Genomic DNA, 56855 nt, shown 5'->3' with positions numbered 1-56855 from the left:
CGTCCTGGGGGGCGGCAAGCCCTATTTTCAGCAAGGCCTGTCGCTCGGACTGAAGCCGCTCGGCAATGAAAGCCTGCCCCAAGGCGTAACCTTGCTGCGCTATGCGCCCGCCAGCTGAAAGGCGAAACGGCATCCCCTCCGGGGAGGCCGGCTCAGCCCTGCCAGATCCATTGCTCGGGAACCCGCAGCTTGAACGTCTCCCCGCTCCGGATCGAACCGGGACGGTCGACAGTGGCGACCACACCGCGCAAGCGCTTGGCCGCGGCGGCAAAGCGCAGGGCCAGCCCCTCCTGCCCGATGAGGTGCCGTTCGACCTCAGAGCCGGCGATGCGGCAGGGATCGTTCTGGCCCATCACCGCAAGCACGGCGCCCGAGGGAAAGAACAGCCTGGAACCGCGCGGCAGAAAGGAGAAATCCGGCACGCCGCCCACGGCGAGATTGGCGCCGAGCCATTCCGGCTCCACGCGCTCGACGCCAAGATTGCCGGCGATCACCGCAAGTTCCTCCATCGAGACGATGGAAACCTGGCGCTCGTTGTGAATCGGCGCATTACGCTCGAACCAGGGCACACGCACATCGGCAGGCCTGAGGAAGCCGGCATGCCGATCGCCCGGTATGCCCTCATGCGTGAGCACGAGCTCGGCAAGCCTTTCCGCCCCGATCGCATCTCCGCCGGCTGCAGCGACCATGACCACCCGCCCCGCACGCTTGAGCACGGGCCTGACGGCGATGTCGGAGGTGGTGTTGATCAAAGGATCCGGCATGGTCTCACCTCGTCTGGCAGCATGGGAATCTCGGTCTGCCATCGAATCGGCAGCGACGCAAAGATGCCGCTCGATGGCTGGCCTCAACCCTCCTCGCCTGCGCTCACCAACCCACAATCGCGCAGGATGCGGGGCATATGCCGCCGAATCTGCCAGCGTGTCAGCAGCACCAGGACGACCAGCATCGGCAGATTATCGAGAATGGCGCGGAAGAATCCGATCACCACATTGCCAATGAGGCCGCCGTCACCCAGAAAGGCCGAGACGTCGCCACCCAGCAGCCCGGCGATCAGCATGGCGCCATAATGGGAAATCGAACCGGTGACCTGCAGCATCGGCGCGACATAGAACAGGAAGTTCAGCGCCCAGCCTACGGCGAAGACGAACAGGGCCACGGGAATGCCGATCCGCCACCAGACGGCAAAAACGACCTTCTTGATGATCTGTGTATCGCTCACGTCCTCGCCTCCGTTCCGGCGCGACCATGCCGGCTCAGGGCGGGCCGCGTCAAATCGGCGACAGTGGAAGGCGGGTCCTAAGACCCGCCCCCGATCATGCCCCGACCTTCACCGCGTCGCGGTTGGCGATGCGGCGCTGCTCGACCGCCAGTGCCAGGCGTTCGAGGGCGACGACGGTGGTGTCCCAGTCGATGCAGCCATCGGTGATGCTCTGGCCATAGGTCAGCGGCTTACCGGGCACCTGGTCCTGGCGACCGGCAACGAGGTTGCTCTCGATCATCACGCCGATGATGCGATTATCGCCTGCTGCAAGCTGCGTGCCGATATCGGCCAGCACTAGCGGCTGGTTCTCCGGCTTCTTCGAGCTGTTGGCATGGCTGGCATCGATCATCACCACCGGCGGCAGGCCGGACTTGGCGACTTCGCTGCAGGCCGCCTCGACGCTCGCCGCATCGTAATTGGTGCTCTTGCCGCCGCGCAGGATGATATGGCAGTCCTCATTGCCTGACGTCGAGGCGATGGCCGAACGGCCATCCTTGGTCACCGCCATGAAGTGATGGGGTTGCGAGGCCGATTTCACCGCGTCGACCGCGATGCGCACATTGCCGTCCGTGCCGTTCTTGAACCCGACGGGGCAGCTGAGGCCCGATGCCAGTTCGCGATGGATCTGGCTTTCGGTGGTCCGCGCGCCGATGGCGCCCCAGGCGACGAGGTCGGCGATATATTGCGGCGTGGTCATGTCGAGGAATTCGCAGGCCGCCGGCAAACCGAGATTGTTGACGTCGAGCAGCACCTTGCGGGCGATACGCAGCCCCTTGTCGATCTGGAACGAACCGTCGAGATCGGGGTCGTTGATCAGGCCTTTCCACCCCACCGTGGTGCGCGGCTTCTCGAAATAGACCCGCATGATGATTTCCAGCGAGGAACCCAGGCGCTGGCGCAGCTTCATCAGGCGATCGGCATAGTCGAGGGCGGCCGCCGGGTCGTGGATCGAACAGGGGCCGACCACCACGGCGAGACGATCGTCGCTGCCGCGCAGGATATCGTGCACGGCCTGCCGCGACTGCGTGACGGTGCGGGTGGCTTCCAGCGTGCGGGGATGCTCGCCCATCACGTCAGCCGGCGTGGTCAACGCCTTGATTTCACGGATACGAAGATCGTCGGTGGTGCTCAACATGGCCTGGGTTCCAGTCTCGGTTCGTTGGGGTTCTGGTGGGTCCCGGCCGGCGGCATAAAAAAACCGCCAGTCGGGCTGGCGGTTGTCTGGGTTTGATCCGTTGCTACGTTCAGATCGAGCGCACCCCTACCTCCGCCTGAGGCCTGCGAAAGCCAAAATACCAGTAAAAGGTGGGGGCGGATGCAAAGGTCATGGCAGGCATATAGCGACGGCGAAAGGTTTTGTCACGTGCGAATTTGCCGGCAAGCAATCAGCTTCCCAGCGCCTGCACCCGTTCGGCAAACACCTGTCCGAGGGCGAGATGCGCGTCGGCTTCATAATGGATGCCGTCGATCGGGCTCACCTCGATCAGCTTGCCAACGTCGAGAAATTCGGCACCGTGCCTGCGCGCGACCGCTTCGTAGAGGGGCGGCAGAGCCTGCGATTTTTCCACGCCGCCGGCGAAGAGCGATCCGAGGCAGCCGACTACGCGGATGGGCGGCGGGCAGGCGATCAGGAGCTTGGCCGGCGGCCGGTCGAGATTGGGCGTCGCGGCGATGATGCCGGCGAGGATGTCGACCCCGGCGGCAATGTCCTCCGGCGGTGCACCGAAGCGGGCCTTGAGGTCATTGGTACCCAGCATCAGCACGATGACGTCGAGCGGACGGTGGCTTTCGAGACAGGCAGCGAGATAGCGCCGGCCGTTCTTGTGGATGCCCTCGATGAGATCGTCGCGAATGGTTGTACGGCCCGGCAGCCCCTCCTCGATCACATGCCAGGCATGGCCGAGAATCTTGCGCATGACCCCGGACCAACGCGTCTTGCCGTCATAGCGCCGGGCCTCTTCAAGGCTGGCCAGAGGCGGCGTGCCGAACGTGTTGGAATCGCCGAAACAAAGAACATTCTTCATGGGAACGACAAACTTTCTTCTGGGATCGCAGGCGTCTCGCCTGCTCTTGGAATTACCGCGCTTGGTATGAAGGGAATTGCAGGCGAGACGCCTGCTATCCCAGAATCTAGCGCTGCACCACGATGAAGAGCCGCGGAAACGCCAGTACCACCTTGCCGTCGGCCCGCGGCGGATAGGCCTCCGCGATGCGCGCCGTATAGGCCTCCAGAAAGGCGGGCTGCTGTTCGGGATCGAGCGGATCGAGAAAGGCGCGCAGGCCGGTCGCCCGCAGCCAGGACACGATGGCCGGCGCATTATCAAGCACGTGATAATAGGTGGTTCGCCAGATATCGATCGAGGACGCTTGTCCGGCGAACAGGTTGTAGTAGTCCTCAGCCGGCACGATGCGCTCGCGGATGCGCGAGGCATCGCCGAGCCTGGCCGCCCAGGGGCCGTCCGCGGCCGTCTCGCGCATCAGGCGATGGGACGGCTCTGCCAGATTGTCGGGCATCTGCACGGCCAGTACGCCGCCCGGCGCGGTCTGGGCGAGCAGCCGCGGCAGCAACGCCGCATGTCCAGGCACCCACTGCATCACCGCATTGGCGAAGATCAGTTCCGGCGGCTTTTCGGCCTGCCAGCTGGTCACGTCCCCCTGCTCGAAGTGCGCCGCAGGCAGGCGCTTGCGGGCCTCCGACAGCATGGTTTCGGAGGTGTCGATCCCGATCACCTCGGCAGCGGGCCAGCGCTTGGCCAGAAGCTCGGTGGAGTTGCCGGGGCCGCACCCCAAATCGACGGCAAGAGCAGCCGCCGCCAGGGGGACGCGATCGAGCAGGTCGCGCGCCGGTCGCGTGCGCTCGTCCTCGAAACGCAGATAAAGCGAGGGATTCCAATCGGCCATGAAAAATATCCTTGAATATTCGCCCCGACGAAGCGTCTAACGCGCCGTATCCGCCAGCGGAATTGGACCCGATGCTGCAGGTCTCATTGTCGCACCGCGAATGCTGAGAACAGGCACGCTTGTTCGGCACGATGCCACAGCACCGGCAGACGGAACGAGGCCGGCCGCATCAGGTGATCAGGAAGCCACCATCCACCGGCATGGCGACGCCGTTCACCATCGAAGCCTTGTCGCTGAGCAGAAAGGCGATGGTCTCGGCCACTTCCTCCGGTTCGAAGAAGCGTCCCAGCGGAATACGCTGCAGCATGGGGGCGGCCTTGGCGGGATCGCTCCAGGCCTTCACCGCCATAGGCGTGAGGATCACTGTCGGGCAGATCGCATTGACGCGAATACCCTGGCGCCCGAGTTCGTTCGCCATCACCGTCGTCAGCGAGTCGAGCGCACCCTTGCTGGCGCAATAGGCTGCATGATCGGTAAAGCCGATCGAAGAGGAAATGCTGGATACGTTGACGATCGCCCCCTTCTTGCCGCGGGCAATCATGCTGCGCGCGCATTCCTGGCCGAAGATCATGGCCGCGACCACGTTCACCGACATCAATTCCTGGAAGGCCTCGACGCTGGTTTCGAGGAAAGGCTCGAGCGTGGTGGTGCCGGCATTGTTGACCAGCCGGTCGACGGGCTGGATCGAACGGGCCACGGAGCGGACGGCCTCGGGATCGGCGAGGTCGACGGCATGGATCTCCGCCCCGGTCTCGGCGGACAGGCTTTCGAGCTCGGCCTGGTCGCGCCCGATGGCAATGATCTCAGCGCCCCGCGCCGCCAGCAGCTTGGCGGTGGCCCGCCCGATGCCCTTGGTTGCTCCCGTTACCACGATACGCTCGCCGGCAAATTCCATCGCGTCCTCCCGCATGTTTGGCGGCATGGTAGCGGGCGGGAGGCTGCTGACAAGTCTGACAAATCAAAGTCAGGAAATTTTGGATCGGCACGATAGCGTTTTGCGATTCAACGGAGCCACTTCGAATCGCAAAGACGCTTGAGCCAATCTTTCGGATTGGCTTGGGAACAAGGAGCTAGAGCAAAGGGACGTTCACACTTGAACGCACTTTGCTCTAGCTTTGGCGCGCCTCATGGGCTATTTCCCGCGGCCCTCTTCCCCATCGCCGGAGCAAAGCGCGTTCAATCCTGGACGCTTTACCTGCTCTGCCCTCAGCTTCGACGCGTCCTTGCGATTCTTGTCGGCCCCGACGGATCGCAAAACGCCCTAGGAGGCCTCATGCCGCCCCAATCCCCAGCAACGGGACAGAGCGCCCCCGTCTCTATCGGCATCGACTTCGGTACCAGCAATACGGTGGTCGCTTTTGCCCATGCCGACGGTCGCACCGAGGCGCTGAACTTCGAGCATGGCGGCCAGAGCCTGAACCATTTCGTCACCGCCCTGTGCTTCTGGGACGAGCGCCGCCCGGGCAAGTCCACGATTCGCGTCGAGGGTGGGCCCTGGGCCATCGAGCAATTCGTCGAAGCGACCACCGCCTTCCGCTTCATCCAGTCCTTCAAGAGCTTTGCCGCCAGCGCCACCTTCCAGGAGACCCGCATCTTCCGCGAGCGCTTCCGTTTCGAGGACCTGCTGGCGACCTTCCTCAACACGCTGGTCAAGCATGCGGACGGCCGGCTCGATCTGTCGGCGGCCAACCTCGTCATCGGCCGTCCCGTGACCTTTGCCGGCCGCCAGCCCGATGACGACCTGGCCATGCAGCGCTACCAGACCGCTTTCGAGCGCCTCGGCGTCAGCAGCCCCACCTACGTCTATGAGCCGGTGGGCGCGGCCTTCTTCTATGCCCGCCAGCTCAAGCGCGACGCGACCGTGCTGGTCGCTGATTTCGGCGGCGGCACCAGCGACTTTTCGATCATGCGTTTCGAGCAGGTCGCCGGCCAGTTGAAGGCCGAGCCGCTCGGCCATTCCGGCATCGGCATTGCCGGCGACGCCTTCGACTATTCGATCGTCGACCGCATCGTCTCGCCGCGCCTGGGCAAGGGCGGGCGCTTCCGCTCCTTCGACAAGGAACTGTCGATCCCCAATCACTATTATGCCAATTTGGCGCGCTGGCACCAGCTCGCCATGATGAAGACCAATGGCGATCTCAAGGGCTTGCAGGACCTGGCCAAGGTCGCGCTGGAACCGGAAAAGCTCGAAAAATTCATCGAGATCGTCGAGTTCGACATGGGTTTCTCACTCTACAGCGCGGTATCGAAAGCCAAGATCGCGCTGTCAAGCCAGGACGAGACCGAGTTCCGTTTCGCCGGCGGCGACATCGAGATTACGGCTCCGCTGAAGCGCCGCGATTTCGAGCGCTGGATCGCCGGAGACGTCGCCCGCATCGAGGCGAGCCTCGATGAGGGCCTCAGCCGGGCCAACACCCGGGCCGAGGAGATCGAGCGCGTCTTCCTCACCGGCGGCACCTCCTTCGTGCCGGCCATCCGCAAGCTCTTCGCCGAGCGGTTCGGCGAAGAGCGCCTGGTCTCTACCGACCAGTTCGAGTCGATCGCCTATGGCCTCGCCTTGATCGGGCAGGACAAGCAGAAGGAGCGCTGGGAGGTCAGGAAGGCGGCGTAACGGTCGAGACGTCAATCGAAGGCGCGCGCAATCTCAGCGGCTTCGGCTTTCGCGCGTCGCCGCGACCAGATCGCAAAGATGGGTAGGACAACGATAAAGAATGCGAAATACCAGGTCGTCAGCGCTTGGCTCAACCAGATCACCACTCCCTCCGGCGGCTGACGGCCGAGCCAACAGAGGCCGATCCACCCCAGAGCGAACAGCAGGCAAGCCCCTTGGAACCAACTCCTCAGCGGAGGCAACCTGTAACGGGGCGATGTCAACCAGGGCAGCAATATCGGCACAAGCATGACGGCGAGCATCGCGATCACACCACCGAGTTTGTCGGGAATACAACGCAGGACGGCATAAGCCGGACTCACATACCATTGGGGCAAGATCGAAGGCAGACTTGGCTTGCCGACACTAAATGCTCCCGCATCCCGCCACATCAGGCCAACACCCCACCCCAAAAAGAGGGTGACCAATATGAAGATGATCCCTGGCCAGCGCAGACCCGCTCTTTTCTCCCCGCGCCAATCAAGCCAATCAAAGAGCCAGTCGAGCGCCAGGAATAACCAGGCCAGAGGCAATACGACCACAGTCAGGAAATCACGGCCCGTCGGGGATGCGACAAACTGCAAGGGACCGATCAACCATTGCGGCAGTTGTGTGCCATCACCTACCAGTATTGGGGTCAGCCAGCCCCAAGGCAGGAAATATCCAGAAAAGACAATTATCTGCGCGAAAAAAAGAGCTGGGACCAGAACGATCCAGCTCCAGGTTCGTCGGCGGGAGAACCTGCCCTCATAGGTGGCGAACCCAATATGAACGAAATAGACGAAGAAGAGGACAGTCGCAAAGCCCACCGGTGAAAACATCGCAAAGGGCGTGTAGGCAGCCACCGCCATGGCGAGGATGCTCCGCACCCAGGCAATCAAATAAGCGGTCGGTGCTCTTGCATCAGGCATGGTGCGCGAGGCTCGTACGAACCACAAGACGAGAGCAAGGCGCGAATTTCGCAAGTCGCACCTTGACTCTTACTCTTCCTTCTCAGGAATTTCTCAATCGAAACCCTGCTCGCTTTCGTACAGCCCTTTAGCGCGAAAACTTCTTGTACTGGATGCGCTTGGGAATGGTGGAATCGATGCCGAGGCGCCGCTTCTTGTCTTCCTCATAGGCCTCGAAATTGCCCTCGAACCACTCGACGTGGCTGTCACCCTCGAAGGCGAGGATATGGGTGGCGAGGCGGTCGAGGAAGAAGCGATCATGCGAGATGATCACGGCGCAGCCGGCATAGTTCTCAAGCGCCTCTTCCAGGGCCCGCAGCGTTTCCACGTCGAGGTCGTTAGTCGGTTCGTCGAGGAAGAGGACGTTGGAGCCTTCCTTCAGCATCTTGGCAAGCTGCACGCGGTTGCGTTCGCCGCCCGAGAGCACGCCGACCTTCTTCTGCTGGTCGCCGCCCTTGAAGTTGAAGGCCGAGGTGTAGCCACGCGAATTCACTTCGCGCTTGCCGAGATAGAGGATCTCGTTGCCGCCGGAGATCTCTTCCCACACCGTCTTGTTGGGGTCGAGCGCATCGCGCGACTGGTCGACATAGCCCGGCTGCACCGTATCGCCGAAGGTGATGGTGCCGGCATCGGGCTTTTCCAGGCCGAGCAGCATGCGGAACAAAGTGGTCTTGCCGGCGCCGTTCGGGCCGATCACGCCGACAATGCCGCCGGGGGGCAGCGAGAACGAGAGATCGTCGATCAGCAGGCGATCGCCGAAGGCCTTGGAGACGCCCTCGACCTCGATGACCTTGCCGCCGAGGCGCGGACCGGTCTGGATCATGATCTGGGCCGTAGTCGGGCCCTTCTCGTTGGCCTTGGCGAGCAGGTCCTCATAGGCGTTGATGCGGGCCTTGGACTTGGCCTGGCGCGCCTTGGGGCTCGCGGCGATCCATTCCTGCTCGGCGGCGAGCTGCTTCTGGCGGCTCGCTTCCTCGCTCTTTTCCTGGGCGAGGCGCTTCTGCTTCTGCACCAGCCAGGTGGAGTAGTTGCCCTCATAGGGAATGCCGCGGCCGCGATCGAGCTCGAGGATCCAGCCCGTGACGTTGTCGAGGAAGTAGCGGTCATGGGTGACGATCAGGATCGCCCCTGGATAGGTGCGCAGATGGCCTTCGAGCCAGGCCACCGTCTCGGCATCGAGATGGTTGGTCGGTTCGTCCAGCAGCAGGAGTTCCGGCTGCTCGAGCAGCAGGCGACACAGCGCCACGCGACGGCGCTCACCGCCCGAAAGCGTTGAAACGTCGGCATCGTCGGGCGGGCAGCGCAGCGCGTCCATGGCCTGGTCGATCTGGCTGTCGAGATCCCAGAGATTCTTGGCGTCGATCTCGTCCTGCAAGCGGGTCATCTCGTCCGCCGTCTCGTCCGAATAGTTCATGGCGAGTTCGTTGTAGCGGTCGAGGATCGCCTTCTTGGCGGCGACGCCGTCCATGACGTTCTCGCGCACGCTCTTGTTGGGATCGAGCTGCGGCTCCTGCGGCAGATAGCCGACGCGGGCGCCTTCGGCCACCCAGCCATCGCCGGTGAAGTCCTTGTCGATGCCGGCCATGATGCGCAGCAGCGTCGACTTACCCGAGCCGTTCACGCCGAGCACGCCGATCTTGGCGTCCGGGTAGAAGGACAGGTGGATATTGTCGAGGACCTTCTTGCCGCCCGGATAGGTCTTGTTCAGACCCTGCATGTGGTAGACGAATTGATACGCGGCCATTGCTGCCTGCTCGAGCTTTCGTGGAAAGGGGATTGGGGCGGTGTGTAGCCGAGCGGGGGCAGCGGGGCAAGGGCGCAGCCGTAATTAGCGCGCAGCCCTGCCCGCGAATGGGGCTACCGCCAGAAGCGGAACAGATAATAGCCCAGCGCCACATAGTTCGGATAGATGTCGAACAAGGCGGCAAGCCTGTAGACCGCGTTCCAGATCGCCCCGCTGACCTGGGTGGTGAACAATAGGAACAGGAAGCCCATCATCGCCAGGGGCGCGATGGCGTTGGCCTGGGCCTGCATCTCATAGGGCAGATAGGGCCGGATGATCGCAAAGCCGTCGAAGCCGGGAACCGGCAGGAGGTTGAGCACCACGGCCGAGGCCTGCAGCGCGGCGAGGAACGCCATCGCGGCCCAAAGCTGGGGCGAGCCCATCGTCTCCGGCAGGCCGATGAGGAAGGGCAGCCCCAAAGCGATCAGGCAGACGAGATTGGCCATCGGCCCGGCCAGGGCCACGAAGGCATCCCAGTGCCGGTTCTTGAGCACGGCCCGGTTGATATAGACGGCCCCGCCCGGCAGGCCGATGCCGCCCAGGATGAGGAAGAGCAAAGGGAAGCCGAAGCTGGTCAACGGGTCGGCATAGGCAAGCGGATTGAGGCTCAGATAGCCCTTCTCCACCACGGACCGATCGCCGCCCCAATAGGCGGCGAGCGCATGCGCCCCTTCGTGCAGGCATAGCGAGATCAGCCAGCCCGAGACCACGAAAGCGAACACGGCAATGCCTGAATCGAACCAGCCCGTCGCCAGGCTGACGGCCGTCACCAGGAAGACGGCGAGGATCGGGAGGAAATTGGCGCTCAGGCGCCAGGGCATCGCCGCAACTCTGGACAAGGGGAACTCATTCTCGAAAAAAGGTTGCCCTATTGTGGGAAGTTGCGCCTCGTTTCGCAAGGGCAGGCATGGCGCTCAGATGCGCAGCCCCGCCCCGACGCGGCGAAGGATCCAGTAGAACAACGCCGTCGCCGCCGCGCCGATCAGGATGGCGAACCAGAACCCTCCTTCCGTCTCGAGGAAGGGCAGATCCTTGGTGTTCATGCCGAAAATGCCGGCAACGAGGCTACCGGGCAGCAGCATGGCCGTCAGGATCGAGAGGGCGCGCAGCGAGCGGTTGGTCTCTTCGGCCAGCCGCGCCCCGACCTCATCCTGCAAGAGCTTGGCCCGTTCCTGCAGGGTGAGGATGTCGTGGTCGAGCGATTCCAGCCGGTCGGCCAAGCGTTCGGCCGCAATCGGCAAAGCCGGCTTGTCGGCCTCGTCCGAACGTTCCTCCCAATCTCGCAGCACATGGCCGAGCGAAGAGAGCTGGCGGTGGACCCGGACCGTCATGCGGCGGACCTCGATCAGCCGGACCCGCTCTGTGGCGGCCATGTCCTCGACGACGCGGTCTTCGGCGGTATCGAGCTCGTCGGTCATGCCGGCGACGCGACGAGCGACCGAATCACAGAAGCGATCGATGATCGTCTCGATCAGACGCCCCGCGGCGGGCAGGTTGAGCCCCTTCTGCACGGCACGATGGATCTCCTCGACCGAACGCAGCGGATGCCGACGCCCCGAAATCACCAGCCTCTCGTTCAGCGCAAAGCGCAGGCGGCCAAGATGGTCGCTCTCCCCGCCGAGCTCGCTGTGAAAATCGGCGATGACGCCGAAGATGACGTGGTCGATCGTGTGCAGGCCAAGCGGCTCGTCCTTGGCCAGGAACAGGGCCCGCACCTGTTCGGGAAGATCTTCGAAGGAAGACAGCCAATCCCGGGCGAGCCGATCGGTCAGGCTGAAATGCAGCCAGAGCCAGCCATCCTCCGCCGCCAGCGCTGCCGGCACGTCGCGCGGATCGATCGCTTCGGGCTCGTAGCCCTCGCGAAAGCGGTAGGCCCAAATCAGGCCGGCGATGGCCGCCGGCACGAAATTGACGCCCGGCAGTTGTTGCTGCTGAATACTGTCCATGGCGCCTCCGCCAAGCGGTCCACGCCTCCCCACCCGAGGCCCGAACGCCGCATAGCTTCAAGTTCAGGCAACGCCCCGCCCCTGGGATGGCCGCCTGGAATGACGGGGCTAGATCAACCATGTGACAGAGGGATGACAGTCGCGTAGCGACTGTCATGCAGGGCTGGCGACCTGCTCCAGCAGGGCGGACAGACCAGGCTCCTCGACCAGAAGAGCGGCGTCCCCCGGGGCGAACCAGCGCACTTCGCGCTCGTTCATCTCGCGCCAGACCGGCAGATGGCCGGTGACGTCGAGACGATAGACGAAGACGCGGACGAGATCGAAATGCAGATCGCGGCGTTTCCAGTAGAGATATTCGCCAACCGGTTCCTTGCCGATCTTGCCAAGCAGCCCTGCTTCCTCTTCAGCCTCGATGGCGGCAGCGCGGCAGTCCTTATGGCCCTTCATCGGCCATCCCTTGGGGATGGTCCAGCGCCGCGTTTCCCGTGTGGTCACCAGGCAAACCTCGATCTTCCCGCGCTGGATCCGCAAGGGCAACGCACCGACCTGGCGAAGCTCCGTGGCTGCAACGGGTGACTTGAGAGGATATTTGTCGACTCTGGCCATGTAACGTGAGGAAACTCCAACACTGCACTCGGCAGCTCTACTCATACCGCAAATATATCAAATATTCCTTAGCATTCGCGTGCCTTTGCACACCAACTTTGTTCTACCACTTTCGAACAAGCGCGTTTCCTCAATAGGCAACGAACTTGCGGGCAAGTTTCCAGGCGTCCTCTGGCAGCTGGTCGTTCTGGTCTGACAAGACACCACATAGACCCTTATGTTGTTATTTTTTTGTCGTATGCAATCCCTTTCTCCTGCAACGACGCCGTCTTGTTGCATTGCAATAGAAACTACGGGAGGCGAACGAATAGCCGATCTGCTCTCCCTGGAGACATGTGCGTCATGTCGGTGCAATTTTGCTGTTTCATTGTGAATAACCATCATATTACCGAACAGTACAGGGTCGAATGCGGCAGCATTGTGTTGAAACTCCTCATCGCTTCGCTTATGGCGAGTGGACTGGGCGGCTTTCGATTCGGGCGAGATGTGCACAAACGCACGTCTTGCATGATGATGGCCGGCTAGGGGTTCGCCGCCGGCGCATTCTCACCTGTGCCGCAGCACCACGAAGTTTTGGGCGATCCAAAACCGACCTTCCACGGTGAGGAAAGGAAGCCCCATGAGAAAAATGTTGCTTGCCGCCGCTTTCGGCTCTCTCGCTCTCGCCCTCGCCTCCTGTGGCGGTGGCAGCTCGAGCTGCACGGTTGAGGCTATTACCCAGAAGGGCAAGGACCTGACGGAAGCCATGACCAACGCCATGAAGGATCCGGCCAAGGCTCAGGCGAACGCACAGACTTGGGCTCAGAAGGCGCAGGAGCTGCTCACCAAGGCCCAGGCTGCCCAGTCCGCCGGCGGCAAGCCGACCGACGAGCTCTGCAAGGCCTATGACGAGCTGATCGCGGCCGTCAAGAAGTAAGCCTCCTCCGGCTAGACCGGCTCGATGTGGCTCCGAGGCCCGCCTCGGAGCCTTTTTTATTGGTCAGATGAAAACGCCTGGCTGCCTGCCGGCCCAAGCGATAGCTTGATAGCGGGAGGTTCGCCATGCTCACTGATATTTTCGACCTGACGGGGCGGATCGGCCTCGTCACCGGCTCCAGCCAGGGAATCGGCTTGGCCATTGCCCGCGGACTGGCCGGCGCCGGTGCGACCGTCGTTCTCAACGGCCGCAACCAGGCCAGGCTCGATGCCGCCGCCCGCCAACTCACCGAAGAAGGCCTGACCGTGGAGACGGCCGCCTTCGACGTCACCGACCCCGCCGGCGTGGAAACGACGATCTCGGCCATCGAAGCCCGCCATGGCCGCCTCGACATCCTGGTCAACAATGCCGGCATCCAGCGCCGGGCCCCTTTCGTGGACTTTCCGCTCGACGCCTTCCGCGACGTGCAATCCACCAATGTCGAGGGTGTCTTCCTGGTCGCACAGGCCGTGGCGCGCGGCATGATCGCACGGCGTTCCGGCAAGATCATCAACATCTGCTCGGTGATGAGCGAACTTGGCCGCGCCAACATCGTGCCCTATGTCGCTGCCAAGGGCGCCGTGCGCACGATGACCAAGGCCCTGTGCGCAGAACTCGCTCGCTACAATATCCAAGTCAACGGCATCGGTCCGGGCTATATCGAAACCGAGCTCAACACGGCGCTGATGCAGGACGCTGCCTTCTCCGCCTGGGTCGAGGCGCGTACGCCGGCGGGACGTTGGGGCAAGGTCGAGGAGTTGGCCGGAGCCGCCATCTTCCTCGCCGGCAATGCCTCCAATTTCGTCAACGGCCACATCCTCTATGTCGACGGCGGCCTCACGGCCTGTGTCTGAGGAATCCTACGGTATCATCGCCCCGACAGCGCTGCGGCAAGAGCTATTTTCCGGACTGGGAAGAGACTGGTGCGGAATGCGACGCTGCGGCCTGCCAAGCCGCCAGCAGGACTTTGAAGTGGGCCGCCGCTGCCGCAGCCTCGCGGCCGATCTGCGGCGTCACCGTCCGAAACTCCAGCCGCGCCCGCAGGTCCCCTTCAAGGCCTAGCGTGCCGACGCAATAATGCTCGCCCGTGACCGGCAGGCCGTCCACGTCACAGGAAACCAGGAAGGGCGCAGCGGATTTGGCATCGCGTTCGAGCCAGATCCCGCCTGGATAGACGTCATAGTCGCCGTCCGGCTGAGCGGGAGGCGGCGTCCCCGCCTTGGTCAGCCGATCCTTCCAAGCCTTGAAATTGTCGAGGTCCGGGGCCTGCGTCTGGAACATGCTGTCGCCCTGGAAGGAAGCGGGTTCATAGAGCGCAATGGTGGCCAGCGAGCGCAGCGCCCCGCTCGGCCGTTCCTCGCCGCGACACAGGAAGAGCGTAGCGGTATCCTCGCCCTCCTTGCAGAATTCTGCCCGCCAGCTCGCTGCCGCGCCGAAGGGTTTGTCCATCGCCTCCAGCGTGAGCACCAACGCCTTGGCCGTCACCTCGGGCTGCGAACAGGCTTTCTCCAATCCGGCCTTGGTCGAGAAATTGATCTCCTCGTCAGCTTTCTCTCCCGTCACCAGCGTCAAGGCTGGCGGACCGGAAACACGCAGGCTCGCCCTGCCGAGCTTCATCCCGATCCCCTTGCGCAGGCAGTCGGCATAGGGGGTGGGTTGTGCCGCGGGGATCGGTGCAGGAGCCTGGCCCGCCTTTACTGCGGGTACCGGCTGCGGGTTCGTCGTCTCCGCGCCCGCCATCGCCGCTTCCGCCACGGCGGAATGCGGGGCTGGGCTGTGCAGCACAAAACCGCCGACAGCCAACACCAGCCCGATCGTGCCAAGAGCCGCCAGGCCGATACGTTCGCGCGCTTCCATCGTCTCTCCTGAACCGAACGCCCCCTGCCGGGCTCGCTCATTACACCCCGCGCAATAAGGCAAAAGTGGGAGAAATGCCACCAAGGCAGCATCGCCACTCCCCATTGACGGTCGAAAGCGTAAACATCGCGTGGGAATATCGTGGAATGGGCGTTGCCAACCGCGCGGCAGCTTCTCACATTCACCGGATGCGGCTTTCCCTGGCCCGCCGTCCGTTCGAGGATCCTGTACTGCCATGACGCTCAAGCGCCTCGTCCTCCTGCCGCTGCAGGTCCTCCTTGGGATCCTGGTGATCATCGACGAACTGGCCCGCCCGGTCTACGGACCGCTGATCCGCCGCTTCGCCGCCCTGCGCCTCGTCGAAATCGGGGAGCGCGCCGTCGCAGCGCTGCCGCGTTTCGTCATCCTCGTTCTCCTCGCCGTACCTCTTGCCGTAGCCGAACCCTTGAAGATCTACGGCCTGTTGCTCCTGGGCCAGGGCCGGCTGGTTCGTGGCCTTCTCATCCTGGCCATCGCCTATCTCGCGAGCTTCCTGCTGATCGAGCGCATCTATGCCGCCGGCAAACCCAAGCTGATGACCATAGGCTGGTTCGCCTGGTTCATGGGCCTGATCGACTGGATCCGCCGGATGTTGCTCGACTGGCTGAAAGGCACCCCGATCTGGGCCGTGGTCACCGCCGCCCGCAGCTTTGCGGCCCGCGTCGCCGCCATATTCCGGGCTGCCGTCTCGCAAAGGCGCGGGTAATCTTTCGGGCACCCGGACAAGGGGCTTCTCCCCGATCCCGGAGCAAGGCGCTCCCGGCCGAATGCCTTTTCGCCCTCGCTCGTCGTAGTCGGTGCGCATTTGCGATTCTTGCAGAGGCCATCAAATCGCAAACGCACCGGCATTCGGACGGTCCATTCAAGACCGCATGGCCTTCCGCATGAGCGGGATCGTCGGCGGGTCGAATCTTCCCGCACACGCTCGCCAGCGCAGTTAGCCCGAGCGCAGCTCTCGGAGAAGACAGGATTATTTACCCGCTTTGGAATAACTCTAAAAATAGATCAGGAATTGCACAATTTAGAATTACTATGAATTATAATTTAGAATCACTCTTATCTTTGATCCATAACGGTTTTCTGCGTCATAGCCCCTTGTTCAGCAGAATTGAACGCGTGTAATAGCTTGCCGATTGTTAATCTTGCATCGGCTGTGGGGCGCGCAGGAACGACACAATGCTCGTACCATTTCTCATCATGCTCAGGGAGGGCATCGAGGCAGCGCTGATCGTCGGCATTGTTGCGAGCTATCTGCGTGTCACCGGGCGAAGCGCCTGGATGCCGGCCGTGTGGTGCGGCATCATCCTGGCCGTTGGCCTTTCTTTTTCCGTGTTCGTCGCGCTGCATGTCGCCAGCGCCGAATTTCCCCAGCGCACCCAGGAACTGTTCGAGGCAGTTGTCGGCCTGATCGCGGTCTGCCTGTTGACGGCCATGGTGTTCTGGATGGTGCGGGCCTCGCGCAGCATCAAGGCCGAACTACAGCATTCCGTCGATGCCGCCCTGGCTTCATCGGACCATCAAGGCCTTGCGCTGGTCGGCATGGTCTTCCTGGCGGTCGCGCGCGAAGGGCTGGAATCGGCCTTCTTCCTTCTGGCGACCTTCGAACAGAATGTCGGCTATGGTGCGCCGCTCGGTGCTGCGCTCGGCCTCGTCTGCGCGGCCGTCTTCGGTATCGCGCTCTATTACGGCGGCTCCCGCCTCAATCTGCGCCTGTTCTTCCGCTGGACCAGCATCCTGATCATCTTCGTGGCGGCCGGCCTGGTGGCGACGGCGGTGCGCTCGCTGCACGAAGCCGGCCTGTGGAACCATCTGCAGGGCATCGCCTTCGACATCTCCGGCATCCTGCCCGGCGACAGTGCGCTCGGCACCGTGCTCGGCGGCCTGTTCGGCTATCACGACACGCCGACCCATGGCGAAGTGATCGCCTATCTCCTCTATCTCATCCCGGCGCTGTTCCTCTTCCTGATGGCGCCAACCTCCCCGTCCCCATCCAAATCGAAGGCCGCACGATCGTGACAGCCCCGCGCATCAATTATCCGGCTGTCGGGGCCGGCATGCTCGCCCTCATCGTGGCGGTGGGCGTCGGCACCTATTTCCTGGTCGCCAAGCCGCCGGGATCCGAGACGGCCAAGACCGGCGATACCGTCGCCATCGCCGTCACGGCGACGGCCTGCGAGCCGAACGAACTGACGGTTCCCGAAGGGCGCACCACCTTCGCCATCACCAACAAGAGCAACCGGGCGATGGAATGGGAGATCCTGCAAGGCGTGATGGTGGTGGAGGAGCGCGAAAACATCGCTCCCGGCTTCACCCAGAAGCTGACCGCCAAGCTCGAGCCGGGCGACTACGAGATCGCCTGCGGCCTGCTCACCAATCCCAGGGGCAAGCTCAAGGTCACCGCGCTCGCCAATGCCCCCAAGGAGGTCAAGCCGAGCCTGACGCAGTTGATCGGGCCGCTGGCCGAGTACAAGGTCTATGTCACCCTGGAGGTCGACGACCTCACCGAAGCGACCAAGGCCTTCACCGACGCGATCAAGGCCGGCGACCTCGCCAAGGCCCGTGAACTCTATGCGCCGACCCGCCAGTCCTATGAGCGCATCGAGCCCGTTGCCGAACTGTTTTCCGATCTCGACAAGTCGATCGACGCCCGCGCCGATGTCTTCGAGAAGCTGGAGGCCGATCCGGCCTTTACCGGCTTCCATCGTCTGGAATACGGCCTGTTCAAGCAGGGCAGCACCGAGGGGCTCGCGCCTTTCGCCGACAAATTGCAGGCCGATGTCACCGAGCTGCAGAACCGGATCTCGACCCTGGTCGTACCGCCTTCCAAGATGGTCGGCGGCGCGGCCGTGCTGATCGAGGAAGTCGCCTCCAACAAGATCTCCGGCGAGGAAGACCGCTACAGCCGCACGGATCTGTGGGACTTCCAGGCCAATATCGACGGGGCCCGCAAGATCGTCGAACTGCTCGCCCCTCTGACCACCAAGGCAGATGCGGCGCGCCAGAAGAGCATCGACGACAATTTCGCCGCCGTGAATGCCATCCTTGCCAAATACCGCACACCCGACGGCGGCTTCAAATCCTATGACACCTTGAGCCAGGACGATCGTGTGGCCCTGCAAAAGCCGGTAACGACGCTGGCCGAAAGCCTGTCGACGCTACGCGGCACGCTGGGCCTCGACTGAAGGGGAAGGAACAATGACCGACAAGACCCCCTGCCTGCCCCAACCTGACACGGACGCCCCGCGTTCTCCGGGCCGACGCTCCATGCTGCTGGGCCTCGGCGCCGCTGGCGGCGGCGCGCTGCTGGCTACCCTGCCAAGTAAGCAGGCAGCTGCGGAGGAAGCCGGTTCCACCGGCCATCTCAGCGACCGTGTGACCTATCTCGGGGCCCACCAAGCCGGCGTCACCACCGATCGCCCGCCGATGGGGTTGGTGGTCGCCTTCAACATCCTCGCCACCAAACGCAGCGATCTCGAACGCCTGTTCCGCGTCCTCACCGATCGCATCGCCTTCCTCACCCAGGGCGGCACGCCGCCGGTGATCGATCCGAAGTTCCCGCCCCCCGATTCCGGGCTGATGGGCCCCGTGGTCTCCCCGGACAATCTCACCATCACCGTGGGCGTGGGCGCCTCGCTGTTCGACCAGCGCTTCGGGCTCGCCGACAAGAAGCCGCGGCAGCTGATCAAGATGCCGCAATTTCCCAACGACGCGCTGTCGGCCGAACTCTGCCACGGCGATCTGATGATCCAGATCTGCTCCAACACCACCGACAGCAACCTGCATGCTCTGCGCGACATCGTGAAGAACACGCCGGATCTGCTGATGGTGCGCTGGAAGCAGGAAGGCTTCGTGCCGCCGCCGCGCGCGACAGGCGAAACCCAATCGGCACCGCGCAACCTGCTCGGCTTCAAGGACGGCACGGCCAATCCCGACCACAAGGACGATGCCGAGATGAATCGCCTCGTCTGGGTGCAGCACGGTGCCTCCGAGCCTGCCTGGGCAACCGGCGGCAGCTACGGCGTGGTGCGCATCATCCGCAATTTCGTGGAACGCTGGGACCGCACGCCGCTTGGCGAGCAGGAAGCCATCATGGGCCGGCACAAGCCGAACGGCGCACCGCTCGGCATGAAGGTCGAAGCCGACATCCCGAGCTATCACGACGACCCGGAAGGCAAGCGTACGCCTTTGGACGCCCATATCCGCCTTGCCAATCCGCGTACGGCGGACTCGCGCAGGAATCTGATCCTGCGCCGTCCCTTCAACTATTCCAACGGCATCACCAAGTCGGGCCAGCTCGACATGGGTCTGCTCTTCATCTGCTTCCAGTCCGATCTGGATGCCGGCTTTGCCACGGTCCAGCAACGCCTGAACGGCGAACCGCTGGAGGAATACATCAAGCCGGTCGGCGGCGGCTACTTCTTCATCCTGCCCGGCATTCCCGACAAGACAGCCTTTCTCGGCCAGTCCCTGCTGGCGGAGACCGCGTGAACGATCCTTCAACCTTGAACTGAAGAGAGAGAGAACCCCATGACACATCTCAAATGGCGCATGCTGCTGGGCGCCGCGATTATCGGTCTTGCCACGACCGCCAGCGCCAACGCGCCGGCCGTCTCCCCGCTGGACCTGGTCCAGCCCGTGGCCGACTACAAGGTCTATATCAGCAAGGGCGTCAAGAAACTGGTGGAAGACACCGCCAAGTTCACGGCTGCGGTCAAGGCCGGCGATCTCAAGAAGGCCCAAGCCCTCTACGCCCCCACCCGCTTCCACTACGAGATGATCGAGCCGGTCGCGGAGCTCTTCTCCGATCTCGACGGCAGCATCGATTCGCGCGCCGACGATCATGAGAAGAAAGAGGCCGACGATGCCTTCACCGGCTTCCATCGCCTTGAATATGGCCTGTTCGAAAAGAAGAGCACCGAGGGTCTCTCCAGCTTCGCCGACAAGCTGAACACCGATGTCGCCGAACTGCAGAAGCGCATCGCCGGCCTCACCATTCCGCCCGAGAAAATGGTGGGCGGTGCCGCTGCGCTGATCGAGGAAGTCGGCGCAACCAAGATCACCGGCGAGGAAGATCGCTACAGCCACACCGATCTGTGGGACTTCAAGGCCAATATCGACGGCGCCCGCAAGATCGTCGATCTCCTGCATCCGCTGACGGTCAAGGCCGACAAGGACCTGTCCAAGAAGATCGGCACGAATTTCGAGACGGTCGAGAAGATCCTGGCCAAGTACAAGACCAAGGACGGCTACGAGACCTATGACAAGCTGACACCTGAGGACCGTACAGCCCTGCAGGGTCCGATCACCACGCTGGCGGAAGATCTTTCCAAGCTGCGCGGCACGCTCGGCTTGAACTGAAATCCAGAGCGGAATGCTCTGTCGGGCGGCGGGCCTTCGGGCCCGCCCATCGCTCGCGGCTAGAGGCTGTTGTGAACCATGACAGCCTCTCTATCTGTCGATCAGTTCGATCGAGCGGGTCAATGTGACCTTGCGATCGCCGACATTATCCTTGAGCAGGACGTCGATGCGATAGGGGCCAGGCTTGTCGTTCGGCTCGAAATGAACGGACAGGGTCGAGCGGCTGTCGACCAGGTTGAAGCGGCCGCCAACCTTTTCCTTGAGCGCCGTCACGTCCTGCTGCGCCGAACGGGGATCGACTGAGCCGTCGGGCCGGGTCACCTTGATGTCGTAGCTCACATTCGCAGAAAGATCCTCCTGCAGGGCCATGCCGGAAAACAGCACGGTCACGCCGATGGTATCGCCGCGGCGTGCCTGGGGCATCGTCCCGGTCAGAACCGCCGCCTCAGGGACGTCACCATTCGCTCCTGACTTGTCGGGCAGCTTGAGCATGGCGATGCTGCCTGAAAAATCACCGTCGCGGTCGGGGGCAGGCTTGAAGATCTGGCTTCTACTCGCCAACAGGGCGTCGAGCGCCTGCTTGTAAGGGCCCGAAGCTTCTACGGCCCGCCGCCGCAGATAGCGTTCCAACACCTCATGCTGGCGCAGATTATAGGCGAGGCCTTGCGCAGCATTGATGCGGATCGACTTGTCGAGTTCGTTGCTGCCGGTCAACGCCCTGCCCGGATCGAGCGCGTCGACCAAGGTTGCGAGGAAACCCGGATTGCCGGTTGCAAAGAAGGCCCCCCATTTGAGATCCATCTCCACCGGCCGGCTTGGCGCCAGCGTGTAGAGATTGCCGGGCTTGTCCCTGAGAAAGCCGGGCTCCTCGTGGAAAAGCGAAGCAATCAGATCGGCATTGCCCGACTGCCACAGCGCGAAGATGAGGACCGACTTGCTGTCGGCCGGATAGTCGGCGCCGGCCCCGATCCAGCCGCCCACGCGGGCGCGGTTCTGCAGGAACAGCATGGAGAAAAAGCCGGCCAGTGTCGCACGCGAGAGACCGGTGCCGGCGATCGTTTGCGAGTTCCTCATGGCAGCGAGCATGTCGGGCACCGCCGCAGGATCTTTGCGCACGTAGAAGAAGACGATGCTCTCGGCGAGCTTGAAGGCGGCTGCACTCGGCAGGGCCTTGGCCGGTGGCGGAGAAGACGGCTGGGGTGGCAATGCCGGCGGCGGCGGTGGTGAAGGCGATGCGTCCTGCGCCGCAGCAGGAGCAAGGCAAAGGCTCATCAGAACGGACGCGAGCAGCAAAGTGCGTGTCAACGGAATTGCCATCCCTACGGCGCCGCGGAATTGGGCGCCTGTTCCAGACCAACTTACGGTACAAGACGGCAAAATTGCGCTCGCCCCGGCGCAAAATACCTCTGCGATATAGCCTTTCAGGCAGTCGCCGATCGCAGCGCCGGATAGAGCCCGCGCCAACGGGCCAGGGCCTCGACATAGGCCGGGGCCAGCACGGGGTCGGGCTCGATCGTCTCGACACGGTGCGGCGGGGTGCAGACCGCCAGCGGATCCTCGCCGGAGACGGCCAGACGCGCCAGGCGCGCCGCGCCGAAAGCCCCGCCGGTCTCGCCATCGGCCAGGCGGTAAACCGGAAATCCCAGCACATTGGCGAGGATTTCGAGCCAGAAGCGCGAGCGCGAACCGCCACCGATCACGTCGGCGCCGGCAATGTCGGTTCCCGCTGCCGCCAGGGCATCGCGACAATCGGCGAAGGCGAAGGCAACGCCTTCCAGCACGGCCTGCACCATCGCTTCGCGTCCGTTCTCATGGGCGAGGCCGGTGAAGGCGCCGCGGATGACGGCGTCGTCATGCGGCGTCCGCTCGCCGGAAAGATAGGGCAGGAACTGCACCGGCGACGGCGCCACGGGTTTGTCGCCGAGCGGAGCCAGCAAGGCGCTCTCCTTGGTCTGCAGCACGCCGGCGATCCAGGCGAGACTGGAGGCAGCCGAGAGAATCACGCCCATCTGGTGCCAGGTCTTCGGCACGGCATGGCAGAAGGCGTGCACGGCATGGGCGGGATTGGGCAGGAAGCGATCGGTGGTCGCCCACAGCACGCCCGAAGTGCCGAGCGAAAGAAAGGCCGAGCCCGGCCTGATGGCGCCAAGGCCCACCGCGCCAGCAGCATTGTCCCCGGCACCGCCGGCAAACAAGGGGGCCTTGGCCATGCCCCAACGCGCCACGAGATCGGCCCGAAGGCGACCGGCAGGCTCGGAGCCCTCGACCAGGCGCGGCATGGCCTCGCGCGACAGGCCGGTGGCGGCAAGCGCCGCATCCGACCAGTCCCGCCGGCCGACATCCAGCCAGAGCGAGCCCGCCGCATCCGACATTTCCTCGATCGCCTCGCCGGTCAGGGCCAGGCGCACATAGGCCTTGGGCAACAGCACGAGGCGCGTCGCGGCAAAAATCGCCGGCTCGTGGCGGGCGACCCACAGTAATTTGGGAGCCGTGAAACCCGGCATTGCCTTGTTGCCGGTCACCGCACGCAGATCAGGCCATCTGGCCTCCAGTTCCGCACATTCGGCATGGGATCGGCCGTCATTCCACAAGATCGCAGGCCGGAGCGGCTGATGGTCGGCCCCGAGCAGCACGGCACCATGCATCTGGCCCGACAGGCCGATGCCCTCGACGGCGGCGATCTCCTTGGGGTGGGTCACCTTCAGGGCATCGACGGCCGATATCACCGCCTCGACCCAGGCCTGTGGCGCCTGTTCGGAAAAACCGGGATGGGGCCGCTGCACCGTGAGCGCGACGTCGTGGCTGGCAACGACGCGCTGTTCGCCATCTGCGAGCAGCGCCTTGACCGAAGACGTGCCGATATCAAGCCCTAGAAACACGTATTCCTCCGAAGAATTATTCGAATCGATCATGCGCCAGGCTGGAAAGCCGGGGCAAGCCCCCTCCTGCGGAAACTGCGCGCGGATACGGGCGCAGGGCGTTGAACCGCGAGTTTCACGGCCGTGTCACTGCGCCTGACCTATGCAAGGGGCTCGTGGACCCCGACTTCCATCAGGGGCTGTAGACGGCGACGCCATTCGCCGTCCTGGCCAGGGCACCTACGCTCTACAGCCCCTGATGCTTTTTTTGTCGCACGGTGGGGTGAACACGATGCCGATATCCTCCTCTGACAACATCGGCGCTTGCCCCTGATTCAATGGCCCGTCCTCGCACTCGACATGGGACTGGCTGAGGCGTGCGGGCTTGGACACAACCTGCCGGCCGCGCATCGGCGGACGGAAAGACAGCTCGCGCATGAACCGTGCAGCGAGCCGATGGGAATTGCACCAAGCGCACGGGTCCGCTCCCACAATTCGTACGACAGAGCGACCGATCTTCTGACGGATGCAAGCCGGAATAATGATTTTATGAAATATTCGTGAATAATAAATGAATACACCTACAGATCCTAAAATAATTCAAAAGATTTACTAGCGCAATGTGGACGTAATGTTCGCCTGCATGATGGCCCATGTCTTTCAGGTGCTCGAATCGAGACAGGTGAGATGAGGCGAACCGCCATTGGTCGTTTCCTCCTCTGACGCCGAGCGCTGCAACGCCTGGCTGCGGTACGTCCCTGTGATTCTTACCGATGCCGGTGCGTCGCAGGGCGTTGTGATCTCGGCAAACCGTCACCACCGGCGAAAGACAGCCCGAAAGGGGTCGCTCCCTCAGCGGAGACACGGCTCCGGACCTGACAATCCGCGCACCGGCTCGCCGTGGCAATTGCCGCGCAGCAGTCGGCGCGTGCAGTGGAGTAGACACGTGCGTACGCAATTGCTCATCCCCCTCGCAGCAGGCCTGTTGGCCCTCGCCGTGACCGGCTGCGGCCCTGCCTGGGCCGAGGACTATTACGACACTTCCCCCCGCTACGCGCCGCCCCCGTCCTTCAGCGGCTCCTATGTCGGCGTGCATGCCGGCGCAGCGTCGGCCAAATCGGCCAACCCCTTCGCCAAGGGCAACAGCCTCCAATTGGGCCTCCAGACGGGTTACGACATGCGCCTTGGCCCGGCGGTCATCGGCGCCGAAGTCGAGGGGTCCAATCTCGGTGGCGCCGAGCGGCGGGCGCGAGGCGGCAAGATCAGGGAAAAATGGCGGGCCGCGCTGAAGGGCCGGGCCGGCATCGCCCTCGATCGCACCTTGCTCTACGGCACGGCCGGCTTCGCCTTCACCAAATTCGAGGGCACCGGCGGCGCCCGCGTCAGGGACGGCTGGAAGACCGGCTATCTGATGGGCGCCGGCGTCGAACAGGCCTTCTCCGACAGGGTCTCCTTCAAGCTCGAATACAATTATGTCCGTACCCCCGGCCTGAAGACGCGTTCGTCCTTCGGCCATGCCAAGGAAGACATCGGCAGCCACGCTTTGAAAGCGGGCCTCAACTACCGATTCTAGGGATCGCTGTTGGGGTCCCCGACCGGATCCGGCGCCAGGCCGGATCCGGTCGGCCCCTCGTAATGTCGGCGCAATCTTCAGCTTCTAGAGCCAAATACAGTCTGGAATCATCAATGTCTTTTCATCGCGCTTTCGCAGTCGCGCTCGCCGCAGGCCTTCTCCTATTGGCGGGTTGCGCTTCCGCCGTCATGAAGAACTATGTCGGTGGCCCGGTTGAAACGGTGATGCTGGACTATGGGCCACCGACCAGCATACTCGATCTCGGCGCTGGCCAGCGCGCCTACCAGTGGCGCAAGGTTTCCACCAATGTGGTGCCCGGCAGCGCCAGGAGCGAAGTCCGCCGGACCCGGCGAGGCACCGACGTCGAAACCACGGAAACGCCCGGCTATGTCGAGCGACAGGAATGCTTCTATACCTTCTACGCCCGCGCAGCAGGCGAGCGCTGGCTCATCACGAATTTCCGCAAGCCAAGCCTGGAATGCGAGTGATCCGGGCTCGTTGTCGAGACCGGCGCGAACTGAAGACGGACGAAGGGTCCCATGCGCATCCTGCTGATCGAGGACGAACCGGAAATGGCGTCCGTGCTCAAGACGGCCCTGGAACGCCAGGACGTCGTGGTCGACCATGCCTCGAACCTGGCCGATGGCGAGGCAATGGCCCGCATCGGGTCCTATGACGCCATCGTGCTCGATCGTCGCCTGCCCGACGGCGAAGGCCTGACCTTGATCCCGCGCCTGCGCGCCCTGCATGTCGAGGCGCCGGTCATCGCCCTCACCGCCATGAGCGGCCTGCAGGACCGGGTCTCCGGGCTCGACGCCGGTGCCGACGATTATATGGGCAAGCCCTTCGCCACCGAGGAACTGGTCGCTCGCCTGCGCGCCCTGCACCGCCGCCCCTATACGTTGCGGGCCGACCAGGCCGTCGTCGGCCGCCTCACCTATGACTTCCGCCATCGTGAGGCGCTGATCGACGACCAGACGCTCGACCTGCCACGGCGTGAGCGCCTCGTCCTGGAAACGCTGATCCGCCGACCGGGACGCACCATCATGCGCAGCGCGCTGGAGGAAGCTGTCTACGCCCTCGACGACGAGATCGGCTCCAACGCGCTCGATGCGCATATTTCCCGCCTGCGCCGCAAGCTGGACGACCTCGCCGCCGGCATCGAGATCCGCGCCATCCGCAATCTCGGCTATCTCCTGCGGGCCGCCTCATGAAGCAGGCGCGAGCGCGCTCCCTGCAATGGATCCTGGTGCGGCGGCTGATCCTGCTGCAGGCGGCGATGCTCGTCTTCTTCATCGTGCTGTTCATCACCGCTCTCTCGGTCGCCAATCCCCAGCTCATGGTCGACAACGAGGCGGCGGTTGCCGCGATCACCAGTGCCATCGACCGCGACAAGGACGGCAAGCTCATCGTCAGCGACACCAAGGAACTGGCCGACTTCCGTACCGAATATCCCTATGTCTGGTACATCATCCGCGACCAGTCGGGACAGAGCCTGCGCATCGGCTCGGTTCCGGCTGACTATGATCGCGATCTCGGCGACCTGCTGCGGGCGGTCGATCACGCCAATATCGGCTTCGCCGGCAAGGAAGAGGGCCGGGAAATGCGCCCGGAAGCCTATGTGCAGAAAGTGGACACCAAGGCCGGCCCGGTCCAGATCGTCACCTCCACCCTGCATTCGCGGGCCGAAGCGGACGGCTTCATCATCAACGTGACCGCCACCGTCGACATGGCCCGCAATCCCGACGGCAGTGCCAATTGGGCCCGGGTCCTCCCGGGCATCGTCGTGGGCCTTGCCATCTTCCTGGTACCGATCATCGTCGTCATGGGCGTGACCACATTGGTGACGACGCCCGCCGTGGTGCGCCGCTCCCTGGCCGGCCTAGTCGGCACCGCCAACGAGGCCGCGCGCATCGATGTCAGCACGCGCGCCATGCAATTGCCGGTCGAGAACGTGCCCCAGGAGATCGTGCCGCTGGTGCACGCCTTCAACCAGGCATTGGCCCGCCTCGCCCAAGGCTTCGACCGCCACAACCGCTTCCTGACCGATGCCGCCCATGAGCTGCGCACACCGATCGCCATTCTTCGCACGCGGGCGGAATTGTTGAAGGAAGAACCGCAGAGCCTGCGGCTGAGGCAGGATATCGAGCGTCTCTCACATCTGGCCCAGCAACTGCTCGACCATCAATTGCTCGATCGCCCCGCCAACCACCGGCAGGCGGTCGACCTTGCCGAACTCGCCGGCCGCGTCGCCGCCGACTTTGCGCCGCTCGCGATCGAGGCCGGCTACGACCTGGCCTTCGAACCGCCGCACGGCAAGGTCGAGGTCGAAGCCAATGTGCTGCAGATCGAGCAGGCTCTCGCCAACATCATCCGCAATGCCATCGAGCATGGCGGCGGCCATGGCACCATCACGGTGGCGGTCGACGCAGCCGGTGGCCTGGAGGTGCGCGACGAAGGGCCCGGCATCCCGGCCGAGGAGCATAGGAACGTGTTCGAACCCTTTTATCGCCTGCATCCGCTTTCGCGCGGCGCCGGACTCGGGCTGAATCTCGCCCGCCAGATCGCGCAGCTGCATGGCGGCAGCATCGCGATCGTCAACGGCTCCTGGAAAGGAGCTCACGTGCGGATCGAGCTTCCGCCGCTCCGCGCGGCGGCCTGAGGCAATACCCGCTCGGCATATCGGGGCCTGGCCAATCGCAGAGCGATCAGCGCCGGTCTTCGCTGGCAACGACGCCGAGTACCGGCAGGACCAGGCGCGGTAGCTCATGCGCCACGGTCTTCACGAACATGTTCTCGATCTTCATGGCCTGGATGGGCCTCATCGCTTCCGTGCCATAGATCTTCGCGATCTCGTCGATACTCTGGTAAATCTTGGTACTGGCCGCCTGCACCGTCCTGTCCATGTAGCGCAACTGCCCGATCGGCGTTCGATAGGCATAAAAGGCATGGTAGCTCATCGAGCCGGAGCGTTCGAATTCCACAATGACCATCACCACGCTGCCATCGTGTCCGACCATACGCGCGACGTCCTGCTCCGCCTTGACGACACGGATGGCGCCGCAACGCGCACCGAGCCGAGTCAGCATCCTCTCCATCCCCTGCATGGAAAGGCCGCCGAGCGCACCGATGTCGAGGCCGGCCGCCTTGGCAAGGTCGTCCACGGTGACGAAGAGCTTGCCGTCGACCTTGGCGCCGATCTGCGTGAGGGCCTTGGCCGAAGCAACCCAGGCGCAGATGCCGGCATTCGGATTGATGTCGACGATGAGCTTGGCCATGATCGCGCCCTTGACGGAGCGGACCATCTGGGCCGCCTTGCCCACCGGCAGGATCGCGAGGAGCCGCAGCCCATCCTGCCCGGCGCCGGCCGCCGTGCCCTTGGCGAGCCCATCCCCAAGCCGCAAGACGTCGACGAAACCGGCACCGAACGTCATCAGGGCCTTGGTACCGGCCCCCACGATCATCGCGCCTTGGCTGTAGTTGGAATCCTCGACCCACTTGTCCAGGATCGCTTCGGATTCCTTCTGCTGCTGGCTCCACCAATCCGCGAGCTCAGTGAACTTCCACATGGAACCTCCGTGCACAATCGCTTGCGCGAGAGGCCTTGCCGCCGCGCCGATCCCGCCGAGATATAGGTTCGGGCATACCGGGCCACAGTTCCCTGGAGAACCGCAAACCCCAAGCAACGCGCCGAAAAATGGAAGAGAGGTTTCGGCCAGAACGATATGACGGCATAGGCCGATGCCGCTGACCCAATGCCGAAACCGGCGCGACGCGAGAGCGACGCAGCGCTTCACAAAGCGGAAAAACTCGGGAAACACCCCTCCGCTATAGTGCCATCCTTCACACGGGAAGGTGCGGGACCTTGACCATCGCAGCCATGCTCTTCGTCATGCTGGCATTGCTGGGCCTCATCTATGTCACCTTCGACATCTGAGGAGGCCATTAGTCCAGCACGGCCAGACAGCCGACGATCCCCATGAGAATGGCCGCAGACAGCATCAATACGGTCTCGGCCAGGTTGTCCCGGCCGGCGAGACGCTCCAGCCAGACCGGTCCGGCGGCTCCGGCGATGGTCTCGTCGCATGGCAGCAAGCCCGTTTGCCGCGGTGGCTCGCCACAGCCGAGACCGATCAGCAGATCGGCCGCCGTCGTATGGAGATGGGCGGAAAGCCGCGTGGCCATGGCCGGTCGCAGGTCGCGTTGCCCGTGGGCCCAGGCATCGATATCGCCCGCATTCACTCCGGCACGGCGTGCAAGCGAGGCGGCGTCCACCCCGGCTGTCGCCATGGCCGCCGCCAGACCATTGGGGCGAGGCATGCGATCGAAACTCGGCTTGATCGGATCCAACATCGCGCAGCCGCCTCCGATCAGGCGTGACCGGGACGGGTCCTTGCCGGCGAGTTGAGCCGGCGGCCGTCCAGACAATCGTCGTGTGCGAGATATTGAGACGATCTACAAAGGCCGAGCAAAGCTGCATCGGCGATGGGATAGGGACACATGGCCTGTCTTCCACGATGACACCTTCCGGCATAGGGCGCGAATCACCCTGAAACCTTCGATGTTTCCCCTATCGCTCGCCCATATTGCACGGACATTGCGTCCCCTCCGTCCGGCTGCCAACCGGTCGACATGGCTTCCGCCGATAGGGCATGCCCCCTCATGCCGGACAAACAAAAATCCTCCGACCCATGGAGGCCGGAGGATTTTTGTTGGCCGAACCGGCAGACGGGTTCAGATCAGGCCGTATTGCTTGGCCTTGTTGCGCAGGAAGGGCAGGCCCTCCGCCAGGATTTCCTCGCGGCTGTTGGCGACGGGGCGCCAGACCGACAGGGCGGAAGCGAGCTGCGGCGGCATATGGATGAAACTCTCCATGGCCATGCCACCCTTGAAGCCGATGCCGGCCAGACCCGCGAACACCTCATCCCAGGCGATCGTGCCAGTGCCGGGGACACCGCGGTCGCTCTCGGACAGGTGGATATATTTGAGATGCTCTCCGGCCTTGAGGATACCGTTGGCCTGGCCCTTCTCCTCGATGTTCATGTGGTAGGTATCGAGATGGAGGAAGACGTTGGGCGCGCCGATACGCTCGATGACGCGGACCACCTGTTCGGTGGTGTTCATCATGTGGTTCTCGTAGCGGTTGACCGCCTCCAGCCCGAGTTCCAGGCCGAGCGTGCGGGCATGGGCGGCCGCCTTGTCCATCGCCTTGACGACCGCGTCATATTCGGCCTCGGTCGGCGGGTTGCCGGTGCGCTCGCCGATCGAACCATAGACGACGCCGGACAGGGCCTTGGCACCGATCTCGGCAGTCTTGTCCAGCGCCAGGGTGAGGAATTCCAGCGCCTTGTCCGGATTGTTGGTGGGGCGGGAGTCGTTGGGCAGGCCGAGCGAGCAGACCGCATCGACGCCGTGCTTTTCCAGGAGAGCCCGGGTGTGGCCGGTATCGGCCTTGGCCGGCTCCAGTAGGGCGATCTCGACGAAGGCCAGCCCGTATTTGGCTGCCTCCGCGATCGACAGCTCCGCCGCCTCGCGGGTCCAGCTATGCGACCACAGGCTGGTGTGAATGCCGAAGCCCTTCATGGCAATATCCTCAATGTGTTGGCTTTTGGGTGAAGAGAGACTGGAGGAACTCGCGGGCCCAGACCCAGCGCAGGATCATGACCGCCAGCAGGAAGGCGCCCCACATCGCCGTGGCCAGATGCTGGTTGGCGCCGAGCAGGTTCAGGCCGGAGGCGATGACCTGCAGGATGATGAGGGCGATCACCACCGGGATCACCCGCCCGAACCCGCCAAAGGGATCGACGCGGCCGAGGAAGCAGGCAAGCACGGTAATCAGGAGATAGGCCTCGCCATGGCCGACACGCACCGAGTTGAAGCGGGCGAGCATCACCACGCCGGCAATGCCGCACATCAAGCCGGACAGCGTGTAGATCAGCGTCACCGACCGGCGGGTATCGATGCCGGAATAGCGCGTCGCCTCGATGTTGGAGCCGATCATGCGGGTGGCGAAACCGAGCCGGGCCCGCGTCATCACCAGATGCCAGAGCAAGGCCGCCGCGGCGAGGATCCAGAGCGGCACGGGAATGCCGATCAGCGTGCCGTGGCCGATCTCGCGCACGAAATCGGGAAAGCCCGATATATCGCCGCCATGGGTGAGGAATTCCCCGAGCCCACGCAGGAAGATCATCATCGAGAGCGAGACGAGGATGGGATGGGCGCCGGTATAGGCGATGATGATGCCCATCAGCCAGCCCGCCGCCGCGCCGGTAATCAATGCCGCGGCCACCCCGAGGACGAAGGCGCCGACGCCGGCATCCACCCCGCCATAGGATTGCAGCACCCAGGCCATGGCAAGGCCGGCGATATTGGCCGTGAAGGTCGCCGCCAGATTGAAGCCGCCCGAAATGATCGGCATCAGCATCGCCAGGGTCAGCAGCCCAAGTTCGGGCAGCTGGAAGGCGATGGATGAGAACGTCGTGGCCGTGAAGAAGCGATCGGTGCTGAAACTCAGCGCCGCCACCACCAGGACGAGGAAGCCGATCAGGCCGGCAATGTCACTGCTCAGCAGGTTCGCGAAACCGGACTTGCCGGCCTGATTGGAGGTCGATGTCGGTGTCGTCATGCCGCCCTCCGGGCTGTGGGCGCGCGCCGGGACCCGGCTTTCATGGATCCGATCAGCCGCGCGACACCGTCGCTCGACAAAGTGATGGCGATCAGGATGATGGCGCCGATGATCATCTTGAAGGCATAGGGCGTGATGCCCAGCAGGTTCAGGCCGTTCTCGGTGATAGCGACCAGGAAGATGCCGAGAATGGCTCCGAGCAGCGTGCCCCTGCCCCCGCCGAGGCGGGCGCCGCCGAGCACCACGGCGGCGAGAACGTCGAGCTCGCGGCCATAGAGCGCGTTGGGCACCACTTCCTGCGCATAATGGGCCTGCATCAGCCCGGCGATACCGGCCATCAGGCCGAGCCAGCCGAAGGCGAGATAATGCATGGCGCCGATATTGATGCCCACCCGCCGCGCCGCCTCGGGATTGTCACCCATGGCGTAGAGCTGGCGGCCCGGCGTGGTCCTGCGCAGCAACAGCCAGGTGGCGAACACGCAGAGCGCCATGACGGCGACGGGCAGCGTCAATTCGGCCGAGCCGTCGCCCGTCGCAACGCTGAACAGCACGATGCGGTCCGTCAGCCAGTCCGGCAGGTCGTAAAGCGAGACGCCGCCGGTGAGGAACATCAGCGTGCCGAAGAAGAGGTTGAAGGTCGCGATCGTCACCACGATCGAGACGATGCGGAAATGATAGATCAGCGCGGCATTGAAGGCGCCGAGCAGGAAGCCGAAGCCGCCGGCGGCCACCAGGCCGACGGCCCAGTTGCCGCCACCCAGATGCATCACCGTCAGCGCTGTGAGGTACTGCACCACCGAGGCACCGACGGCGAAGGAAATATCGATGCCACCGGCGATCAGAACCACCAGGAGGCCGGCGGCGAAGATCACGTTCACCGCCGAGGTGTTCATCAGGTCGAACAGGTTCGACAGGGTGAAGAAGGTGTCGGTGGTGAGGGCAAGGCCCGCGACGAGGGCCAGGATCACCAGGATGAGCCAGCGCTCGGTGGCGCCGATCGGCCAGTTGCGTTTATCAGGCATGCACATCCTCCTCGATCTTGTCGATGGACACTTCGCCCGGAATGTATTCGTCGATGATGCGACCATCGCGCATGTGCAGGATGCGATCCGCGTTGAAATAGACTTCGGTGATCTCGTCGGAAATCAGTAGGATGGCCATGCCTTCCTGCGCCAGCCGGTGGATGATGGCGAAAATGCCGGCGCGGGCACCGACATCGACGCCAACCGTGGGCGAATCCAGGATCAGCAGCTTCGGTTTGGTGGCCAGCCATTTCGCCAGCACCACGCGCTGCTGGTTGCCCCCGGACAGGGTCGACACCGCATTGTCGGGATTGGAGACCTTGATGGCGAGGGCCTTGACCCAGTCATCGACCAGCGATTTGCGCCGGGCCGGCGAAATCAGCCGGAAGAGATCGAGCAGCCTGTCCAGCACGGTGACGGCCGTGTTGTCGCCGATCGACTGCGGCTGGACCAGGCCAAGCTGCAGGCGATCTTCCGAGACATAGGCGATGCCGGCGTCGATGGCGGCCCGGTTGGAGGCAAGCGACAAGGCCTTGCCCTCGAGACGAATGCTGCCCGAACTCGGCCGGGTCAGGCCGAAGAGCGACAGGGCGAGTTCGGTGCGCCCCGCCCCCAATCGCCCCGTCAGGCCCAGGACCTCCCCGCGCCGGACCGTGAGGCTGATATCCTCATAATCGCCGGGCCGCGTCAGCTTCTCCACCTGCAAGACCACGGGCGAGGCGGAATGATCACGCGCCTGCACGGCCTGGTCGAAGGTCTTGCCGGTCATCAATTCGGTCAGGCGGGTCTGTGTCATGCCGGCTGTCGGATAGGTGCCGACATAGTGGCCGTCGCGCAGCACGGTGACGCGGGTGCAGACATCGAGCACCTCGGCCAGGCGATGGCTGACGAAGACCACGGCGATACCGTCGGCCGACAGGCGCCGCACGATCACCAGCAGCGCATCGGTTTCCGCCTGGCTGAGTGAGGCGGTGGGCTCATCCATGAAGACCAGCCGGGCGTCGGCCACCAGGGCACGAGCGATCGCCACGATCTGGCGCTGGGCGATCGAAAGCGTGCGCACGGGCGCATCGAGATCGAGATCGACACCCAGCCGGTCCAGGATGCGCCGTGCATCCGCCTTCATGGCGGCATAATTGACCAGGCGCGGCGCACTGCCGAGATTGCGTTCGAAGGCGATGTTCTCCGCCACGGCCATTTCGGGAAAGAGCGCAAGGTCCTGCCAGATGACCTGGATGCCCAGAGCCCGGGCGCGCGCCGGACTGAGGCCATCGACGGTGCGCCCATCGAACAGCATTTCTCCGCCTGGTTCGGGGCGATAGACGCCGCTGATCAGCTTGATCAGCGTGCTCTTACCGCAGCCATTCTCGCCGGCAAGGCACAATACCTCTCCGGGCAGCACCTCGAAGGAGACGTTTTCGAGCGCACGCACGCCCCCGAAGCGCTTGGAGATGTTGCGCAGGAATAGCAGCGGCGTCGCTGGGGCGTCGGTAATTGCGGCTGTGGCGGCCATGACGGTCTCCCGGCCAGGAAGGAATGAGACAGAGCACCGGCGCGTTCGGCCGGCGCCCCCAAGACAGGAGCGCGCCGGCAACGCCCGGTCCGTTTGCCAGGACAGGAACCTCGTGCGGTTCCCGCCCGCTTCTTGCCGGACCTACAGGCCCATCTTGGCGAGTTCGTCGATGGTATCCTTGTTGAGGGATACGAGCTGGTCGACGATGAGATTGTGCCCGTCGGGATGGACGACGCCCAGCCCTTCGATGGTGGTGCCGTCCTTGATCTCCTGCCCCTTGGCCACCATGGTGCCCAGGGTGACAAAGACCTCGCCGGCCAGCATCGGGTTCCACATGAAGCCGCCGGTCAGCGTGCCGTCCTTGACGAGCTTGCGGCCCTGGCCGGGTGAGAATGGACCGAGTACCTTGATCTGCCCCTTCTTGCCCTTCTCGGCCACGGCACGAGCGGCGCCGATCGGCCCCTGGCTGCCAAAGGCCAGGAAGCCCTTGAGACCGGGATGGGCGCGGATGAGGTCGAGAGCGGTCGAGCGCGAGGCATCGACATCCTCGGCGACGCCATAGCGGTCGCCAACCAGCTTCATCTCCGGTGCGTTCTGCTTGATATAGGCGATGGCTGCATCGGCCCAGGCATTGTGCAGGGGAACGGTGAGCGAGCCGACGAACACGGCATATTCACCCTTGCCGCCCAGCGCCTCGACCAGCTGCTTGCCATAGGCATCGCCGAAGCCCTTCACCGAGGCCAGCTCGAAATCCCAATCGGCCTGCTTCTGCTTGGGCGATTCATGCGTGACCACCTTGATGCCGGCCTTGCGGGCCCGCTCCAGCACCGGCTCGAGCACCTCGGCGTCGTTGGGTACCACGCCGATCACGTCCACGCCCTTGGCGATCAGATCCTCGATGGCGCGCACCTGCAGGGCCGGGTCGGCGCTGGTGGGTCCGACCATGAAAGCCTCGACCCCGAGCTCGGCCGACTTCTTCTTGATCCCGGCTTCCATGGCGTTGAACCAGGGAATGCCACCGATCTTCACCACCACGCCGATGACGGGCTTGTCCTTGGAGGCCCGAGCGGCACCGACCATGCCCGGCAGCACCAGCGAAGCGGCACCCAGCGCCGAGGCGGCAAGAAAACTGCGGCGATCGAGTCTCGCCTTGTGCGTGAAATCAGAATTCGAAGCCATTGAACGGTTCCTCCCTATTTGTTCTGGTTGCCGGCATAGTGGCAGTATCGCCGACGCCCCATGAGCTAAATCCATTCAGCATTTGTTGTCAAGGTAGCTAAAAGGATTTAGCATTGGCTTGATGATCGAGTCTCCAATTCGATCCGCAGGACAAATGAGGGGACGATGGCGCGCTCACCCAGCGGACGCAGGTCCACCATCTACGATATCGCCGCTGCAACCAAGGCCTCTCCTTCAACGGTCAGCCTGGTGCTCAATGGCAGCTGGACGCGCTACCGTATCAAGGAGGACACGGCCAAGCGCGTGCTGAAGGCCGCCCAGGACCTGGGTTATGCCGTCAATATGAAGGCCCGAGGCCTGCGCCTGTCGCGCTCCGGCCTGGCCGGCATGATCATCCCCCATTACCGCAACCGCTTCTTCGCCGGCCTGGCCGAGGCTTTCGAAACGGATACACGCCAGCGCGGTCTCTGCCCGATCGTGGTGAGCACGCAGCGCGACGAAGCGATCGAGGCGAGCGTTACCACCACCCTTCTCTCCCAACAGGTCGAGTTTCTCTTCATCGCCGGCGTGCGCAACACGCAGCCCCTCAATGCGCTCTGCCGCGCCGCCGGCATTCCCTGTGTCAATCTCGACCTGCCCGGCAGTGACGCGCCTTCGGTCGTCACCGACAATTACGGTGGTGCACGCACCCTCACCGAAAAGCTGATCGCCAAGCTGCGCAAACGCCGGACGGCGCCGCGCGACCTGCTGTTTCTCGGCGGCATCGCCGGCGAGCATGCCACCGATCGCCGCATCGAGGGCTTTCGCGACGCCGTGGCGGCCAGTGGCCAGGAGACGACGTCGGAGGTTTCCTGCTGCGGCTACCGCCCCTCATCGGCGCGGGAGGCGCTCGCTGCCCGCTTCCAGGCGCTCGGCCGCATGCCGGACGGTCTGTTCATCAACTCCATCACGGCTTTTGAAGGACTGGTACAGTTTTCCCTGCAGGTGCCGCGCCAGGCGATGCGCGAGGTCAGCACGGTATGTTCCGACTGGGATCCCTTTGCAGCGCATCTGCCGTTCGACGTAACGATGACCCGCCAGAATGTCGAAGCCATCATTGCCGAGGGTTATGCGCTGGTGGACAACTACGTTCCGGGCGAGAATCCGATGGTGGTGGTGCCTCCCGAATTCGCACCGAGTTCGGAACGGGAGAGCAATTGGCGCTGAGGAAAGCGCTGATCGCGCTGCCGACCTCGCGGCAATCTACCATCTTGAACGGAGCGCTTCCCCGGCCTGAACTGGGGACGCCAGGACGAAGAATGGATATAGACGGGGACGGAATGCCAGGATGAAGAAACTCAAGCTCTCGTCGGCTCAGATGGTCGCGGCCGCTCGCGCACGCATCGAGGAAATCGAGACCAGGGATGCGATCGCCATGGTCGGCAACCCCAATGTGGTCATCGTCGACATCCGCGATCCCCGGGAGAGGCAGCGTTCGGGCTATATTCCCGGCAGCTTCCATGCCGCCCGCGGCATGGTGGAGTTCTGGGTCGATCCCGAAAGCCCCTATTTCAAGGACATCTTCGGAGAGGACAGGAAGTTCGTCTTTCATTGCGCCTCGGGGTGGCGCTCGGCCCTGACCGTGGCAACGCTGCAGGACATGGGCTTTGCGGCGGCGCATCTCAAGGATGGTTTCTCGTCCTGGGAAAAGGCGGGCGGGCCTATCGAGTTTCCCGAGCCCGGCGGCAACAAGTGAGGCAGGCCTCGTCCATTCTCCCTTTCCATCGGTGCTCGTTTCAACCCGAACAGGCAGAATTGACCGGGGCCTGACCCCATCAAGCCGAGACAGTGAACGGCAAAAAACGTTTGTCTCCAGCATGATGGAGGGCTTCCCGGAATCGGACGCGCAACCGTTTCCTTATGCAATCCTGATTTGTTGGGGCAGCGCCGACGCCCTACCCTCACGGTCATTGTCGCTATCAATCTGTCTGTCGCACATGACCGTACCCTATCTGCGCGAGGCGAGTTCGGCGGATCTTCCCGCCCTGGTCGATCTCGAAAACGCAGCCTTCGCCGGCGATCGCCTCAGCCGTCGCGATTGGCGCCATCTGCTGACCAGCCCTTCCGCCCTCGTCATCGTCAGCGACGATGACGAGGGCCTCACGGGATGCAGCGTCGTCCTCACCAATCGCCGCACGGCCGTCGCGCGGCTCTATTCCCTTGCCGTGGCGCCACGTGCCCGTCGGCGGGGCATCGCCCAGGCGCTGCTCCAACAAGCCATGGCCAGCAGCGCCGGGACCGGTGCCCATCTGCTGCGCCTGGAAACACGCAGCGACAACCTCGCTGCCCAGGCCCTGTTCAGCCGCCTCGGCTTTCAGCCCTTCAGGCGTGTGGCGAACTATTACGAGGACGGGACAGAGGCCATTCGCTTCCAGCGTCTAGTCGACCGCGACTGCCTCAGGCAGAGCGCGCTGCAATAGATACGCAAGCACACGTAACCACCTGTTTTAACACATCTTTAGCCCCTCGGAATCGCCTGCGGAAAGACGCGGTGGGCGATCGTGATGCCGATCGCCTTTCTTCCCCACATGAAAGCAGCCAATGCCCGCTCAACTGATCATCGTCGAAAAATCCAGTGATTTTCGCTGGTCCGTACCCGGTGTCCGGGTGATCACCGCGCAGGACTTCATCGCCGAAGGACCAGGCCTGCTGCAGCGGCCCCGCCGTATCATCAATCTGTGCCGCAGCTATGCTTATCTCAGCATCGGCTACTATGTGTCCCTGCTCGCCGAAGCGCGCGGTGAGCGGGTGACGCCGAGCATGGAGGCAATCACCGACCTGCAGGTCAAGGCAGTGCAGGCCCAGAAGCTCGCCGGCCTGGAGCGCTGCCTCGGCCCGCTCGCCTCCGTACCCAAAGCGGTGGAAGCGATGCGCATCCAGGTGTTTTTCGGCCAGGTCGAGGAGCGCAATGCCGAGGATCGCGGTGTCGAGGATCGCGGGCTGGCGGAGTTTGCCGCCCGCAGCTTCGAACTGTTCCGCTGCCCGCTACTGGCGATCGACCTCGTACGCCTCGAAGACGGCGCCGGCTGGAAGGTCGCCGCCCTGCATCCGCTCGACCTGCGCGATATCGACCCTGCCCGCGATGGCCTGTTTCTCGATGGCCTCACCCGCTTCTGCCGGCGCCCCTGGCGCCACGCGCCCTCGACCAGTAGCCCGCGCATGGACCTGGCAATCCTGCATGACCCCAAGGATCCCCTGCCGCCTTCCAAGCTGAAGACCCTGCAAGCCATGATGCGCATCGGCCAGGACATGGATATTGCCGTCGAACTGATCGAGAAGAAGGACTATCCGCGCCTCAGCCAGTTCGACGCCCTGTTCATCCGCGAAACCACGGCGATCGCGCACCATACCTTCCGTTTCGCCCGCAAGGCCGCCAGCGAGGGCATGCCGGTGATCGACGATCCCGGTTCGATCCTGCGCTGCACCAACAAGGCCTTCCTGTCCGAACTGCTCGCCGGCAACGGTATCGCAACACCCCGCACCCTCTTCCTCACCCGGCGCACGCTGTCAGGCTTCGAGACCCAGCTGACCTATCCCGCGGTGCTGAAGGTGCCTGACGGCGCTTTCAGCCTCAGCGTGAAGAAGGCCGAGAATTGGCAGCAGTTTCAGGAGATTGCCGCCACCATGCTCAAGCAGTCCGGCCTCATCCTGGTACAGGATTACGTCTACACGCCCTTCGACTGGCGCATCGGCATCCTCGCAGGCGAGGTAATCTTTGCAGCCAAATATTTCATGTCCTCGGGGCACTGGCAGATCATCCAGCATGGCGAAGCCGGCGCCTATACCGAAGGCCGCACCCAGGCCGTGCCGGTCGAGGAAGTGCCGCGCGAGGTGATCGAACCGGCAGTGCGGGCGGCAGGGCTGATCGGCAACGGCCTCTACGGCGTAGATCTCAAGCAGACCAAGTCCGGTGTGGTGGTCATCGAGATCAACGACAATCCCAATATCGATCTCGGCCTGGAGGATGCCGCTGCCGGCGAAGGCCTCTACCGCAGACTGCTCTCCCACTTCCAAGCCCTGGTCGATGCCCGCCATCGCCCGCCGGCACCGGCGCTCCCCTCCGGGGCCATTCACCGGCCTCGGCTGGTGCATGATCTGCGCGATACCGGCTCCTGAGGCGGCACGCATCGGGCGCGTTTGCGGTTCGCGCGCGCCCGATCGCTACAGGAGATGCGTCACCCCTTCATGAAGGGCGATGATGAGCACGGCAAGCATCGCGCTCACCGCCAAGAGCGCGGCAAGGCTCGTCAATGCTCCCTGCAGAAAGACCGAAACGGCATTGGCTCGAAACGACACGGCAATTCTCCTGATGGAGAATGCAGTATCGGGCCTGGATGCTTCCGCCCTCGGTCTGACATGTAAAGTTTCGTTGCGAGCGCAGGGAACGATGCCACAGCGATGCGTCGAGCCCCTTCAGATGTCGTAGCTGACATAATAGAGGCAGCAGGCCGAGGCCAAAGCGAACAGCAACGCGTAGAACATGACACGACCCTTTGTAACGAGGGCTGGATCATGCCCGGCAAACCTTTCCAGGACGTGTCTGATCGATGGCGGGATCGTGTTAAAGTGTTTCCTGATGAGCCGAGTTTCAAAGACCTGCACATCACTTTGAAAATATGGAAAAAAAGAGATTAACAGCATCACGATTTCGCCGCGATGGAGCCTTCCGTTCTCCAGGCTTGGTCTCACGCCCGCACAGGTCGGAGAAGCCCTCGGGAAAACGCCTTCACGGTCTCCGGCCCAATGACCGTGCTCCTCCGAAGAGACCTTCTCAACCGCTGACGATCAGGTCGTTCTGCAGCTTCAGTTGCCCCTTGAACAGCATCACCGTCAGCACATCGTCGAGCCGCTCCTTCAGCACGGAACTGGTCGCCGCAAAGCCGAACAGGCGGGCAACTGCCACGATCAGTGCATCGCGGGGCGCCCCGTAATTGGCGGCAATCACGGCGAGAAAGGCAGCTTCGACCTCTTCATTGGGCAGCATATCGGGACGTCGCAGGCCGCCGCTTTCCACCATGGAGCGATCGCGCAGAACCACCGGCGCTTCCGGCAGCTTGTAGAAGGGCCCGCCGACGATCCTGCCGGTAACGCGGGCGACGTCGATGCCGTCCTGCACTGCTTCGCGCACCCGGTTGCCGGCTCGCGCCAAACCGAAGGAATCGCGGATGCGCGCTACGATCTCCTGTTCATGCACCGGTCCTTCGACCTCGACCACGCCCACGACGTAGGCCGCCATGCCTGCCGTCGGTACCTCATGCAGTTCCGCCGTGCCCGCGATGCCAAGGCGTGCCTCGACATAGGGACGCGCAGGCGAAGATGGGGCAGGCTCCTCCCCGAGCGTGGCCAGCGGCTCGTCGATCGACAGCGGCGGCGATAGAGGTAACGGCTCTTCCTCCTTCGCGCTTTCCAGCTCGGCCGACACGGCCAGTTCCTCGTCCCGTTTGCGCCAGGTGGCCTTCGCCCGTGCGATCGCGGCCTCGACCTTGGCAAGTTCCTCTTGGGGGCGCAGATACCAATCGGTCGACCAGATACGGTGGATCAGCCAGCCTTGCCCTTCCAGCACATGCTGGCGCAGCCGGTCGCGGTCGCGGGCCGAGCGCGAGGCATGATATTGGGCGCCATCGCATTCGATGCCGAGCAGGAAGCGCTGCGGCCAATCGGGATCCACCACCGCGAGGTCGACGAAGAAGCCGGCGCTGCCGATCTGGTGTGTGATCTGGTGCCCGCGCGCCCGCAACTGGCCGGCGACCTGTTCCTCGAAAAGGGAATCGGGCGTCCTGCCGGTCTCGACGGGCGTGCCGAGCCGGCCCGTTTCGGCAAAGCTGAGAAACAGCTTCAGCGCTGCGACGCCGCGCGCATTGGCGCGCGTGAGATCGATATCCTCCCCGCGAATGGAGGAGAACACCTCGCAGCGATATTTCGCCCGCGAGATCAGCACGTTGAGCCTTCTTTCGCCGCCATCGAGATTGAGCGGGCCGAAACTCATGGCCAGATAGCCTTCGGCACTGCGGCCATAGCCCACCGAAATGAAGATGACGTCACGCTCGTCGCCCTGGATATTCTCCAGGTTCTTGACGAAAAACGGCTCGTTCCCCTCCCGATTGAAGAAGACCTCGGTGGCGGGACTCTCTCGCCGCAGCAGCTCGAGTTCCTTGAGGATGGCCTGACGCTGCGCCACCGAGAAGGTGGCTACCCCGAGCGAGAGGGAGGCGCGATGGCGGGCATGCGCCATGATCGCCTGCGCCACGACCCGGGCTTCCTCGGCATTGGTACGGCTGTTGCCGCGATCATAGACGGCCTTGGGGAGATAGCGGAAGATCAGGCCCATCGCCTCCGCACCTCCAGCGCCGCCGTTGGGAGAGCGGCCTCCGGCATGCGGGCTCGGCACCACCATGAGCCGGTTGTCGTAGAATTCTCGGTTCGATACGGTGATCAGCGACTGGTGACGGGAGCGATAGTGCCAGTTGAGCTGGCGGTAGGACATGCCCTTGGCGAGGCAGAGATCGAGCACGCTTTCGGCGTCGCTCGCCTTGAAGGTCTCCTCGTCGTCGTCCTCCTCCGGCACCTCGCCGGTCAGCTTGGCGAAGAAGCGCGTCGGCGGCAGTTGGCGCTCATCGCCCACCACGACGAATTGAGATGCCCGCGCCACCGCGCCGAGGGCGTCGACCGGCTCGACCTGGGAGGCTTCGTCGATGACCAGCAGATCGAAGCTGAGCGCCCCGGGTTTGAGAAACTGGCTGATGGAGAGCGGGCTCATCATCATCACCGGCTTCAATTGCTGGATGGCCGGGCCAGCCCGGTCGAGCAATTGCCGGATCGGCAGATGGTTCCGCTTCTTGGCAAACTCGCCATTGAGCACGCCGAGCGGGCCGATGCCGCCGGCTGAAGCCGGGCGTTCGCGCAAATGCTTGAGGGCCACGCTCTCGCGCGCCAGCGCGATACGGGCCCTGTCGAGCATGCGGAACTGCTCCACCGCGCGATTCTGCAATTCGCCGTCGAAACGCTTGAGATTGGCGTGCCGGGCAAAGAGGTCCTCGCGCAAGGCTTCGTAATAGGCACGCTCGAAGGTCACTACCAGATGATCGCCGGGGATGCGGCCATCGAGCAGGCCGTCGACGAGGGCACCGAGCCCGGCTTCTCGAGCCACATGGCAGCGATGGGTGAACGCAATCCAGCGGGTGATGCTTTCGAGATTGGCCAGCCAGAGGCGCAGTTGCCGCACGAGAGCCGCGACCTCCAGGTCCACGCAATCGGCAATGCCATGCCCGCCCTCCAGGTCGTAGTCGAGGAACTCGCTGAGCGCCTTCAGATCGTGGAACAAGCGCGGCACGCTTTGCACGATCACCGCGCCCATGGCGCCGAACTCGCGGCCGCCGGGTCGGGCGGCCAGCCGATCCAGGAAATCCGGGGCGAGCGCGGGATGTCGATGATCCCGCCACCAATCGGTGATGGCCTGCAGTCGATCCCAGTCGGATTTATCACCGGCCCAAAGCGTACCGAATGCGCGGGCGCCCATGTCCTTCTGGCCCTCGAAATGGCGGCGAAGCTCCTGTGCCGAGATCATGTCGTCGAGAAGCTGGAGCCGCTTGACGAGATCACCGGGCATCTCGGTGGCGAGCAGGGCCTTGAATTGGGCCTTGGCGCCGCGATAGCGCCCGGAGAAGAAGCGCAGGAAGGAGGCGCCGTGCACGGCGAAGGCTTCACGGACCGGCCGCAGATCCGCCGTCCAGGCTTCCGCCCGATAGAGCTGCGCCATGGCCTCGACGACCTTGCGATAGGCCTTGCCGAGAGCGACAAGGTCACCGAGGGCGCCGACGTCCTCGCGCCATACCGGCTGGGCGAGAAGGCGCCGGTCGGCCTGGGCGGGCAGCGAGGAGGCCGCACAGGTGGTGCGCCAGACGACATCGAGATCGCGGATCGTGACCACTTGGAGCCCGAAATCCCGGATGATGCCGACTGCCGCCTCTTCCACCGCTTCCAGATCCGCCTCGACGCTGCGCATCAAGCCGGCGAGACGTTCGAGTTCGGCGGGATCGATGGCATCGCGCCGAACGCCGCGCCAGATATTGGCGGCGGGATTACCGACGGTGCCGAGGCGTTCGGCGAGTTCCGCCATCAGCTCCCGATTGGCCCGGGCCTGCTCCTGCGTCCACTGGCTGGCCCGCTCGACCGCGAAGCCGGCGAGCCCGCCCGCATCGCGCAGGGCGACGAGCCGGCCCAGCAGCCGATAGGGCGTGATGCCGCTCGGCTCCATCGGCTCATGCAGCATCGCCGCATGCCGGTTGAGATCGGCCTGGGTCTCGGCAAGGCGCCCCGTGACGCCGGGATCCTGGACCGGCGTCTTCAGTGCAAGTTCGCGCGTTCGCCGCAGTTCCTCCAGGAGCAGGCGCTTATTGGCCTTGGTCGAGTGCAGTTCGAGCGTCATCGGTCCGAGCCCGACCTGGCGCAACCGCCGATGCACCACGTCGAGCGCCGCCATCTTCTCGGCTGCGAACAGCACCTTGCGGCCCTGCAGGGCCGCCCCGGCAATGATATTGGCGATGGTCTGGCTCTTGCCGGTGCCCGGAGGGCCCTTGATCACCAGATGGCGACCGCGCAGCACCTCCTCGATGGCGACGGCCTGCGATGAATCGGCGTCCAGCACGTGGTTGAGCGCCGGCGGCGGTATCACGGGATCGATCGGCTGGCCGTCAGGGACGATAGGCTCGAAGGCCTCGAAGCCTTCTCCCAGCAGCGCGGTCACCGGCTCATGTGCATGGATGGCATTGCTTTCAGGCCAATTGTCCGGATCGAGGTCGCGATACATCAGGAATTTGGCGAAGGAGAAGAAGCCGAGCACCATCGCGTCCGGCAAGACCTGCCAACGCGCCTTACCGGAGATGGTCCTGGCGATCTCGGCGACATAGGCGGCGATGTCGACCTCGTCCTCATCCGGGAAATCTTCGATCACCATGCCGAAATCGCCGCGCAACTTGGCCTGGATCGACAAATTGGGCGAAGCCGGCTCGCCCCGCGAACGCAGGCTGAAGCGCTCGGCGGCGCTGGAACGCTCGAGGCGCACCGGCAGGAGCACGAGCGGGGCATGGCGGGCAATGTCGGATTTATCGTCCTCGTACCAGCGCAGCAGGCCGAAGGCGAGGTAGAGGATGTTGACGCCCTGCTCTTCCTCGATGGTGCGGGCATCGTACCAGATGTCGAACAGACGCTTCTGCAGGGCTTCGGCAGCCAGACGGGTCTGCAACCGGTGGGGAGCCGGCGCCGCGGCCTCGCTGCTCGGCATGGCGTCCGCCGGCGCCACCGGCGAAGCCCGCGTGCCTTCGATCGCGAGCTCGCCCTGCGCGGCCTCGTCCGGCTCGCGTCCGGGCAGGAAGGTCAATGCCCGGCCGGCCGCCAGCAAGTCATAGGTTTCGGGGGCTTTGGCCTCGATGAGCTCGATGGTGCGCACGCCCTTGGTACGCATCGGCAGGTTGATCAGCCGATTGCGCAGGCCAAGATCGAGCAAGGCCTGCCGCTGTTCCAGCAGGCGCCTGCGCACCGGATTGTCGGACATCGATTCGAACCCCTCCATGACAAGTCTATCCTGGTGAGGACCGCGATTTCCAGCGTGACACCACGGGTTGGCGCGAAAGACTTCACCAAAACGAAAACGGCGCGACACCGGAGTGCCGCGCCGATTTCCAACTCGTCTGCCTGGCAATCAGGACGGAATATTGTCGAGATCGCGATCCTTGGTTTCCGGCACGAACAGCAAGCCGATCACGAAGGTCAGCGCCGCAACCACGATCGGATACCACAGGCCGTAATAGAGATCGCCGCTGGCCGCCACCATCGCGAAGATCACGAAGGGTACCAGGCCGCCGAACCAGCCATTGCCGATATGATAGGGCAAGGACATGCCGGTATAGCGGATGCGAGTGGGATAGAGCTCCACCAGGGCGGCGGCCATCGGGCCATAGACCAGCGTGACGAGGACGATCAGCACGATCAACATCACCACCAGCATGGGCTTGTTGATCGCGGACTGATCGGCCGGCGCCATCGCATAGGTGGTGGCGGTCTTGTCGGTGCCATCCGGATTCTTGACGACGGCACCGCTGGCATCTTTCACCGGCGCCTGCTTTTCCGACACCGGATATTGATGATCCTTCAAGGCCTTGTAGAGGGCCGTCGTGAACTCGGCTTTCTTGGCCTTGGCAGCGGCAGCGTCGAGGCCTGTCGCGACATAGGACGGGATCACGGTTTCGCCGATCTTCACCGAAGCCGGCGTCCCCGGTGCAGCCGCCTCATTGGTGTAGGACACCGAGCTCGAGGCCAGGAAATTCTTGGCCACGTCGCAGGAGGAGGTGAACTTGGCGGTGCCGATCGGGTCGAACTGAACCGAGCAATCGCCCGGGTCGGCGATGACGCTGACGGCCGATTTGGCGAGTGCGGTCTCGAGCGCCGGATTGGCGTAGTGGGTGATGGCCTTGAAGATCGGCTGGTAGAACACCGCCGCCAGCAGGAAGCCGAGCAGCATGATCCATTTGCGGCCGATCTTGTCGGACAGCCAGCCGAAGAACACGTAGAGCGGCAGGCTGATCGCCAAGGCGACGCCCAACAATAGCGAGGCGGTGGTGAGATCCACGCGCAGGGTCTTGGTCAGATAGAGCAAGGCGTAGAACTGCCCCGAATACCAGACGACGGCCTCGCCGGCGACCATGCCGAACAGCGCGATCAGGCCGATCTTGAGGTTGGACCACTTCAGGAAGGCCTCGCTCAGCGGCGCCTTGGAGGTTGCCCCCTCCTCCTTCATCTTGACGAAGGACGGGCTTTCGGCGAGCTGCATGCGGATCCAGACCGAGATCAGCAAGAGAATGATCGAGATCCAGAAGGGGATACGCCAGCCCCAGTCGCTGAAGGCGGCATCGCTCATATATTGCCGGATCAGCAGGATGATGATCAGCGAGAGCAAGAGACCGCCGGTTGCCGTCGCCTGGATCCAGCCCGTGTAAAGGCCGCGCTTGCCGGCCGGTGCATGCTCGGCGACATAGGTCGCGGCCCCGCCATATTCGCCGCCGAGAGCCAGGCCCTGCACGATGCGCAGCGCGATCAGGATCGTGGGCGCAATGGCGCCGACGCCGAGATTTTGCTGGCACCAGGCATAGCTGGGCAGCAGGCCGACCAGGAAGGTCGAGGCGCCCATCAGCGTGATGGTGACGAGGAAGGTGTATTTGCGTCCGACCAGATCGCCCACGCGACCAAAGACGAGAGCCCCGAAAGGCCGGACGATGAAGCCTGCGGCCCAGGCCAGCAGCGTGGCAAGGAAACTTGCGGTCTCGCTCAGCGAAGAAAAGAAATGGGCGGCGATATAGGTCGCCAATGAACCATAAATGAAGAAATCGTACCATTCGAAAGCCGTGCCCAGAGAAGAGGCGAAGATAACCTTCTTGTCTTCCCTGCTCATCGGCGCCGAAGGGTCTACACTTGCCGTACTGACTGACATCGATGCTCTCCCCCGCCGGCCGGGCACAGCCCAGCGCACCCGTGCCGGATGTCGTGTTTCCTCATCGGCCGTTGACCGGTCCGTTGTCGGCTTTGACGCCGGTGGACGATGTCTGAGGCGAAGAATCCCCCAGACGATCGTCACGCTGTTCAATCAAGCTTCGGCACGCGCCGGCGACTCTGTCCGGAAAAACCACGGGCCCAAATTCGGACGGTTTCATAGATACTTGGCAGCGTCAAATCGTGATTCGAGTTATACTTAGCGACGTTAAGGCGTTCGCCGGCGCAAACCGGACATCATGCTCCCCGCTTTCCTTGCTGCACCGACCCCGCCAACCGGTTGCTTGTTACCGGCATGACTGTCGCAGCCGGCTGCGATGCCTTATGATTCGCCTCAACCTATGGTTGATATTTTTCCGGACATCGAGAGGAACCCGCCATGCGGATGGCCTGGTTGACCTGCCTGCTCCTGGCAATCGGCCTTTCAACCGGAACGCCCGCCGGGGCGCAGATCAAGCTTGGCGTGGCAGGCCCGATGACGGGTCCGAACGCCGTCTTCGGCGAGCAGATGCGAAAAGGTGCCGAGGCGGCTGCGGCAGCCATCAATGCCAAGGGCGGCATCGCCGGCCAGCAGGTGGAGATCGTCGTGGCCGACGACGTTTCCGATCCACGACAGGGCGTGGCGGCTGCCAACAAGCTTGCGGACCAGGGCATCAAGCTGGTGGTGGGGCATTTCAACTCGGGCGTCACCATTCCGGCCTCCGAGATCTATGCCGAGCGCGGCATGATCATGATCTCGCCCTCCGCCACCAATCCGAAGGTAACCGAGCGCGGCCTGTGGAACGTCTTCCGCGTCACTGGCCGCGACGATCGCCAGGGCGGCGTCTGGGCGGACTATGCCGCCAGGAATTTCAAGGGCAAGAGGGTGGCCATCCTGCATGACAAGACCCTCTATGGCCAGGGTCTGGCGGCAAGCGCCCGTGATGCCTTCGCGCGGGCGGGATTCAAGCCGGTGCTGGAGGCTGGTGTCGATGTCGGCGAGAAGGATTATTCCGCCATCGTCGACCGGCTGGGCAAGGCGCGGGCCGACCTTCTGCTCTGGGGCGGCCTCTATACCGAGGCGGCCCTCATTCTCAGGCAGTTGCGCCAACGGGGCCTCAAGACCGTGCTGTTTTCCGGCGACGGCCTGATCGGCAGCGACTTTCCTGCCCTTGGCGGCGATGCCGTGATCGGCACGCTGATGACCTTTCCTCCCCCGCATGGCCAGAACCCTGCGGCCGCCGACATCATCCGCGTGGAACCCTCTCTGGCGGAAGGCTATGGCCTCTACGCCTATGCCGCGATCCAGGTTTTCCAGCAGGCCGCTGCACGGGCCCAAACGCTGGATCCAAGACGCCTGGCGGAAGTGATGCATGCCGGCAAGCCGTTCCGCACCGTTCTCGGCGACATCGCCTTCGACGCCAAGGGCGACCGCACCACGCCCGATCTGATCGTCTATCGCTGGCAAAAAGGAGCCGACGGCACCATCACCTATCAGCCGGCCGAACCGCAGGCCTCGATGATGGTGACGGCTGACGCTTCGCCAGACAATGCCGGCGGTACGATCGAAACGGCCCAGGATACGTCGAAGCCGGCTTTCGCCGTCGACACGGCTCCGATTGCCAAGACCGTCCCTGTCACCAAGTCAGCGCCCGTGATCGATACAACCGGCCCGGCGCCTCGCCGCGTCGCCTTGGTCATCGGCAACTCCGCCTATCGTTCGGTATCCCAGTTGCCGAACACGCTGCGCGACGCCGATCTCATCGGGCAGGCGCTGCGCCAAACCGGGGTGGACGACGTCACGATTGCGCACGACCTCGATCGCGCCGGCATGATCGCCGCACTGAAAGCCTTTGCGCGCAAGGCCGACCAATCGGACTGGGCCGTAATCTACTATGCTGGCCACGGCATCGAGGTGGATAACAAGAACTATCTGATCCCGCTGGACGCCGTGCTCGAATCCGACCGCGATGTTCCCGATGAAGCCGTTCCGCTGGAGCGGGTGATGAGCACGCTCGACGGCGCGCGCAAGCTCAAGCTCGTGGTGCTCGACGCCTGCCGCAACAATCCCTTCATCGCGCAGATGAAGCGGAGCGTGGCGAGCCGTTCCATCGATCGCGGCCTATCGCGCGTGGAGCCGGCCGGCGCCACGCTGGTGGTTTATTCCGCCAAAGAGGGCACCACGGCCGCCGATGGCGATCAGGCCAACAGCCCGTTCGCCCTTTCGCTCGCCAGGCGCCTGGTCGAGCCGGGCGTGGAGATCAACAAGATCTTCCGCTTCGTACGCCAGGATGTGCTCGACGTCACCGGCAACCGCCAGGAACCCTATGTCTACGGCTCGCTGCCACCGGCGGATTTCTTCTTCGTCGCACCGCAATAAGGCCTTGGCCGGGGCGGCGAAGCTTATGCGGCCAGCTCGCCATTCCACCGCAGCGGGTCACGGATGCGCCTGTTCCGGCTGGCCAAGGCCTACCTCCTCGAGATAGCGTTGCAGCATTGCCATTTCGGCGGAAGCAAGGATGGTGGCAATATAGCCATCGGGCCGGACGAGCACCCAATCACCCGGACCGAGAACATAGATGTCGCGGACATGGCCAGCATGGTCGATGATGTCGCCCCGTTCGCCGATATGGTGGATATGCAGCCCGCGGCGAGGTGGCAAGCCGGCCCGGTTGGCCTCGTAGGCCAACAGCGTCCAATGCGGGCCCTTGAACAGGTCGAACAGACGCATGGATTGTCCTGCCGCACCCTGGACCGGCGCGTCCGGAGCCCGATCCCCCGCAAGCACGTCACCATCTCGTGCTAGCCGCTCGATCGTCAGCGACGACTTGGGATAGCCGATATCGAGCTGCTGCGTCTCGCGGCCACGCCGTATCTCGCCGCGTTTGAGATCTTCCAGCAGACTTGTGGAAAGGCCGAGCATGGCTGCGGCTATGGGGCGGCGCTCCTCCTCATAGGTGTCGAGCAGTTGGCCTCGGGCACCGGCCAGAACAGCTGCCAGTTTCCAACCGAGATTATAGGCATCCTGCACGCTGGTATTGAGACCCTGTCCCCCGGTCGGCGGATGCGTATGCGCCGCATCTCCGACCAGGAATACGCGGCCAACGCGATATCGATCGGCAAGCCGGGCGTTCATGCTGAAAGCCGAAGCCCAGGAGACGGATGTCACCTGGATGTCGTCCCGGCCGGTGCGTTGCGCCACCATGGCGTTCAGCCCCTCGACGGAGAGGTCGACGTCGCCTTCAAGCGGAACCGGCCCCTGTATCTGGAAAAGGTCTGTTCCCGCGAGCGGACAAAGCGAGATCTGCCGCTGCATGTCCTTGTCCCCAAAACGATGCCAGACATCCCGGTTCAAACCGGTCAGGGAAACGTCGGCGACGATGGCGCGAACGCCGAGTGTCCTGCCCGGGAAGCCGAGGTCGAGCGCCTGGCGCACGAAACTGCGGCCGCCATCGGCACCGACGAGCCAGCGCACGCGCATGTTCTCTTCGCCCGTCCTGCCGATGATCCGTACTGCTACGCCGGTCTCGTTCTGGTCGAAGCCCACCAATTCTGACCCAAGCTCAGGGTGATGTCCCAATTCTGCAAGACGTTCGCGCAGGATGGCCTCGGTCAAGAACTGCGGCAGCATCAACGGGGTGCGATACGGTTCGGCTGGTATCGGGGCTTGCTGCTCCATGAGTTCGGAATCGCTGTGACTGCCGTCATCATGATAGTGGCGCTGCCGCGGATAGGGCCCACCGGCCGCCGCCATCCGGTCCAGAACTCCGAGGTCCTCGAAGATCTCCAGCGTTCTCGGCTGAATGCCCTTGCCGCGCGATCCGTGGAACGGCTTGTCCATTTTCTCGATCAGTCGGAAGGACACCCCGCGCCGCGCGAGATCGATCGCCAGCGTCAACCCGGCCGCCCCCGCCCCGCAAATGAGAACGTCAACTGCAAATTGCTCTGTCATGCTCATCTCCATATGTGTAATATGCACATAATAGGAGACTGGACATGCCGTCAATTAATAATGTGCAAAATACACATATTAGCACCTTGCTGCGCGAGCTTCACGGCGCGCTGATCGACATCGTCAGCGTGATGAACCGCCCCCAGCGTGACGAGGCGATGGTGCGGGCAGCCGGCATCTCTCTCGATCGCGCTCTGTTTCCGTTGCTGGTCATGGTGGAGCGGCTCGGCCCCATCGGCGTGGTGGAATTGGCCGACCGCGTGGGGCGGGACTACACGACGGTCAGCCGGCAAGTGGCAAAACTCGAGAGCCTCGGCTTGGTGGATCGTCAGGGCAGCGTTGCCGATAGACGTATTCGCGAGGCGACCATTACGCCCAAGGGCAAGGCCATGACCGATCTGGTCGACGCTGCCCGCGAGAAGATGGGCCGCGCGATCTTTGCCGGATGGGAGCCGGGCGATGTTCGGGACCTCGTGCGGCTCATGCGCAGATTCGCGGACGACATCAACGCAACTTCCCCTGAATGATCGACGTGGACGGCCGCCGCGCCCCCGAATTGCCTTGACCATGCATGCCAAGTCCGTGCTGGAATAGCCGATATCCCGCCCAATTGCCTCGACGCTGGCTTACCGACTCGACGTCGCACGTCCCTCGAACAAGGACCCGATCATGCGCTACATCGCCTTGCTGCGTGCCATCAATGTCGGCGGAAGCTCGACGATCAAGATGGCCGAACTGCGCGCCCTCGGCGAAGACCTCGGCTTCTCCGGGGTCACGACCCTGCTCCAGAGCGGCAACCTGACCTTCGAGGCCCGCGAGGCGGCCCTGCCCGATCTTGAGCAGCGCTGGGAACAAGCCGTATTCGAGAAGTTCGGCGTGTCGACCACCTTCATCATCCGTACCACGCCGCAATGGCAGGCTATGATCGATGCCAATCCCTATCCGAGGGAGGCCGCGGACGACCCTGCCCACCTGTTGGCACTCCCCAGCAAGCACGACATCGACCCATCTGCCGTCGCTTCCCTGCGCGTGGCAATCCGGGAACGCGAGAGCGTCGCCGCCGGCGAGCGCTGTCTCTACGCCCATTACCCGGATGGCATCGGCCGTTCCAAGCTCACCACCAAGCTGATCGAGCGCCATCTCGGCACGCTGGTGACCGGCCGCAACTGGAACACGGTTTTGAAATTGGTGGCCTGACGCCACCAAGGGGGACCGCCCAAACCATTTCCACCCGCCCAACCGCCGGCGCGAACGTCCCAGCCGCCATGACGTCGAGCAACGAGAGGTCCTATCCGGGATTGGCAATGGCGATCGCTGGCTTGCGCCGGGAGACCGACAGCATCGCGAGGGGAGCGAGCAGCCAAAGGCAGAGACAATAGATCCGCATGTCGCAGGCCCAGAGCGCGATACCGTCCTGCCCGCGCTCCGCGGTTTTGCTCGGCTGTTATTACACCAACATTGCCGCCTTCATGCGGATGCGAGGGCGGCCTCCTACCAGCCGAGTTCGCGCAGATAGGCAGCGCGGGCCGCGACCCCCGTATGCGTGAAATCGGTGAAAACGCCATCGATGCCCAGCCGGAAGAACTTCAGATATTCCAGGCTCGGATCGCCATGATAATCGGCAGCCAGGTATTTCTTCTCGTTCCGGAAGGTGAAGACATGCACGAACAGGCCGGCCTTGTGCGCATCGGTGACGAGGCTGGTCGCTTCCTGGGTCGAGGCCTCGGGCGTGGAGCCCTTATAGGGCGTGCCGTCGGCATTGCTGTCCTTCCAGGGCGAGATCCTGAGCGAGACGATCTGGGGCTTCCAGGGCCCGATGCCATCGGCATAGGTCTTGATCTCCGCCAGGCCCTCGGGGCTCAGCATCGCATCGAACCAGCGCGCATCGCCCGAAACCGTCCAGTCGAAGGGGCGCGAATTGGTGATGTCGTCATAGAGCACCTTGCCGGTCTTCAGGTCGACACCATCCGCATCGATGAGCTGGACCTGCCGTGTCTGCAGACCGTGTTCGCGCATATATTTCAGGCTGCTCGGCTCGAAACTCTGCACCAGGATAGGAGCCTCCCTGGTGTTGAGGCCATTGTCCTTGATGATCTTGATCAGGGCGTCCTCGAGCGGGCGGCTGCCCGGCGCACCGCAGCCATTGGCGATGGCCTGCGCATTGTTCCAGGTCGGGTTCTTGGTTTCCGGGTAGACGGCGATCGGGCGGCCGGTCTCCTTGCTCTTGGCCTTGGCGATGTCGATGATCTCCTGGAAGCTGAGCACCGGGAACTTGCCGTTGAACACCTTCGGCCGCTCATTGGCCGCGTCATAGGTGGTGCCGGCGATCCAGTTCTTCAGCTCGGCCATGGTGAAATCGGTGACCGACCAGTCATTGGTATGGTCTTCGCCATCGACGACCAGGGACTTCAGCACCGATTTGGGATTGGCCGGATCGGTCAGGTCGGTGAGATATTCGGCGGGACCGCTGGTCGGCGTCTGGGCCCATTTCACCTTGACCATGACGCCGGGCACCGTGCGCTTGCGCGCTGCGACGTCGGCATTGGTCTTGGCCACCTCGGCGACGTTGGTGTTGTCGCTCAGCCAGGGATTGTGGCGTGCCACCAGCACGCAATCCTTGGTCAGGTGCAGATCCTCTTCGAGCGCATCCGTTCCGAGGGCGGCGGCGAGATCATACGAAGCCTCCGTCTCCTCGGGCACCAGACCCGGCACGCCACGATGCCCGATCACCAGCGGCGGCTTGCCGTCGAGGGTGTGGAAGGGCCTAGTGCCGGCAGGTGCGGCATCGGATTGGGCAAGAACCGCCGACGGGGCTGCAAGCCCCAGGGAGGCAGCACCAAGCAAAGCCACACCGACGCGTAGATTCCATCGCGCGCAACCATATCTCATGACCGGTTCTCCAACCCTTCGCTCGCTTGATCTGTGAATGCCCACCCCCGGTCTTCTTGTCCCAGTTTTCTGACAATGGCATGACCTGGGGACAGATCCTCGCCTCCGGCTACGCTTCCTTCTCGAAGCACGTGTTTTGAGCCAGGCAGAGGAGCCGGCCAGGCGGTCAGCCGACCCCGCGTTCAGGCGATCAAAAAAGTATCACCACACCCCGTGAAACGTGGTGGCACGTAGTTTCCCCAACGGGTTAGCTTCCTGTCACTGGAGAGCCGACGGCTCGAGAGCAAACGGCCAGGCCAAGAACACCACGCAAGGCCGGCCGCGTTTTGGGGGAGACGGTCATGCCCAGGGGTCCGAACGCAGCCCGGCAGAGGCGCTGCGAGCATCATCGCCGATCCATTTCAACGCGGCCCGAAGCGTCACTTTCGTCCATGGAAAGCGAGCCGGCACGCCACGCCAGCCGGCTTCTTCCCATTGGCAGCGCCCCAGCGACACGAAGTGCCTGACGGGCCGATCAAAAAATAGCAGCGCCTTGGCACCTTGCGGCCAGCCAATGCGTTGTACCGCCAAGCTCCATCCCGGAACGCGGCGGATGCAAGACCGATCCCGGCCGCGCAACGTCACCATCGATCATTCGCACAATCATAATATCCAAGGGAGAAAGCCCGAATGAAACTCACATCCTTGAAGTCCACCGGCGCGGCCGTCCTGGCCTTGTCCCTGCTTGGCAGCGCATCGGCTCTGGCCCAGGATGCGGCGGTCAAGGACGCCACCGTGGCGTTCCTCATGCCCGACCAGGGCTCGACCCGCTATGAAGAGCATGATCATCCCGGCTTCGTCGCCCAGATGAAGAAGCTGTGCGAGAGCTGCAAGGTGCTCTACCAGAACGCCGACGCCTCGATCTCCAAGCAGCAGCAGCAATTCAACTCGGTGATCACCCAGGGCGCCAAGGTCATCGTGCTCGATCCGGTCGACTCGGCCGCGGCAGCTTCCATGGTCAAGCAGGCGCAAGGCCAGGGCATCAAGGTCATCGCCTATGACCGTCCCATTCCCGACGCCAAGGCCGATTTCTACGTCTCCTTCGACAACAAGGCGATCGGCAAGGCCATTGCCGAGTCCCTGGTCGAGCATCTGAAGGCGACCAAGGCACCGACCGAGGACACGGGCGTGCTGCAGATCAACGGCTCGCCGACCGACGCGGCCGCCCGGCTGATCCGGGACGGCATCCATGAGGGCCTCAAGGACAGCGGCTACAAGACCCTGGCCGAGTTCGACACGCCCAACTGGCTGCCCTCCAACGCTCAGCAATGGGCAAGCGGCCAGATCTCGCGCTTCAGCAAGAAGATCGTCGGCGTGGTCGCCGCCAATGACGGCACCGGCGGCGGCGCGATCGCGGCCTTCAAGGCCGCCGGCGTCGACCCCGTGCCGCCCGTCACCGGCAATGACGCCACCCTCGCCGCCCTCCAGCTGATCATCGCCGGCGACCAGTACAACACGATCTCCAAGCCGAGCGAGATCGTCGCCGCAGCCGCCGCCGACGTCGCCGTAGAGCTCCTCGCCGGCAAGACGCCCAAGGCCGAGGCCACCCTGTTCGACACCCCCTCCAAACTGTTCGTGCCGGCCATCGTGACCTCCAAGAACCTGAAGGCGGAGATCATCGACAAGAAGATCGCCACGGCAGACCAGCTCTGCGGCGGCCGCTATGCCGAAGGCTGCAAGAAGCTCGGCATCACCCAGTAAGCCGATGACGGGTCCCCCGGCCGCCTTCGCGCGGCCTGGGGATCACGGCTGCCACGGAATTGTTGTCGACTGTAGACTTCATACAATGCCGCGCGGCACCACACCATGACAGCCGGCCTCGGGCTTGAGGCATTGCCACACCCTTCCTGCAGCCAGGCATTCCCGATCCATCTATGAAAGGACTCCGGTATGACTGACCTTTCTTCCGGTTCCACATCGGCCAATGCGCCCACGGGCGAGCTCATCTTGAGCCTGCGCAACGTCTCCAAGCATTTCGGTGCCGTATCCGCCCTGACCGATATCGAGCTCGACGTGCATGCTGGCGAGGTCGTGGCGCTGGTCGGCGACAACGGTGCCGGCAAGTCGACCCTGGTCAAGGTGCTGGCCGGCGTCCACCAGCCCAGCTCCGGCACCATCACCTTCCACGGCAAGCCGGTAACGCTCGCAACGCCGAGCGACGCCCTCAATCTCGGCATCGCCACCGTGTTCCAGGATCTTGCTCTGTGCGAGAACCTCGACTCGGTCGCCAACATCTTCCTCGGCCGCGAACTCGAGCCCTACCGGCTCGATGAAGTCTCGATGGAGATCAAGGCCTGGAAGCTGCTCAACGAATTGTCGGCCCGCATTCCCAGCGTGCGCGAACCCATCGCCTCCCTGTCGGGCGGCCAGCGCCAGACCGTCGCCATCGCCCGTTCGCTGCTGCTCGACCCCAAGATCATCCTGCTCGACGAGCCGACGGCGGCCCTCGGCGTCGCCCAGACAGCCGAGGTACTCGATCTCATCGAGCGCGTACGCGACCGGGGCCTGGGCGTGGTGATGATCAGCCACAACATGGACGACGTGCGTGCCGTGGCCGACCGCATCGTGGTGCTCCGGCTCGGACGCAACAATGGGGTGTTCTACCCCCATGATTCCCATCAGGACCTCATCAGCGCCATTACCGGAGCCGCCGAAAACTCGGTGTCCCGCCGCACGACGCGACGCCAGGCACAGGCCGACCAGAGCCAGGAGAGCCAGCCATGACCAGCAATATCGAGCAAGGTCGCTCAGATTCGGGCGCCTCCAAATCGGGCTCCTCCAAGACACCGCTCGACCGCGCCGATGTGCGGGTGAAACATGACGACAGCATCGGCGGCGCCATCAATGCCTTCCTGGAGCGCATAAGGTCGGGCGATCTCGGCTTCCTGCCGGTGATCGTCGGCCTCATCCTGATCTGCATCGTGTTCCAGAGCCTGAGCCCGGTCTTCCTCTCGGCCAACAATCTGGTCAATCTGCTGTTCGACTGCTCGACGGTCGGCGTGATCGCCCTCGGTATCGTCTGCATCCTGATGCTGGGCGAGATCGACCTCTCCGTCGGCTCGGTGAGCGGCCTGTCCTCGGCCCTGCTCGGCGTGCTCTGGGTCAATCTGAACTGGCCGGTGGTGCTGGCCATTCCCGCCGCGATCCTGGCGGGCATGGCCATCGGCGCCGTCTACGCCTTCCTGTTCAACCGTTTCGGCATGCCGAGCTTCGTCGCCACCCTGGCGGGCCTGCTGGCCGTGCTCGGCCTGCAGCTCTATCTGCTCGGCTCGACCGGCTCCATCAACCTGCCCTACGGCTCGGAGGTGGTGAATTTCGGCCAGACCATGACGATGCC

50 protein-coding genes (2 of these 50 cut by a window edge) are annotated in these 56855 nt (G+C 63.8%); 23 read left to right on the top strand and 27 right to left on the bottom strand.

Annotation, left to right across the window (positions count from 1 at the left end; genetic code table 11):
* On the top strand, nucleotides 1-118 hold the 3' portion of the coding sequence (locus ACTJKX_RS12485) for a dihydrofolate reductase family protein (protein WP_440725453.1). Its footprint begins 440 nt before the window's first position; only the last 118 of its 558 coding nucleotides appear in the window; its start codon lies beyond the left edge, outside the window; it ends in the stop codon at nucleotides 116-118.
* Between the two features lie 34 nt (nucleotides 119-152).
* On the opposite strand, the gene ACTJKX_RS12480 is transcribed toward ACTJKX_RS12485, so the two are convergent.
* From ACTJKX_RS12480 to ACTJKX_RS12455, 6 genes are all read right to left on the bottom strand, one after another.
* Nucleotides 153-764: an MOSC domain-containing protein gene (locus ACTJKX_RS12480; RefSeq protein ID WP_440725452.1), complete on the bottom strand. Its 612-nt coding sequence runs from the start codon at nucleotides 762-764 to the stop codon at nucleotides 153-155.
* Nucleotides 765-847: 83 nt separating this feature from the next.
* Nucleotides 848-1222 carry a hypothetical protein gene (locus ACTJKX_RS12475; protein WP_367623249.1) on the bottom strand — a complete coding sequence of 125 codons (375 nt, stop codon included), beginning with the start codon at nucleotides 1220-1222 and terminating at the stop codon, nucleotides 848-850.
* A gap of 94 nt (nucleotides 1223-1316) precedes the next feature.
* Complete coding sequence (locus tag ACTJKX_RS12470; protein WP_440725451.1) at nucleotides 1317-2399, bottom strand: 3-deoxy-7-phosphoheptulonate synthase; 1083 nt, start codon at nucleotides 2397-2399, stop codon at nucleotides 1317-1319.
* A 250-nt stretch (nucleotides 2400-2649) separates the two neighbouring features.
* Nucleotides 2650-3288, bottom strand: coding sequence for an SGNH/GDSL hydrolase family protein (locus ACTJKX_RS12465; RefSeq protein WP_440725450.1), 639 nt, complete (start codon nucleotides 3286-3288; stop codon nucleotides 2650-2652).
* 106 nt (nucleotides 3289-3394) lie between these two features.
* Nucleotides 3395-4165 carry a trans-aconitate 2-methyltransferase gene (gene tam / locus ACTJKX_RS12460; RefSeq protein WP_440725449.1) on the bottom strand — a complete coding sequence of 257 codons (771 nt, stop codon included), beginning with the start codon at nucleotides 4163-4165 and terminating at the stop codon, nucleotides 3395-3397.
* Nucleotides 4166-4334: 169 nt separating this feature from the next.
* The gene (locus tag ACTJKX_RS12455; protein WP_440725448.1) at nucleotides 4335-5060 is read right to left on the bottom strand and encodes an SDR family oxidoreductase; all 726 of its coding nucleotides are present in this window, start codon (nucleotides 5058-5060) and stop codon (nucleotides 4335-4337) included.
* Nucleotides 5061-5438: 378 nt separating this feature from the next.
* Here ACTJKX_RS12455 and ACTJKX_RS12450 point away from each other — a divergent pair, with 378 nt between their 5' ends.
* Nucleotides 5439-6776, top strand: coding sequence for an Hsp70 family protein (locus tag ACTJKX_RS12450; protein WP_440725447.1), 1338 nt, complete (start codon nucleotides 5439-5441; stop codon nucleotides 6774-6776).
* A gap of 11 nt (nucleotides 6777-6787) precedes the next feature.
* Here ACTJKX_RS12450 and ACTJKX_RS12445 read toward each other — a convergent pair whose 3' ends face one another.
* The 5 genes from ACTJKX_RS12445 to ACTJKX_RS12425 all read right to left on the bottom strand — a co-directional run bounded on the left by ACTJKX_RS12445 (nucleotide 6788) and on the right by ACTJKX_RS12425 (nucleotide 12100).
* Nucleotides 6788-7726: a hypothetical protein gene (locus ACTJKX_RS12445; RefSeq protein ID WP_440725446.1), complete on the bottom strand. Its 939-nt coding sequence runs from the start codon at nucleotides 7724-7726 to the stop codon at nucleotides 6788-6790.
* 127 nt (nucleotides 7727-7853) lie between these two features.
* Nucleotides 7854-9509, bottom strand: a complete 1656-nt coding sequence (gene ettA / locus ACTJKX_RS12440) for an energy-dependent translational throttle protein EttA (RefSeq protein WP_311941785.1) — start codon at nucleotides 9507-9509, stop codon at nucleotides 7854-7856.
* A gap of 113 nt (nucleotides 9510-9622) precedes the next feature.
* Entirely contained in the window at nucleotides 9623-10387 is a 765-nt protein-coding gene (locus ACTJKX_RS12435; protein ID WP_440725445.1) for a site-2 protease family protein, read from the bottom strand.
* A 75-nt stretch (nucleotides 10388-10462) separates the two neighbouring features.
* Nucleotides 10463-11494 (bottom strand): transporter, encoded by a 1032-nt coding sequence (locus tag ACTJKX_RS12430; protein ID WP_440725444.1) that lies wholly within the window; start codon nucleotides 11492-11494, stop codon nucleotides 10463-10465.
* Between the two features lie 153 nt (nucleotides 11495-11647).
* Nucleotides 11648-12100 (bottom strand): NUDIX hydrolase, encoded by a 453-nt coding sequence (locus tag ACTJKX_RS12425; RefSeq protein WP_311941794.1) that lies wholly within the window; start codon nucleotides 12098-12100, stop codon nucleotides 11648-11650.
* A 619-nt stretch (nucleotides 12101-12719) separates the two neighbouring features.
* Between ACTJKX_RS12425 and ACTJKX_RS12420 the strand changes: the two genes are divergently transcribed.
* Nucleotides 12720-13016: a hypothetical protein gene (locus ACTJKX_RS12420; protein WP_367623255.1), complete on the top strand. Its 297-nt coding sequence runs from the start codon at nucleotides 12720-12722 to the stop codon at nucleotides 13014-13016.
* A gap of 125 nt (nucleotides 13017-13141) precedes the next feature.
* Complete coding sequence (locus ACTJKX_RS12415; protein WP_394307998.1) at nucleotides 13142-13909, top strand: glucose 1-dehydrogenase; 768 nt, start codon at nucleotides 13142-13144, stop codon at nucleotides 13907-13909.
* A 43-nt stretch (nucleotides 13910-13952) separates the two neighbouring features.
* On the opposite strand, the gene ACTJKX_RS12410 is transcribed toward ACTJKX_RS12415, so the two are convergent.
* Nucleotides 13953-14912, bottom strand: a complete 960-nt coding sequence (locus tag ACTJKX_RS12410; RefSeq protein ID WP_440725443.1) for a hypothetical protein — start codon at nucleotides 14910-14912, stop codon at nucleotides 13953-13955.
* A gap of 235 nt (nucleotides 14913-15147) precedes the next feature.
* On the opposite strand from ACTJKX_RS12410, the gene ACTJKX_RS12405 reads away from it, so the two are divergent.
* The 5 genes from ACTJKX_RS12405 to efeO (ACTJKX_RS12385) all read left to right on the top strand — a co-directional run bounded on the left by ACTJKX_RS12405 (nucleotide 15148) and on the right by efeO (ACTJKX_RS12385) (nucleotide 20309).
* A complete protein-coding gene (locus tag ACTJKX_RS12405; RefSeq protein ID WP_440725442.1) occupies nucleotides 15148-15657 on the top strand; it encodes a hypothetical protein in 510 nt (169 codons plus the stop codon).
* A 470-nt stretch (nucleotides 15658-16127) separates the two neighbouring features.
* Entirely contained in the window at nucleotides 16128-16967 is an 840-nt protein-coding gene (gene efeU, locus ACTJKX_RS12400) for an iron uptake transporter permease EfeU (RefSeq protein ID WP_394307994.1), read from the top strand.
* Nucleotides 16964-18133: an iron uptake system protein EfeO gene (gene efeO, locus ACTJKX_RS12395; RefSeq protein ID WP_367623260.1), complete on the top strand. Its 1170-nt coding sequence runs from the start codon at nucleotides 16964-16966 to the stop codon at nucleotides 18131-18133. The genes efeU and efeO (ACTJKX_RS12395) overlap by 4 nt, the downstream gene beginning before the upstream one ends.
* A 13-nt stretch (nucleotides 18134-18146) precedes the next feature.
* On the top strand, nucleotides 18147-19439 hold the full coding sequence (gene efeB, locus ACTJKX_RS12390; protein WP_440725441.1) for an iron uptake transporter deferrochelatase/peroxidase subunit: 1293 nt from the start codon (nucleotides 18147-18149) through the stop codon (nucleotides 19437-19439).
* A 39-nt stretch (nucleotides 19440-19478) separates the two neighbouring features.
* Nucleotides 19479-20309 (top strand): iron uptake system protein EfeO, encoded by an 831-nt coding sequence (gene efeO / locus ACTJKX_RS12385; protein ID WP_311941818.1) that lies wholly within the window; start codon nucleotides 19479-19481, stop codon nucleotides 20307-20309.
* A 90-nt stretch (nucleotides 20310-20399) separates the two neighbouring features.
* Here the strand turns inward: efeO (ACTJKX_RS12385) and ACTJKX_RS12380 are convergent, their stop codons facing one another.
* Together ACTJKX_RS12380 and xylB are read right to left on the bottom strand one after the other, a co-directional pair.
* A complete protein-coding gene (locus ACTJKX_RS12380; RefSeq protein ID WP_440725440.1) occupies nucleotides 20400-21614 on the bottom strand; it encodes a hypothetical protein in 1215 nt (404 codons plus the stop codon).
* 116 nt (nucleotides 21615-21730) lie between these two features.
* Nucleotides 21731-23188, bottom strand: coding sequence for a xylulokinase (xylB, locus tag ACTJKX_RS12375; RefSeq protein WP_440725439.1), 1458 nt, complete (start codon nucleotides 23186-23188; stop codon nucleotides 21731-21733).
* A gap of 925 nt (nucleotides 23189-24113) precedes the next feature.
* Here xylB and ACTJKX_RS12370 point away from each other — a divergent pair.
* The 4 genes from ACTJKX_RS12370 (at nucleotide 24114) to ACTJKX_RS12355 (ending at nucleotide 27402) form a co-directional block, all read left to right on the top strand.
* Nucleotides 24114-24740 (top strand): outer membrane protein, encoded by a 627-nt coding sequence (locus ACTJKX_RS12370; protein ID WP_415081433.1) that lies wholly within the window; start codon nucleotides 24114-24116, stop codon nucleotides 24738-24740.
* Nucleotides 24741-24853: 113 nt separating this feature from the next.
* Nucleotides 24854-25228 (top strand): hypothetical protein, encoded by a 375-nt coding sequence (locus ACTJKX_RS12365; RefSeq protein ID WP_105862133.1) that lies wholly within the window; start codon nucleotides 24854-24856, stop codon nucleotides 25226-25228.
* 51 nt (nucleotides 25229-25279) lie between these two features.
* Nucleotides 25280-25954 carry a response regulator transcription factor gene (locus tag ACTJKX_RS12360; protein WP_311941833.1) on the top strand — a complete coding sequence of 225 codons (675 nt, stop codon included), beginning with the start codon at nucleotides 25280-25282 and terminating at the stop codon, nucleotides 25952-25954.
* Nucleotides 25951-27402 (top strand): sensor histidine kinase, encoded by a 1452-nt coding sequence (locus tag ACTJKX_RS12355; RefSeq protein ID WP_367623264.1) that lies wholly within the window; start codon nucleotides 25951-25953, stop codon nucleotides 27400-27402. Before ACTJKX_RS12360 ends, ACTJKX_RS12355 begins: the two co-directional genes overlap by 4 nt.
* 46 nt (nucleotides 27403-27448) lie before the next feature.
* Here ACTJKX_RS12355 and ACTJKX_RS12350 read toward each other — a convergent pair whose 3' ends face one another.
* From ACTJKX_RS12350 to ACTJKX_RS12320, 7 genes are all read right to left on the bottom strand, one after another.
* On the bottom strand, nucleotides 27449-28309 hold the full coding sequence (locus ACTJKX_RS12350; protein ID WP_440725438.1) for a hypothetical protein: 861 nt from the start codon (nucleotides 28307-28309) through the stop codon (nucleotides 27449-27451).
* A 376-nt stretch (nucleotides 28310-28685) separates the two neighbouring features.
* Nucleotides 28686-29093, bottom strand: coding sequence for a hypothetical protein (locus tag ACTJKX_RS12345; protein ID WP_394307984.1), 408 nt, complete (start codon nucleotides 29091-29093; stop codon nucleotides 28686-28688).
* A gap of 381 nt (nucleotides 29094-29474) precedes the next feature.
* Nucleotides 29475-30323: a sugar phosphate isomerase/epimerase family protein gene (locus ACTJKX_RS12340; protein ID WP_440725437.1), complete on the bottom strand. Its 849-nt coding sequence runs from the start codon at nucleotides 30321-30323 to the stop codon at nucleotides 29475-29477.
* Between the two features lie 10 nt (nucleotides 30324-30333).
* Nucleotides 30334-31365 carry an ABC transporter permease gene (locus tag ACTJKX_RS12335; RefSeq protein ID WP_440725436.1) on the bottom strand — a complete coding sequence of 344 codons (1032 nt, stop codon included), beginning with the start codon at nucleotides 31363-31365 and terminating at the stop codon, nucleotides 30334-30336.
* Nucleotides 31362-32387, bottom strand: a complete 1026-nt coding sequence (locus ACTJKX_RS12330) for an ABC transporter permease (RefSeq protein WP_440725435.1) — start codon at nucleotides 32385-32387, stop codon at nucleotides 31362-31364. Before ACTJKX_RS12330 ends, ACTJKX_RS12335 begins: the two co-directional genes overlap by 4 nt.
* Entirely contained in the window at nucleotides 32380-33900 is a 1521-nt protein-coding gene (locus ACTJKX_RS12325) for a sugar ABC transporter ATP-binding protein (RefSeq protein ID WP_311941851.1), read from the bottom strand. Before ACTJKX_RS12325 ends, ACTJKX_RS12330 begins: the two co-directional genes overlap by 8 nt.
* 141 nt (nucleotides 33901-34041) lie before the next feature.
* Nucleotides 34042-34980: a substrate-binding domain-containing protein gene (locus ACTJKX_RS12320; protein ID WP_394309421.1), complete on the bottom strand. Its 939-nt coding sequence runs from the start codon at nucleotides 34978-34980 to the stop codon at nucleotides 34042-34044.
* Nucleotides 34981-35244: 264 nt separating this feature from the next.
* On the opposite strand from ACTJKX_RS12320, the gene ACTJKX_RS12315 reads away from it, so the two are divergent.
* The 4 genes from ACTJKX_RS12315 to ACTJKX_RS12300 all read left to right on the top strand — a co-directional run bounded on the left by ACTJKX_RS12315 (nucleotide 35245) and on the right by ACTJKX_RS12300 (nucleotide 39234).
* On the top strand, nucleotides 35245-36285 hold the full coding sequence (locus ACTJKX_RS12315; RefSeq protein WP_311941857.1) for a LacI family DNA-binding transcriptional regulator: 1041 nt from the start codon (nucleotides 35245-35247) through the stop codon (nucleotides 36283-36285).
* Nucleotides 36286-36406: 121 nt separating this feature from the next.
* Nucleotides 36407-36814 carry a rhodanese-like domain-containing protein gene (locus ACTJKX_RS12310; protein ID WP_440725434.1) on the top strand — a complete coding sequence of 136 codons (408 nt, stop codon included), beginning with the start codon at nucleotides 36407-36409 and terminating at the stop codon, nucleotides 36812-36814.
* Nucleotides 36815-37055: 241 nt separating this feature from the next.
* Nucleotides 37056-37538 carry a GNAT family N-acetyltransferase gene (locus tag ACTJKX_RS12305; protein ID WP_440725433.1) on the top strand — a complete coding sequence of 161 codons (483 nt, stop codon included), beginning with the start codon at nucleotides 37056-37058 and terminating at the stop codon, nucleotides 37536-37538.
* A 121-nt stretch (nucleotides 37539-37659) separates the two neighbouring features.
* On the top strand, nucleotides 37660-39234 hold the full coding sequence (locus tag ACTJKX_RS12300) for a RimK family protein (RefSeq protein WP_440725432.1): 1575 nt from the start codon (nucleotides 37660-37662) through the stop codon (nucleotides 39232-39234).
* Nucleotides 39235-39279: 45 nt separating this feature from the next.
* On the opposite strand, the gene ACTJKX_RS12295 is transcribed toward ACTJKX_RS12300, so the two are convergent.
* The 3 genes from ACTJKX_RS12295 to ACTJKX_RS12285 all read right to left on the bottom strand — a co-directional run bounded on the left by ACTJKX_RS12295 (nucleotide 39280) and on the right by ACTJKX_RS12285 (nucleotide 46600).
* Nucleotides 39280-39414, bottom strand: a complete 135-nt coding sequence (locus ACTJKX_RS12295) for a hypothetical protein (RefSeq protein WP_311941867.1) — start codon at nucleotides 39412-39414, stop codon at nucleotides 39280-39282.
* A gap of 475 nt (nucleotides 39415-39889) precedes the next feature.
* Nucleotides 39890-44686, bottom strand: coding sequence for a DUF3320 domain-containing protein (locus ACTJKX_RS12290; protein ID WP_440725431.1), 4797 nt, complete (start codon nucleotides 44684-44686; stop codon nucleotides 39890-39892).
* 129 nt (nucleotides 44687-44815) lie between these two features.
* Complete coding sequence (locus ACTJKX_RS12285; RefSeq protein WP_440725430.1) at nucleotides 44816-46600, bottom strand: MFS transporter; 1785 nt, start codon at nucleotides 46598-46600, stop codon at nucleotides 44816-44818.
* 438 nt (nucleotides 46601-47038) lie between these two features.
* Between ACTJKX_RS12285 and ACTJKX_RS12280 the strand changes: the two genes are divergently transcribed.
* Nucleotides 47039-49018 carry an ABC transporter substrate-binding protein gene (locus tag ACTJKX_RS12280; protein ID WP_440725429.1) on the top strand — a complete coding sequence of 660 codons (1980 nt, stop codon included), beginning with the start codon at nucleotides 47039-47041 and terminating at the stop codon, nucleotides 49016-49018.
* A gap of 57 nt (nucleotides 49019-49075) precedes the next feature.
* On the opposite strand, the gene ACTJKX_RS12275 is transcribed toward ACTJKX_RS12280, so the two are convergent.
* Complete coding sequence (locus ACTJKX_RS12275) at nucleotides 49076-50590, bottom strand: FAD-dependent oxidoreductase (protein ID WP_394307967.1); 1515 nt, start codon at nucleotides 50588-50590, stop codon at nucleotides 49076-49078.
* Between the two features lie 44 nt (nucleotides 50591-50634).
* On the opposite strand from ACTJKX_RS12275, the gene ACTJKX_RS12270 reads away from it, so the two are divergent.
* Together ACTJKX_RS12270 and ACTJKX_RS12265 are read left to right on the top strand one after the other, a co-directional pair.
* Nucleotides 50635-51117 carry a MarR family winged helix-turn-helix transcriptional regulator gene (locus ACTJKX_RS12270; RefSeq protein WP_311941879.1) on the top strand — a complete coding sequence of 161 codons (483 nt, stop codon included), beginning with the start codon at nucleotides 50635-50637 and terminating at the stop codon, nucleotides 51115-51117.
* A gap of 142 nt (nucleotides 51118-51259) precedes the next feature.
* Nucleotides 51260-51787 carry a DUF1697 domain-containing protein gene (locus ACTJKX_RS12265; RefSeq protein WP_394307965.1) on the top strand — a complete coding sequence of 176 codons (528 nt, stop codon included), beginning with the start codon at nucleotides 51260-51262 and terminating at the stop codon, nucleotides 51785-51787.
* A 294-nt stretch (nucleotides 51788-52081) separates the two neighbouring features.
* Here ACTJKX_RS12265 and ACTJKX_RS12260 read toward each other — a convergent pair whose 3' ends face one another.
* Nucleotides 52082-53479: a glycerophosphodiester phosphodiesterase family protein gene (locus ACTJKX_RS12260; protein ID WP_440725428.1), complete on the bottom strand. Its 1398-nt coding sequence runs from the start codon at nucleotides 53477-53479 to the stop codon at nucleotides 52082-52084.
* Between the two features lie 339 nt (nucleotides 53480-53818).
* On the bottom strand, nucleotides 53819-54049 hold the full coding sequence (locus tag ACTJKX_RS12255; RefSeq protein ID WP_440725427.1) for a hypothetical protein: 231 nt from the start codon (nucleotides 54047-54049) through the stop codon (nucleotides 53819-53821).
* Between the two features lie 99 nt (nucleotides 54050-54148).
* On the opposite strand from ACTJKX_RS12255, the gene ACTJKX_RS12250 reads away from it, so the two are divergent.
* From ACTJKX_RS12250 to ACTJKX_RS12240, 3 genes are all read left to right on the top strand, one after another.
* Nucleotides 54149-55219 carry an ABC transporter substrate-binding protein gene (locus ACTJKX_RS12250; protein ID WP_311941888.1) on the top strand — a complete coding sequence of 357 codons (1071 nt, stop codon included), beginning with the start codon at nucleotides 54149-54151 and terminating at the stop codon, nucleotides 55217-55219.
* A 189-nt stretch (nucleotides 55220-55408) separates the two neighbouring features.
* Nucleotides 55409-56242 carry an ATP-binding cassette domain-containing protein gene (locus tag ACTJKX_RS12245; RefSeq protein ID WP_440725426.1) on the top strand — a complete coding sequence of 278 codons (834 nt, stop codon included), beginning with the start codon at nucleotides 55409-55411 and terminating at the stop codon, nucleotides 56240-56242.
* Nucleotides 56239-56855: the beginning of a sugar ABC transporter permease gene (locus ACTJKX_RS12240; RefSeq protein WP_311941894.1), read on the top strand. The gene runs 670 nt beyond the window's last position; only the first 617 of its 1287 coding nucleotides appear in the window; it begins with the start codon at nucleotides 56239-56241; its stop codon lies off the right edge, out of view. The genes ACTJKX_RS12245 and ACTJKX_RS12240 overlap by 4 nt, the downstream gene beginning before the upstream one ends.

It is taken from the genome of Labrys sp. 22185, assembly GCF_052045555.1.
In the GTDB taxonomy this organism is placed as follows: Bacteria; Pseudomonadota; Alphaproteobacteria; order Rhizobiales; family Labraceae; genus Labrys; species Labrys neptuniae.
The sequence above is the reverse complement of the archived record's forward strand: the minus strand, read 5'-3'. Positions and strand labels throughout refer to the sequence as shown.

Excerpts from the sequence above, each read along its gene's own strand:
- ACTJKX_RS12480 (WP_440725452.1), bottom strand. The coding sequence starts at position 764 with ATGCCGGATCCTTTGATCAACACCACCTCCGACATCGCCGTCAGGCCC.
- ACTJKX_RS12470 (WP_440725451.1), bottom strand. The coding sequence starts at position 2,399 with ATGTTGAGCACCACCGACGATCTTCGTATCCGTGAAATCAAGGCGTTG.
- ACTJKX_RS12465 (WP_440725450.1), bottom strand. The coding sequence starts at position 3,288 with ATGAAGAATGTTCTTTGTTTCGGCGATTCCAACACGTTCGGCACGCCG.
- tam (WP_440725449.1), bottom strand. The coding sequence starts at position 4,165 with ATGGCCGATTGGAATCCCTCGCTTTATCTGCGTTTCGAGGACGAGCGC.
- ACTJKX_RS12455 (WP_440725448.1), bottom strand. The coding sequence starts at position 5,060 with ATGGAATTTGCCGGCGAGCGTATCGTGGTAACGGGAGCAACCAAGGGC.
- ACTJKX_RS12450 (WP_440725447.1), top strand. The coding sequence starts at position 5,439 with ATGCCGCCCCAATCCCCAGCAACGGGACAGAGCGCCCCCGTCTCTATC.
- ACTJKX_RS12445 (WP_440725446.1), bottom strand. The coding sequence starts at position 7,726 with ATGCCTGATGCAAGAGCACCGACCGCTTATTTGATTGCCTGGGTGCGG.
- ettA (WP_311941785.1), bottom strand. The coding sequence starts at position 9,509 with ATGGCCGCGTATCAATTCGTCTACCACATGCAGGGTCTGAACAAGACC.
- ACTJKX_RS12430 (WP_440725444.1), bottom strand. The coding sequence starts at position 11,494 with ATGGACAGTATTCAGCAGCAACAACTGCCGGGCGTCAATTTCGTGCCG.
- ACTJKX_RS12425 (WP_311941794.1), bottom strand. The coding sequence starts at position 12,100 with ATGGCCAGAGTCGACAAATATCCTCTCAAGTCACCCGTTGCAGCCACG.
- ACTJKX_RS12420 (WP_367623255.1), top strand. The coding sequence starts at position 12,720 with ATGAGAAAAATGTTGCTTGCCGCCGCTTTCGGCTCTCTCGCTCTCGCC.
- ACTJKX_RS12415 (WP_394307998.1), top strand. The coding sequence starts at position 13,142 with ATGCTCACTGATATTTTCGACCTGACGGGGCGGATCGGCCTCGTCACC.
- ACTJKX_RS12410 (WP_440725443.1), bottom strand. The coding sequence starts at position 14,912 with ATGGAAGCGCGCGAACGTATCGGCCTGGCGGCTCTTGGCACGATCGGG.
- ACTJKX_RS12405 (WP_440725442.1), top strand. The coding sequence starts at position 15,148 with ATGACGCTCAAGCGCCTCGTCCTCCTGCCGCTGCAGGTCCTCCTTGGG.
- efeU (WP_394307994.1), top strand. The coding sequence starts at position 16,128 with ATGCTCGTACCATTTCTCATCATGCTCAGGGAGGGCATCGAGGCAGCG.
- efeB (WP_440725441.1), top strand. The coding sequence starts at position 18,147 with ATGACCGACAAGACCCCCTGCCTGCCCCAACCTGACACGGACGCCCCG.
- efeO (WP_311941818.1), top strand. The coding sequence starts at position 19,479 with ATGACACATCTCAAATGGCGCATGCTGCTGGGCGCCGCGATTATCGGT.
- ACTJKX_RS12365 (WP_105862133.1), top strand. The coding sequence starts at position 24,854 with ATGTCTTTTCATCGCGCTTTCGCAGTCGCGCTCGCCGCAGGCCTTCTC.
- ACTJKX_RS12360 (WP_311941833.1), top strand. The coding sequence starts at position 25,280 with ATGCGCATCCTGCTGATCGAGGACGAACCGGAAATGGCGTCCGTGCTC.
- ACTJKX_RS12355 (WP_367623264.1), top strand. The coding sequence starts at position 25,951 with ATGAAGCAGGCGCGAGCGCGCTCCCTGCAATGGATCCTGGTGCGGCGG.
- ACTJKX_RS12350 (WP_440725438.1), bottom strand. The coding sequence starts at position 28,309 with ATGTGGAAGTTCACTGAGCTCGCGGATTGGTGGAGCCAGCAGCAGAAG.
- ACTJKX_RS12345 (WP_394307984.1), bottom strand. The coding sequence starts at position 29,093 with ATGTTGGATCCGATCAAGCCGAGTTTCGATCGCATGCCTCGCCCCAAT.
- ACTJKX_RS12340 (WP_440725437.1), bottom strand. The coding sequence starts at position 30,323 with ATGAAGGGCTTCGGCATTCACACCAGCCTGTGGTCGCATAGCTGGACC.
- ACTJKX_RS12335 (WP_440725436.1), bottom strand. The coding sequence starts at position 31,365 with ATGACGACACCGACATCGACCTCCAATCAGGCCGGCAAGTCCGGTTTC.
- ACTJKX_RS12330 (WP_440725435.1), bottom strand. The coding sequence starts at position 32,387 with ATGCCTGATAAACGCAACTGGCCGATCGGCGCCACCGAGCGCTGGCTC.
- ACTJKX_RS12325 (WP_311941851.1), bottom strand. The coding sequence starts at position 33,900 with ATGGCCGCCACAGCCGCAATTACCGACGCCCCAGCGACGCCGCTGCTA.
- ACTJKX_RS12320 (WP_394309421.1), bottom strand. The coding sequence starts at position 34,980 with ATGGTCGGTGCCGCTCGGGCCTCCAAGGACAAGCCCGTCATCGGCGTG.
- ACTJKX_RS12315 (WP_311941857.1), top strand. The coding sequence starts at position 35,245 with ATGGCGCGCTCACCCAGCGGACGCAGGTCCACCATCTACGATATCGCC.
- ACTJKX_RS12310 (WP_440725434.1), top strand. The coding sequence starts at position 36,407 with ATGAAGAAACTCAAGCTCTCGTCGGCTCAGATGGTCGCGGCCGCTCGC.
- ACTJKX_RS12305 (WP_440725433.1), top strand. The coding sequence starts at position 37,056 with ATGACCGTACCCTATCTGCGCGAGGCGAGTTCGGCGGATCTTCCCGCC.
- ACTJKX_RS12300 (WP_440725432.1), top strand. The coding sequence starts at position 37,660 with ATGCCCGCTCAACTGATCATCGTCGAAAAATCCAGTGATTTTCGCTGG.
- ACTJKX_RS12290 (WP_440725431.1), bottom strand. The coding sequence starts at position 44,686 with ATGGAGGGGTTCGAATCGATGTCCGACAATCCGGTGCGCAGGCGCCTG.
- ACTJKX_RS12285 (WP_440725430.1), bottom strand. The coding sequence starts at position 46,600 with ATGTCAGTCAGTACGGCAAGTGTAGACCCTTCGGCGCCGATGAGCAGG.
- ACTJKX_RS12280 (WP_440725429.1), top strand. The coding sequence starts at position 47,039 with ATGCGGATGGCCTGGTTGACCTGCCTGCTCCTGGCAATCGGCCTTTCA.
- ACTJKX_RS12275 (WP_394307967.1), bottom strand. The coding sequence starts at position 50,590 with ATGACAGAGCAATTTGCAGTTGACGTTCTCATTTGCGGGGCGGGGGCG.
- ACTJKX_RS12270 (WP_311941879.1), top strand. The coding sequence starts at position 50,635 with ATGCCGTCAATTAATAATGTGCAAAATACACATATTAGCACCTTGCTG.
- ACTJKX_RS12265 (WP_394307965.1), top strand. The coding sequence starts at position 51,260 with ATGCGCTACATCGCCTTGCTGCGTGCCATCAATGTCGGCGGAAGCTCG.
- ACTJKX_RS12260 (WP_440725428.1), bottom strand. The coding sequence starts at position 53,479 with ATGAGATATGGTTGCGCGCGATGGAATCTACGCGTCGGTGTGGCTTTG.
- ACTJKX_RS12250 (WP_311941888.1), top strand. The coding sequence starts at position 54,149 with ATGAAACTCACATCCTTGAAGTCCACCGGCGCGGCCGTCCTGGCCTTG.
- ACTJKX_RS12245 (WP_440725426.1), top strand. The coding sequence starts at position 55,409 with ATGACTGACCTTTCTTCCGGTTCCACATCGGCCAATGCGCCCACGGGC.